The 57,671-nt window shown below is 60.9% G+C and carries 49 protein-coding genes, 2 tRNA genes and 1 riboswitch (1 of these 52 running past the window's edge); of the genes, 45 read left to right on the forward strand and 6 right to left on the reverse strand.

Going from position 1 to position 57,671, the window contains the following annotated elements; translation table 11 throughout:
- Positions 1–84: 84 nt before the first annotated feature.
- From PGW49_RS05105 to PGW49_RS05175, 15 genes are all read left to right on the forward strand, one after another.
- Positions 85–1,149, forward strand: a complete 1,065-nt coding sequence (locus PGW49_RS05105) for an IS1595 family transposase (RefSeq protein ID WP_270225781.1) — start codon at positions 85–87, stop codon at positions 1,147–1,149.
- Between the two features lie 37 nt (positions 1,150–1,186).
- A complete protein-coding gene (locus tag PGW49_RS05110) occupies positions 1,187–1,384 on the forward strand; it encodes a type II toxin-antitoxin system RelB/DinJ family antitoxin (RefSeq protein WP_270225782.1) in 198 nt (65 codons plus the stop codon).
- 222 nt (positions 1,385–1,606) lie between these two features.
- Positions 1,607–2,461 (forward strand): type III pantothenate kinase, encoded by an 855-nt coding sequence (locus PGW49_RS05115; protein ID WP_270225783.1) that lies wholly within the window; start codon positions 1,607–1,609, stop codon positions 2,459–2,461.
- Positions 2,462–2,543: 82 nt separating this feature from the next.
- A complete protein-coding gene (locus PGW49_RS05120) occupies positions 2,544–3,068 on the forward strand; it encodes a deoxycytidylate deaminase (protein WP_052044088.1) in 525 nt (174 codons plus the stop codon).
- Positions 3,069–3,238: 170 nt separating this feature from the next.
- Complete coding sequence (locus PGW49_RS05125) at positions 3,239–3,517, forward strand: NifU family protein (RefSeq protein WP_035137589.1); 279 nt, start codon at positions 3,239–3,241, stop codon at positions 3,515–3,517.
- A gap of 109 nt (positions 3,518–3,626) precedes the next feature.
- Positions 3,627–4,448, forward strand: a complete 822-nt coding sequence (lgt, locus tag PGW49_RS05130) for a prolipoprotein diacylglyceryl transferase (RefSeq protein ID WP_270225784.1) — start codon at positions 3,627–3,629, stop codon at positions 4,446–4,448.
- 83 nt (positions 4,449–4,531) lie between these two features.
- The gene (locus PGW49_RS05135) at positions 4,532–6,715 is read left to right on the forward strand and encodes a DUF6020 family protein (protein WP_270225785.1); all 2,184 of its coding nucleotides are present in this window, start codon (positions 4,532–4,534) and stop codon (positions 6,713–6,715) included.
- 165 nt (positions 6,716–6,880) lie between these two features.
- Positions 6,881–7,687, forward strand: coding sequence for a YebC/PmpR family DNA-binding transcriptional regulator (locus PGW49_RS05140; protein ID WP_006234926.1), 807 nt, complete (start codon positions 6,881–6,883; stop codon positions 7,685–7,687).
- Between the two features lie 166 nt (positions 7,688–7,853).
- Positions 7,854–8,399 (forward strand): Asp23/Gls24 family envelope stress response protein, encoded by a 546-nt coding sequence (locus PGW49_RS05145; protein WP_270225786.1) that lies wholly within the window; start codon positions 7,854–7,856, stop codon positions 8,397–8,399.
- The gene (locus PGW49_RS05150) at positions 8,392–8,769 is read left to right on the forward strand and encodes a DUF2273 domain-containing protein (RefSeq protein WP_270225787.1); all 378 of its coding nucleotides are present in this window, start codon (positions 8,392–8,394) and stop codon (positions 8,767–8,769) included. The genes PGW49_RS05145 and PGW49_RS05150 overlap by 8 nt, the downstream gene beginning before the upstream one ends.
- A 44-nt stretch (positions 8,770–8,813) precedes the next feature.
- Entirely contained in the window at positions 8,814–9,335 is a 522-nt protein-coding gene (locus PGW49_RS05155) for an Asp23/Gls24 family envelope stress response protein (RefSeq protein ID WP_195568595.1), read from the forward strand.
- 208 nt (positions 9,336–9,543) lie between these two features.
- Positions 9,544–10,566: a YitT family protein gene (locus PGW49_RS05160; RefSeq protein ID WP_195568596.1), complete on the forward strand. Its 1,023-nt coding sequence runs from the start codon at positions 9,544–9,546 to the stop codon at positions 10,564–10,566.
- Positions 10,567–10,716: 150 nt separating this feature from the next.
- On the forward strand, positions 10,717–12,033 hold the full coding sequence (locus tag PGW49_RS05165; protein WP_270225788.1) for a zinc-ribbon domain-containing protein: 1,317 nt from the start codon (positions 10,717–10,719) through the stop codon (positions 12,031–12,033).
- Between the two features lie 195 nt (positions 12,034–12,228).
- Positions 12,229–12,837 carry a DUF4234 domain-containing protein gene (locus PGW49_RS05170; protein WP_270225790.1) on the forward strand — a complete coding sequence of 203 codons (609 nt, stop codon included), beginning with the start codon at positions 12,229–12,231 and terminating at the stop codon, positions 12,835–12,837.
- On the forward strand, positions 12,830–13,327 hold the full coding sequence (locus PGW49_RS05175; protein WP_270225791.1) for a DUF2752 domain-containing protein: 498 nt from the start codon (positions 12,830–12,832) through the stop codon (positions 13,325–13,327). Before PGW49_RS05170 ends, PGW49_RS05175 begins: the two co-directional genes overlap by 8 nt.
- A 106-nt stretch (positions 13,328–13,433) precedes the next feature.
- On the opposite strand, the gene PGW49_RS05180 is transcribed toward PGW49_RS05175, so the two are convergent.
- The gene (locus PGW49_RS05180) at positions 13,434–14,897 is read right to left on the reverse strand and encodes a M20 family metallopeptidase (RefSeq protein WP_270225792.1); all 1,464 of its coding nucleotides are present in this window, start codon (positions 14,895–14,897) and stop codon (positions 13,434–13,436) included.
- A 162-nt stretch (positions 14,898–15,059) separates the two neighbouring features.
- On the opposite strand from PGW49_RS05180, the gene PGW49_RS05185 reads away from it, so the two are divergent.
- The 3 genes from PGW49_RS05185 (at position 15,060) to groL (ending at position 19,652) form a co-directional block, all read left to right on the forward strand.
- Positions 15,060–16,703, forward strand: a complete 1,644-nt coding sequence (locus PGW49_RS05185; protein ID WP_270225794.1) for an amidohydrolase — start codon at positions 15,060–15,062, stop codon at positions 16,701–16,703.
- Between the two features lie 921 nt (positions 16,704–17,624).
- A complete protein-coding gene (gene groES / locus PGW49_RS05190; protein ID WP_022094351.1) occupies positions 17,625–17,918 on the forward strand; it encodes a co-chaperone GroES in 294 nt (97 codons plus the stop codon).
- A gap of 96 nt (positions 17,919–18,014) precedes the next feature.
- On the forward strand, positions 18,015–19,652 hold the full coding sequence (gene groL / locus PGW49_RS05195; RefSeq protein WP_022094352.1) for a chaperonin GroEL: 1,638 nt from the start codon (positions 18,015–18,017) through the stop codon (positions 19,650–19,652).
- Between the two features lie 133 nt (positions 19,653–19,785).
- Here groL and PGW49_RS05200 read toward each other — a convergent pair whose 3' ends face one another.
- Positions 19,786–20,286: a helix-turn-helix domain-containing protein gene (locus tag PGW49_RS05200; RefSeq protein ID WP_195624940.1), complete on the reverse strand. Its 501-nt coding sequence runs from the start codon at positions 20,284–20,286 to the stop codon at positions 19,786–19,788.
- A gap of 526 nt (positions 20,287–20,812) precedes the next feature.
- Positions 20,813–21,005, forward strand: a riboswitch (FMN riboswitch).
- 5 nt (positions 21,006–21,010) lie between these two features.
- Between PGW49_RS05200 and PGW49_RS05205 the strand changes: the two genes are divergently transcribed.
- The 9 genes from PGW49_RS05205 to PGW49_RS05245 all read left to right on the forward strand — a co-directional run bounded on the left by PGW49_RS05205 (position 21,011) and on the right by PGW49_RS05245 (position 30,375).
- Positions 21,011–21,601 carry an ECF transporter S component gene (locus PGW49_RS05205; RefSeq protein WP_117745765.1) on the forward strand — a complete coding sequence of 197 codons (591 nt, stop codon included), beginning with the start codon at positions 21,011–21,013 and terminating at the stop codon, positions 21,599–21,601.
- Complete coding sequence (locus PGW49_RS05210; RefSeq protein ID WP_195569181.1) at positions 21,598–23,502, forward strand: energy-coupling factor transporter ATPase; 1,905 nt, start codon at positions 21,598–21,600, stop codon at positions 23,500–23,502. The genes PGW49_RS05205 and PGW49_RS05210 overlap by 4 nt, the downstream gene beginning before the upstream one ends.
- Entirely contained in the window at positions 23,502–24,302 is an 801-nt protein-coding gene (locus tag PGW49_RS05215) for an energy-coupling factor transporter transmembrane component T family protein (RefSeq protein WP_117745767.1), read from the forward strand. The genes PGW49_RS05210 and PGW49_RS05215 overlap by 1 nt, the downstream gene beginning before the upstream one ends.
- A gap of 30 nt (positions 24,303–24,332) precedes the next feature.
- A complete protein-coding gene (locus PGW49_RS05220; RefSeq protein WP_270225796.1) occupies positions 24,333–24,779 on the forward strand; it encodes a pyridoxamine 5'-phosphate oxidase family protein in 447 nt (148 codons plus the stop codon).
- A 44-nt stretch (positions 24,780–24,823) separates the two neighbouring features.
- Positions 24,824–25,234: a pyridoxamine 5'-phosphate oxidase family protein gene (locus PGW49_RS05225; protein WP_117745769.1), complete on the forward strand. Its 411-nt coding sequence runs from the start codon at positions 24,824–24,826 to the stop codon at positions 25,232–25,234.
- A 256-nt stretch (positions 25,235–25,490) separates the two neighbouring features.
- A complete protein-coding gene (argC, locus tag PGW49_RS05230; protein ID WP_270225797.1) occupies positions 25,491–26,561 on the forward strand; it encodes an N-acetyl-gamma-glutamyl-phosphate reductase in 1,071 nt (356 codons plus the stop codon).
- 134 nt (positions 26,562–26,695) lie between these two features.
- A complete protein-coding gene (argJ, locus tag PGW49_RS05235; RefSeq protein ID WP_270225799.1) occupies positions 26,696–27,961 on the forward strand; it encodes a bifunctional glutamate N-acetyltransferase/amino-acid acetyltransferase ArgJ in 1,266 nt (421 codons plus the stop codon).
- A gap of 81 nt (positions 27,962–28,042) precedes the next feature.
- Positions 28,043–29,023 (forward strand): acetylglutamate kinase, encoded by a 981-nt coding sequence (gene argB / locus PGW49_RS05240; protein WP_270225800.1) that lies wholly within the window; start codon positions 28,043–28,045, stop codon positions 29,021–29,023.
- Positions 29,024–29,091: 68 nt separating this feature from the next.
- The gene (locus tag PGW49_RS05245; protein ID WP_270225801.1) at positions 29,092–30,375 is read left to right on the forward strand and encodes an aminotransferase class III-fold pyridoxal phosphate-dependent enzyme; all 1,284 of its coding nucleotides are present in this window, start codon (positions 29,092–29,094) and stop codon (positions 30,373–30,375) included.
- Between the two features lie 617 nt (positions 30,376–30,992).
- Here the strand turns inward: PGW49_RS05245 and PGW49_RS05250 are convergent.
- Together PGW49_RS05250 and asnB are read right to left on the reverse strand one after the other, a co-directional pair.
- Positions 30,993–31,068, reverse strand: a tRNA-Val gene (locus PGW49_RS05250).
- A gap of 57 nt (positions 31,069–31,125) precedes the next feature.
- On the reverse strand, positions 31,126–32,994 hold the full coding sequence (gene asnB / locus PGW49_RS05255) for an asparagine synthase (glutamine-hydrolyzing) (RefSeq protein WP_035137562.1): 1,869 nt from the start codon (positions 32,992–32,994) through the stop codon (positions 31,126–31,128).
- Between the two features lie 333 nt (positions 32,995–33,327).
- On the opposite strand from asnB, the gene PGW49_RS05260 reads away from it, so the two are divergent.
- The 18 genes from PGW49_RS05260 to PGW49_RS05345 all read left to right on the forward strand — a co-directional run bounded on the left by PGW49_RS05260 (position 33,328) and on the right by PGW49_RS05345 (position 55,819).
- Positions 33,328–34,812, forward strand: coding sequence for a Mur ligase family protein (locus PGW49_RS05260; RefSeq protein WP_270225803.1), 1,485 nt, complete (start codon positions 33,328–33,330; stop codon positions 34,810–34,812).
- A 34-nt stretch (positions 34,813–34,846) separates the two neighbouring features.
- Complete coding sequence (locus PGW49_RS05265; protein ID WP_270225804.1) at positions 34,847–35,758, forward strand: HAD family hydrolase; 912 nt, start codon at positions 34,847–34,849, stop codon at positions 35,756–35,758.
- 53 nt (positions 35,759–35,811) lie between these two features.
- Positions 35,812–36,696 (forward strand): glutamate racemase, encoded by an 885-nt coding sequence (murI, locus tag PGW49_RS05270; protein ID WP_117778584.1) that lies wholly within the window; start codon positions 35,812–35,814, stop codon positions 36,694–36,696.
- A 55-nt stretch (positions 36,697–36,751) separates the two neighbouring features.
- Positions 36,752–37,477, forward strand: coding sequence for a ribonuclease PH (rph, locus tag PGW49_RS05275; RefSeq protein ID WP_270225806.1), 726 nt, complete (start codon positions 36,752–36,754; stop codon positions 37,475–37,477).
- 140 nt (positions 37,478–37,617) lie between these two features.
- A complete protein-coding gene (gene rdgB / locus PGW49_RS05280; RefSeq protein ID WP_022094898.1) occupies positions 37,618–38,259 on the forward strand; it encodes an RdgB/HAM1 family non-canonical purine NTP pyrophosphatase in 642 nt (213 codons plus the stop codon).
- Between the two features lie 3 nt (positions 38,260–38,262).
- The gene (dtd, locus tag PGW49_RS05285; protein WP_270225808.1) at positions 38,263–38,709 is read left to right on the forward strand and encodes a D-aminoacyl-tRNA deacylase; all 447 of its coding nucleotides are present in this window, start codon (positions 38,263–38,265) and stop codon (positions 38,707–38,709) included.
- 113 nt (positions 38,710–38,822) lie between these two features.
- On the forward strand, positions 38,823–39,119 hold the full coding sequence (locus tag PGW49_RS05290) for a Veg family protein (RefSeq protein WP_006234957.1): 297 nt from the start codon (positions 38,823–38,825) through the stop codon (positions 39,117–39,119).
- A 2-nt stretch (positions 39,120–39,121) separates the two neighbouring features.
- On the forward strand, positions 39,122–40,018 hold the full coding sequence (ispE, locus tag PGW49_RS05295) for a 4-(cytidine 5'-diphospho)-2-C-methyl-D-erythritol kinase (RefSeq protein WP_270225810.1): 897 nt from the start codon (positions 39,122–39,124) through the stop codon (positions 40,016–40,018).
- Positions 40,019–40,067: 49 nt separating this feature from the next.
- Positions 40,068–40,144: transfer RNA gene (locus PGW49_RS05300), tRNA-Pro, on the forward strand.
- A gap of 112 nt (positions 40,145–40,256) precedes the next feature.
- On the forward strand, positions 40,257–40,532 hold the full coding sequence (gene tatA, locus PGW49_RS05305; protein WP_195444097.1) for a twin-arginine translocase TatA/TatE family subunit: 276 nt from the start codon (positions 40,257–40,259) through the stop codon (positions 40,530–40,532).
- A gap of 107 nt (positions 40,533–40,639) precedes the next feature.
- On the forward strand, positions 40,640–41,110 hold the full coding sequence (gene greA / locus PGW49_RS05310) for a transcription elongation factor GreA (protein ID WP_117820769.1): 471 nt from the start codon (positions 40,640–40,642) through the stop codon (positions 41,108–41,110).
- Between the two features lie 78 nt (positions 41,111–41,188).
- Positions 41,189–43,153, forward strand: a complete 1,965-nt coding sequence (gene lysS / locus PGW49_RS05315) for a lysine--tRNA ligase (RefSeq protein ID WP_270225811.1) — start codon at positions 41,189–41,191, stop codon at positions 43,151–43,153.
- A gap of 335 nt (positions 43,154–43,488) precedes the next feature.
- Positions 43,489–45,057, forward strand: a complete 1,569-nt coding sequence (locus tag PGW49_RS05320; RefSeq protein ID WP_270225812.1) for a threonine/serine exporter family protein — start codon at positions 43,489–43,491, stop codon at positions 45,055–45,057.
- A 313-nt stretch (positions 45,058–45,370) separates the two neighbouring features.
- The gene (locus PGW49_RS05325; RefSeq protein WP_270225813.1) at positions 45,371–45,919 is read left to right on the forward strand and encodes a DUF2798 domain-containing protein; all 549 of its coding nucleotides are present in this window, start codon (positions 45,371–45,373) and stop codon (positions 45,917–45,919) included.
- A gap of 281 nt (positions 45,920–46,200) precedes the next feature.
- Positions 46,201–50,640, forward strand: coding sequence for an acyl-CoA dehydratase activase (locus PGW49_RS05330; RefSeq protein ID WP_270225814.1), 4,440 nt, complete (start codon positions 46,201–46,203; stop codon positions 50,638–50,640).
- On the forward strand, positions 50,624–51,313 hold the full coding sequence (locus PGW49_RS05335; RefSeq protein ID WP_270225815.1) for a TetR/AcrR family transcriptional regulator: 690 nt from the start codon (positions 50,624–50,626) through the stop codon (positions 51,311–51,313). The genes PGW49_RS05330 and PGW49_RS05335 overlap by 17 nt, the downstream gene beginning before the upstream one ends.
- 192 nt (positions 51,314–51,505) lie before the next feature.
- Complete coding sequence (locus PGW49_RS05340) at positions 51,506–54,148, forward strand: ATP-dependent Clp protease ATP-binding subunit (protein ID WP_270225816.1); 2,643 nt, start codon at positions 51,506–51,508, stop codon at positions 54,146–54,148.
- A 213-nt stretch (positions 54,149–54,361) separates the two neighbouring features.
- Positions 54,362–55,819: an aminoacyl-histidine dipeptidase gene (locus PGW49_RS05345; RefSeq protein ID WP_270225817.1), complete on the forward strand. Its 1,458-nt coding sequence runs from the start codon at positions 54,362–54,364 to the stop codon at positions 55,817–55,819.
- A gap of 126 nt (positions 55,820–55,945) precedes the next feature.
- Here PGW49_RS05345 and PGW49_RS05350 read toward each other — a convergent pair whose 3' ends face one another.
- Positions 55,946–57,250, reverse strand: coding sequence for a type II toxin-antitoxin system HipA family toxin (locus PGW49_RS05350; RefSeq protein ID WP_138374747.1), 1,305 nt, complete (start codon positions 57,248–57,250; stop codon positions 55,946–55,948).
- Positions 57,251–57,671 carry the 3' portion of a helix-turn-helix domain-containing protein gene (locus PGW49_RS05355; RefSeq protein WP_035137547.1) on the reverse strand. Its footprint extends 11 nt past the window's final position, so 421 of the gene's 432 nt are visible here — the last part of the coding sequence; the start codon falls outside the window, past its right edge; the stop codon is at positions 57,251–57,253. It lies immediately after the preceding gene.

The raw sequence follows: 57,671 nt of genomic DNA on the forward strand, positions 1-57,671 counted from the left end.
GGCTCTGTTAGACCAGGATTGACATACATGTGTCCCCACGGTGCCATATCGTTAGCCCCGTAGACCGCGACGGATGGGGGCAGCATGAACGCCGAAGACCTGGTCCTCAACTTCAAGAAGGACATCTCGAGCCTCAGCAGGACCGAGCGCCGCCGCGCAATCGAGTCCGTCAGGGACGTTATCCGCGCGGCGGCGTTCGACGACGCTGCCGGCTCAACCTATGAGGTCGAGCGCTGCCCGCGCTGCGGGTCCGCCGCGGTCGTGAAGAAGGGCAAATCGAGGAACGGCGAGCAGCGCTACCTCTGCCGGGGCTGCGGCAGGACCTTCGGCATGGGCAGCGGGCGCATCCTTGGGACGAGCAGGCTGCCGAGGGAGACCTGGATGGCCTACGCCGAGTGCTTCGTGCTCAAGCTGCCCCTGCGGGAATGCGCGAGGCGCTGCCGCGTCTGCCTCAAGACCGCCTACACCATGCGCCACAGGCTCATCGAGTGCCTCTCGGCCTACACCCCCTCGTTCAGGGTCGGGCGGGGCTGCGGCTGCGAGCTCGACGAGACCTACTTCCCCGAGTCGTTCAAGGGCAACCACGCGAAGGGGTCGTTCAAGATGCCGCGCCCCTCTCGGCGCCGCGGCAGGCAGGTGCACAGGCGCGGCCTCTCGCTCGAGCGGATCTGCGTCATGACCGGCGTGAACGACTCGAACGAGACGTTTCTCGAGGTCACGGGGCGGGGCGCCCTGTCGAGGAAACGCGCCATGGACGTGCTGAGGGGCCGCATCGCGTCCGGCTCCGTCGTCGCGACCGACAGGGCGGCAGCCTACGTCGGCGTCCTCGCGGAACTCGGGGTCGCCGCGCACGCGGCCTACGACCCCAAGGACCGCTCCGAGGGCACCATCAACCGGGTCAACACCGTCCACTCGCTCCTCGGCGCCTTCATGGAGCCGTTCAGGGGCGTGTCAACGAAGCACCTCGGCGCCTACCTCGCCTGGTTCAGGTGGTGCCGGACCTTCATGGCGACCGACCCCGGCACCGCCGAGCGCACGGTCGCGCGACAGCTCGCGAACGGGACCTGCGGGAGCCGCATCCGCGACATGTTCAACGTCCGGCCGCCCTACATGGACTACTGGGACGCGCCCGCCGCGCAGGGGCGGTAGAATGGTCGCACCGCGATATACGAGGAGGGGTGCAGCCATGCCGTCGAACATACCGGCCACGACGATCCGCATCGACCCGGAGGTCAAGAGGGAGGCGACCGTCATCCTGGACGAGCTCGGCCTGTCCATGTCCACCGCCGTCAACGCGTTCCTCAGGGCGCTCGTCCGGGAGGGCGGGATGCCGTTCGAGATGAAGGTCAAGGCGCCGGCACCCGACGGGAAGGCGGCGAGATAGCCGGCAGATCGACTTGGGGCGATAGGGCCCTCACGATTAACCCGACCGATCTTGAGCGCATCGACCCCTTGCCGGATTCAAACCCGGCAAGGGGTCGATAGCTTTGCAATTTCAAAAAGATGATTGAGGCAGAATGTCAATTCTGGTCTAACAGAGCCTTTTTAAATCCCCGTCCCAGAATAATCATCGGGATATACTGCTGGGCAGACGAAAGGAGCGCCGATGATGCTTAATGGGTGCGCATATATATTGACGGTCGACGTGGGCAACACGTTCATTCGCTTTGGCCTGTTTGCAGAGGATTCGGCCGCGGCGCAGGAATGTCCGCTTGCGACGTGCGAGATCACCACGCCGTCGAGCATCACAGCAGACGAGGCGCGCATGCGTCTCGTGCAGGTCATGGCCGCGCTGGCGGCCGATGCGGGCATGCCAGGTGCGCTTGTGCCTGCGGCTGCTGTGCTGAGCTGCGTGGTCCCGGCGCTCGAGCGCCCGTGGAAGGTGGCGCTTTCCCGCACCTGCACGGGGCGCGTGCTCACCGTGGGGCCGGGCCTCAAGACCGGCATGCCCGTGCACTACGACGATCCGGCCGAAATCGGCCCCGACCGCATCGCCGATGCCGTGGCGGCCCGTGCCGTCTACGGCTCGCCGTGCATCGTGATCGACCTGGGCACGACGACCAATATCGAGGTGATCGACGCGCACGGCACCTTTGTCGGCGGCGTCATCGCGCCCGGTCTGGCGCTCGGCGCCCGCTCGCTTTCGGCGGCAGCAGCGCGCCTGCCTCAGGTTGAGCCCTCGGCGCCGACACACGTCATCGGCCGCAACACGCGCGAGGCCATGCGCTCGGGCGTGGTTCTGGGCGAGGTGGCCCGCATCGACGGCATGCTCGACATGGTGCTTGCCGAGATGCGCGCGACCAAGGCCGCGGGGGAGGGCGATGTGCCCATCGTCATTACCGGCGACGATGCCGAGGCACTTGCGGCGCTGGTCGGCCATAGCCTGACGGTCGATGACGCGTTGACGCTGCGGGGTCTCGCCGAGCTCTACCACATCAACCAAAAGCCCCGCCGCGCGTAGGGCGGGGGGCTGGTGGGATAAGCGCCCCTACCTTTCACCTGCTACAATGGGTCAAACTATTGCGATTTCGGAGGTGTCTGCCATGTCGGACGATCTTCATCAAACCGCGTCGGGCAAGCGCCGCGACGTCATTAGCTGGGATGAGTTCTTTATGAGCGTGGCCATCGCCGCGCAGCGCCGCAGTAAGGACCCCAACACGCAGGTGGGTGCGTGCATCGCCAACACCAACCACCGCATCCTTTCGGTGGGCTACAACGGTACGCCCTCAGCGCTCAACGACGACTTTTTCCCGTGGGGCACGAGCGACGACCCGTTGCAGGATAAGCACAACTACGTGGTGCATGCCGAGGCCAACGCCGTGCTCAACTACCGCGGCTCGCTCAAGGACCTTGAGGGTTCCACGGTCTACGTCACGCTGTTTCCGTGCCACGACTGCGCCAAGATCCTGGCGCAGGTGGGCGTGGGCGAGGTCGTCTACCTGGACAATAAGTATGCCGATACCGACGACGGCCGTATCAGCCGCCGCATTCTCGACTCTTGCGGCATCAGCTACCGCCAGGTTATCGTCGATGTCCAGATTGGTACCGGGGGACAGGCTCAGCAGTAGCGCGTGCCAACGCCAGCTGGCGGCAAAACAGCCAAAAGAGCCCCGTCCCAAATTGACTACTCGTGAAAGTCGCGTCTGCGCGCATGGACGGCTCGTGAGCGGGTACATGGCTGTGGTAACATAGCTTCTGTCCGCGGGCGTGCCCGCGTTATTGTGAGAAAGGAGCCCCTGTGGCTGTTAACGAAGAGCTGCTTAAGAAGGTTCTTGAAGAGATCCGCCCCAACCTGCAGGCCGATGGCGGCGATATGGAGTATGTGGGCGTCGACGACGAGGGTGTCGTCAAGCTGGAACTGCAGGGCGCCTGCGCCGGCTGCCCCATGAGCTCGCTGACCCTGTCGATGGGCATCGAGCGCATCCTGAAGGAGCACGTGCCCGGCGTTACCCGCGTTGAGCAGGTCAATGCTTCCGGCGAGGCCGAGGACCTGTACGACGAGTACGCGCCGTTCTAAGATGCGAAAGCTGCGGACGGTACGCTCCGCATAGACGTTACGCCCAGATATGCGGCTGCGAGCGCAAGGCCCGTGGCCGCATTTGTATGTAGGGAGCAGGGGGATCGATATGCTCAACGACCTCTACCATATGCTTGATCCCGTCGCGATCTCGGCGGGCCCCATCACGATCTACTGGTACGGCCTGGCCTACGTGATCGGCGCTCTGCTTACGGCGGTCGTTATGTACCGCACGCAGCGTCGTTGGGGTTTCGACATTACGATCGATGACCTGACGAGCGTCGTGGTCGGCGCGGTCTTCGGCCTCATCATCGGCGCGCGCCTGTTCTACGTCGTCTTTTACGGCGATGGCTACTATTGGACCCACCCGCTCGAGATCTTTGCCACCAACGAGGGCGGCATGAGCTTCCACGGCGGCCTGGTCGGCGGCATCTTGGGCGGTATCATCGTGTGCCGCATGTATAAGCTCGACGCCTGGACCATCGCCGACCTTGCCGTGATCGGCGCCCCGCTGGCCCTGTGCCTGGGCCGTTGTGCCAATTTCGTCAACGGTGAGCTGTGGGGTAAGCCGACCGATCTGCCCTGGGGTGTGGTCTTTGACGGCACCGCGGGCGATATGCCGCGTCATCCTTCCCAGCTCTATGAGGCATTCCTAGAGGGCGTCGTGCTCTTCTGTATTTTGCAGGTGCTCAGCCGCAAAAAGCCGCCGCTGCCCCAGGGTACGTTTATGGGCGTGTTCGTGATGGGGTACGGCATCGTCCGCTTTCTCGTTGAGTTCGTGCGCGTGCCCGATGCCCAGCTGGGTTATCTGCTGGGGGGCGTTATCACCATGGGCCAGCTGCTGAGTCTGCCGCTTGTGATCGCCGGCCTGGCGCTCATCATCTTCGCCCGACACCGCAATCGCCCCCAGCGCATCTACCTCGACGCCTAACCACCAAAACCACCACAAAGGGGACAGGCACCTTTGTGGTGGTCTTGCCGAGTTTGATAGGTTTCTAGAAAGGCTTTCGGACTGTGAAGGATTCCGACCTCTCCACAACGGCTGCGCGCGACGCTGCCCGCATCGTCTGGTTTAAGCGCTACCCCGCCAAGCAGACGCTCATCGCATTTTTGCTCGCGCTGTTGGCGACCACGGCGTTTTCCATCGATCCCGCCCCGGTGTCGAGCAACGCAGTCTTGGCAATTGACCCCAAAGCCTCGGGCATGCTGTACGTGTGCTACGAGGTGCTCCTCTCGTTTGCCGGCCATACCGACGCGGTCATGCTGCTTGCGCTTGCCTGCCTGCTCACGCTGCCGTTTCGCTACGTATTCTTTGGCCGCGGCGACGCCTGGCGTCCCTCGGTGATCCTTCCGTCGCTGTTCTTTGCCGTCTGCATGGTGTTTGGCCGCAGCTACGACCTCACCGATTCGGCCGAGATCGTGCTCGGCGACAAGGCCCGCATTATCTGTGCCTGGATAGGCGGTGCGGGCTGGATGCTCTTGGCGGTCGTTGCCTTCTATCTGGCTTTTGAGTGTCTAGATTGGCTGAGCTCTCGGCGCATTCCGTTTTCTGAAGCGCACTTTGGCCGCGTATGGCGTGTGGCTCACGCCGTGCTCTCGGTCCATCCCTTTGCCGGGCCCTTCCTGGTGCTTATGGTCGCCTGGGCGCCCACGCTCATCGCTTCGCTGCCCGGCCTTTTTATGGGAGATACGGGTGCGCAGATTCGCCAGTGGTTCAACTACCCCAACGGCACGAGTGACTACCTGCGTCTGCTCAATCCCAATGTGCTGCTCAACGGACATCACCCCGTGGTGCATACGGCTATCATCGGTTCGTGCGTCCAGCTGGGGCTTTCACTGTTCAACAGCGCCAACGCAGGTCTTGCCATCTACACCTGCGCTCAGTTCGTCATTACGGCCGCCTGCATGGCCTATTCCATCTCGTCGCTGCGCAAGCTGGGCGTGAGCCTGCCGGTCCGCGGCGTGACCTTGCTGTTCTTTGTGTTTATGCCCATGTTCTCCAACTACGCGGCCCTGCTTACCAAAGATGTGCTGTTTGCCGACGCGTTTTTGATGCTGTTGGTGCAGACCGTGAAGCTCGTGGCCTGCGGCCTGCCCCGTCGCGATGCCAATGCCGAGCGTGCGGGCGAACAGAGGCCCGTGCTCTTTGCGCGCCATGACTGGTTGCTGTTCGCTCTGGGCGCCATGGGTTCCACGTTTCTGCGTAACGGCGGCCTGGTGTTTCCCCTGGCGGCATGCGTAATCGCGGCGGCGTTTTGCGCATGGGACGCGCATGTGGCTCATCGTGCAGCCAGGCAGACTGGTGCTGCGACTTCGGGCGCCACGCCGCGCTTCCGCTGGGTCGGCGTCCTCGCGGTGCTCGCGCTCTGCCTTGCTTCCAACATGTACTTCACCAAGGTCTTTATGCCGGTGCACGACATCACGCCTGGTTCCAAGCGCGAAATCCTCTCGATTCCGTTCCAGCAGACGGCTCGTTTCGTCCAAAAGCACGACGGCCTCAACTCGGGCGTCAACCCCACGGTTAAGGAGGACGGCACCATCGTGGAAGCTCCTTGCGACGGTTCGGTGACCGACGAAGAGCGTGCCGTGATCGATCGTGTACTCAAGTACGAGAACCTGGGCCGCCGCTACAACCCCGACAAGTCCGATGCCGTCAAGAATTGCTTTAACGAGTACGCCTCGCAGGAGGACATCAAGGCCTATTTTGAGGTGTGGGCCCAGATGTTCAAAAAGGACCCCGGGTGCTATATCTCGGCGCTCATCAATAACTACTATGGGTATTTTTATCCGAGCGCTCGCGACGCATGGGTCTACAGCACGGCGCGCAGTGCCGAGATCATGGCGAAGCCCGATAACCTCAAGTACTTCGACTTCCATCCGGTCGATAGCAAGGTTGTGCGCTGGTGCGACCACCTGATCAACCTGTATCGCGTGGCAGTACAACGCATCCCGTTTATCTCGCTCACCATGAGCTCGGCCACCTATGTGTGGATCATGATCGCCGTGGTGGTCTATCTGCTACGTCGTCATTCGTGGCGCGGGCTGGCCATTTGGGTGCCGCTGCTGGGCGTGCTTGCCGTGTGCCTGATTGGCCCGTGCAACGGCTCGACCTACATGCGCTACCTGTATCCGGTCATCGCCTGCATGCCCTTCGCCATCGGCGCCACCGTCACCCGCAGCGACTTCCTCCGGTCCTAACTTGGTGCATTGGGGGTCAGGTTTCTTTGCACCAAAGGGGTCATCATCACGACGCCTTCATTTTGGGGTTTATCTCGCAGGCCAGTAGGTATATCATAACGACGTTTGTTTATATTGCCCGAGCATCTGCGCTGGGCTTTAGGTCGAAACCGATAGGAGACACGTATGTCCGGACACTCTAAGTGGGCCACAACCAAGCATCGTAAGGGCGCGCAGGACGCCAAGCGTTCCGCCCTCTTCTCCAAGCTGAGCCGCAACATCACCGTTGCTGCCCGTCTCGGCGGCGACCCGCTGCCCGAGAACAACGCCAGCCTCGCCGCTGCCGTTGCCAAGGCCAAGGCTCAGTCCATGCCTAAGGACAAGATCAAGTCCGCTATCGATAAGGCTTTTGGCTCGGGCGCTGACGCCGCCGTCTACGAGAACATCGTGTACGAGGGCTACGGTCCCGCCGGTGTCGCCGTCTACGTCGACTGCCTGACCGACAACCGCAACCGTACCGCCGCTGATGTCCGTTCCGCCTTCTCCCACGCTGGTGGCAACCTGGGCACCTCCGGCTCCGTCGCCTTCCAGTTTGAGCGCAAGGGCCAGATTGTCGTCGCCAAGGAGATCCTGGACGAGAACGCCAAGAAGGAGACCATGATCGCCAACGGTGCTGCCGGCGACGAGGATGAGTTTATGATGGCGATCGCCGAGGCCGGTGGCGAGGACTACGAGGACGCCGGCGAGGAGTGGATCGTCTGGACTACTGCCAACGAGGTCATGGCTGTCTCCAAGGCGCTCGAGGAGCAGGGCGTCCAGGTCAAGGGCTCCGAGACCACCATGGTCCCGACCACCCCGACCGAGGTCTCCGGCGCCGACGCCAAGAAGGTTCAGCGCCTCATCGACCGTCTTGAGGAGCTCGACGACGTCCAGGATGTTTACAGCACCATGGACATGACCGACGAGGTCATCGCTGCCCTCGAGGAGGAGTAGCGCCCGCACGGGTTAAGCCGTGCATATCTGGGCATAATGAAGCGAGCATGCAAGCCTCGTGGAATAGATGAGCCGGATCCGCGTGCGTAGAGCACCGGACCCGGCTCTTTTATAATGATGCGAACCGTTTTGCATTTCGAGAGCCGAGATTTGAAGGGAGCGCCACGTGCGCGTACTCAAACGAGCCCTAGCGATCGTGTATCTTGCCGCCGCCATCGTGGCGCCGGGTACGCTTGTCTGCCAGTTTTGGGGGCCGTATACGTATCGCTTTATGCTGCTGATGCGCGACCCCATGCCGCGCATTGTCGTGACGGCATGCGGCGGAGTTGTGGCGATTGGCGTGCTGGTAAGCTTCTTCCGCCTGATGTTTGCTCGTCGCGAGCCGTCCTGCGTGCATCCGGCGGGGGAGCGCAATATCGAGGTTACGCTCGCGGCGCTTTCTTCGTGCGCCAGGGCTGCTGCCGAGCGCGACGATCGCGTGATGATCGAGCATGTCGAGGCCCGCGTCCAAGGTTCCGACGATTCGCACGTCCGTTTTAAGGTCGAGGCTATCGCGCTTGACGATAAGGACGTGGCATCTCTGGCTACCGCGATGCAGCAGCGCATCGAGGAAGCTTGCGACACCATGCTCGGCACGCCGGGTACGACCACGCGCGTCCGTTTTTTGCCGTCCAAGACTACCGTCCAGACCGTGGAGGTTTCCGGTGAGTGATACCAATCAAGATAAGACCGCTCGTACGCCGCGCCTGACGATTGACCAGAGCGCCACACCGGCGAGCGAACCTTTTGATTCCAAAGCAGAGGCAACCGAGTTACAAGACGCGGCAGCCGTGGATTTTGACGAGGCTATGGGTCTCATCAAGGGTACGGGCGCTGCCATCTGGAGCTATGCTGTGCGTCATCCCAACACCACGCTCGGTGCCGTCGCTGGCTTTATCCTCGCCGTGTTGGTGCTCACACTCGGCCTGTGGGACACGCTCGTCATCGCATTCTTCGTGCTGATCGGCGCTGTGATCGGCCAAATTCGCGACGGCGAAAACGGGATCGTCAACTTCTTCGGCCGTCTGTTTAGCGGCCGCTAATATGTATTCGACTGTCGCATCTGCGGCAGGCATAAGGAGGAACCATGGCTTTTAATACGAAGGTCGATGTGGCCGATACCGAGCTCGAGGCAGACGAGACCGTCACCGCCGAGGCCGAGGACGTAACGCTCGAGGACGAGGCGCTCGTCGAGGCCGAGCCCGCCGATGATGCGGACGAGGATGATGAGGAAACGGACGAGTCCGAGGACTCGCTGACCTATTCCAACGGCGTGATCGAGAAGATCGTTGCCATGGCCACCCGTGAGGTTCCGCACGTTCTGGGCATGAAGGGTAACCTCATGCATTTTGTGCAGGAGCAGTTTGGTGCCGAGAATCTGACCAAGGGCGTGACGGTCGAGGTCACCGATGACAATCGCGTGGTCGTCAACATCTCCGTCATTATCGAGTACGGCGCCTATGCGCCCGCGATCTTTGACGATGTCAAGGCGCGTGTCACCGAGCGCCTTGCCGCGATGACCGGCCTTGAGGTGGCGGGCGTCAACCTGCGCATCGAGGACGTCATCACCCCCGAGGAGTACGAGCACCGCACCAGCCAGCACGAGTAACCTTCCAAAAAGGGACAGGTTTGTTTTGGCAGGTTTTATCTGCGAAAACGTTAAATGGCCGACCGCGCAAGCAAAAGCGTGGCCGGCCGTTATTTGTATGCCCCCCGATGTAGGCATACCGCTCGTCTAACTAGGGGTTGCAATCGTCGCGTTCCGCGTTACCCTAATGGGCGCATTGTTTCCAAATTGTTAACGAGGAGTTGCCGTAATGCCCGACGAGCACGAAACAGAAAGCAAGGCATGGGCGATTGAGGCCGCCGCGGCAGAGGCGGCATCGCGTGCTGCCGAGGAGATGCATCGTCCTCCCGTGGTGCCGATGGAGCGCGTGGTTGATCGCACCGATATCGAGCGCGGCGAGCGTGCCGGTCAAAAGCGCAGCCAGGAGCCGGGCTTTCCGCGCTTTTTTGCCGAGCTCAATATGGGCCTGATTCTTACGGCCTTCGCCATCGTTGCGTTTAAAACCCCTAATCACTTTGCTTTTGGCGGCACCTCGGGCGTGTCGGTCATTCTGTCCACGCTGTTCCCGACCCTGCCCGTCGGCGTCTTTATGTGGATTATTAACGCGGTTCTCGTCGTTTTGGGCTTTATCTTTTTGGAGCGCAAGGCAATCCTGTGGAGCGTCTTCGCCTCGTTTGCGCTGTCCGCCTATGTTTCGCTTTTTGAACTCTTTATCCCGACTGATGTCTCGATGACGGGCGATATGTGGCTTGACCTGTGCTTTGCCGTGATCCTGCCGGCGCTCGGCAGCGCCATTGTCTTTGATATTGGCGCCTCGACGGGCGGCACGGACATTCTTGCCATGATCCTCAAGCGCCGCACCACGCTCGAGATTGGCCGCGCCCTGCTCCTGGTCGATATCGGCATCGTGACCATCGCGGCCTTCTTGTATGGCCCGCGTGTCGGTCTGTATTGCGTGCTCGGCCTGTTTGCCAAGACGCTTGTGGTCGACAAAGCCATCGAGAGCATTCATCTGCGCAAAGTCTGCACGGTCATTTGTTCCGAGCCCCTTAAGGTCGAGGAGTTTATCGTCAAGCATCTCAACCGCACAGCGACCATCAGTCGCGGCTACGGTGCCTTCTCGGGCAAGTGCGTGACGGTGATCATGAGCGTGCTGAGCCGTCGCGAGGCCGTGCAACTACGCCGCTATGCGCGCGAAGTCGATCCGGGTGCCTTTATCACGATCGTCGACAGCTCCGAGATTGTCGGCAAGGGTTTTCGCGGTACGAACTAACGCGGACGTATTCAACGAACCGCCTGCTGGCGCCGTGTACCTTGCAAATCGGTCATCTTTGAGTATTTGAACTCACATTGGGTGATAATGATGCCAAAGACATCGTTTGCGATCCAGGTGATTCGCTCAAGATACGAAGGGATGATTTCGATGTTCTGCTCGCAGTGTGGCGCCCCTATGGGCGATAACGACAAGTTCTGCGGCGTGTGTGGTGCTCCTAATGCCGGTGCCGCTGGCCCCGCTCCCCAGGGACAGCCTCAGCCCCAGCAGTTTGTTCCGCAACCGCCCGTGGCGAATGCGCCAAAGGGCTGTGTGGTTCAGGCGTTCCAGGATATGACCAAGACCCCGGGCGTGCTTCAGCGTGTATGCCAAATCGCGTTTTTGCCGGCGCTGATTTGCGTTGTGTCGGTGCTCGTGTTGTTTATTCCCGTTATTGGCGGCATTGCGGCTGCCATCGGCTTTTTGGCAGCTTGCATTGCGAGCGTGTGCGGTTCCGGCTTTGGCATCGAGTGGGGTCGCGATCTGTCGCTTAAGATCGATGACGGCATGGATCGTCCGCTGATGCGTTCCACGTCGTTTGGTCTCGGAGTCTTTTCGAGCGTTATTTCGGTCGTGCTCGAGGTTATCGCTGCCATTCCCGTTATCGGTGTAGTGCTTTCGCTGGCGGAGGGCGCGGTAATTGGCGCCGCAGGCTCGTATTCGTATTACGGCTCTTATGCGCTCGAAGCTGCGCTGTTTGGCTCGCTTGGCCTGCTTGTCCTGGCGCTAATTGCCTCGGCGATTCTGGGTGTCTTCTTTAAGATGTTCGCCGACATTGCCGTGATGCACTTTGCGGTGACCGGGCGCGTCGAGAGCGCGTTTTCGCTCGATAAGGTCTGGGCGGCCTTTAAGCACAACAAGACCAAGCTGTTCTGTGCTTCGTTCCTTCCCGAGTTTTTGACGGGCCTGGTTTCCAACGCCATTACGTGGATCTTGACAGCTGTCTTTGGTGCCATCGCCGGAATTGGCGCGTACGGCTATTACTATCGCCCCACGGGTATCGAGGCGATTGTTACCGCCGGTGGTGTCACGCTCGTATTGTTCCTGGTGCTGATTGCATTCGTCACGGTGTTCCTTACGGTCTTTGGCAAGATGCTCAAGCACCGTGCCGTTGGCTATTGGGCTGCACGTTATGCAAGCGAATGGGCCGATGAGGACAAGGACGACGTTTTGACTTTTGTGCTCCCGGGTGAGAAGAAGCCTGCTCCTGCGGGATTCAATCCCACGGCAGCCACTGGTGCTGCGCCTGCCCCGGCGCCCGCGCCTGCACCTGCCCCGGCACCCGCGCCTGCCCCTGCCCCGGCACCTGCTCCTGTCCCCGCACCGGCGTCCGAGGCGACGCCTGCGGAGCCCGATTGGGATGCCGTTGCCACGCCGGCGGATGAGCCGGGCGATAATCCTGCTGCCGAAAACAATCAAACCGAATAGCCGGTCGAGGCGCCCTGGGCAACTGAGCCCGGGGTGCCTTTTTCTACTGCGAAAGCAAGAAAATGCCTGGGAAAACGGTTGCAGCAAAATTTCTCGGAAATTGGTCAATGTTGCGCAACAACGTCGCGGCTATTGTTGAGAACGTAGACGTGTAAGGTTTGAAGGCGTGCGACGCCTTAGGAAAAGGAGAGGCTCATGTTCTGTCCCACTTGTGGTTCTCCCATTTCGGATGATGCCAAATTCTGCCCTGTTTGCGGATCCGTCGTTGGTGCCGCTTCTGCCGCTGCGGCCCCGCAGCCCCAGCCCGCTCCGGCCCAGGCTATTCAGCCCGCGCCCCAGCCTCAGCAGCAGTACACCGGTCAATACGCCCAACAGTCCGCATCCGCTCCGATGGGCTATGACCCCATTAAGGCTGACCGCAGCCTGATCGGCTGGCTGCTGCTCTCTCTTGTGACCTGCGGTATCTATTCGTTCTACTTCCTGTATTGCTTGGCACGCGACGTCAACACGTTGTGTCAGGATGACGGCGATTACACGCCGGGTCTGGCGGAATTCATCCTTCTATCGTTTGTGACCTGCGGCTTCTACGCGTACTACTGGTATTACAAGATTGGCAACCGCCTGCAGGCCAACGCTCCTCGCTACGGCCTGGTGTTCCAGGAAAACGGCACCACCGTTCTTCTGTGGCAGATCTTCGGCGCGCTCCTGTGCGGCCTTGGTCCCATCTTCGCTATGAACATCGTCATCAATAATACCAATGCCATGGCAACGGCTTACAACACTCGCCTTGGCGCTCGTGCCTAACAATAAGGGCGGCGTGAACAGCTTCCAGGGACATAGGGGCACGGCAGAGCTCCTTCGCCGCGCCCTTTTTTGCACCGGCGCGCTCTTTGTCGCCTGGCTCGCGCTCTGCCTGCTCGACATTGGCTGCATTTTTCGATTGATGACGGGCATTCCTTGTCCGGGATGCGGCATGACGAGGGCGTGGCTGGCGGCGCTGCGCCTCGATTATGCGGCTGCCTTTGCCTACCATCCGCTGTTTTGGGTGGTGCCGATTGCGTTTGTGCTCGCGTTCGTGCGCGAGGAGGTGGCATCGAGCAAGCTAAAGCGTGGTATCGACATTGCGGTCACCGTGTTGTGCGTGCTGGTCGTCGTCGTATGGATCGTGCGCCTCATCAATCCGGCAGATGCCGGTCTGCTCTTTGGCGGCTATGCGCCCGCCGGAGTTCCCGACGATATCATCCACCTCGAACCCCCACGCTGGCTCACCATCCTTCGCTCTTACCTGGCGTGACGGAGGACGCGCTAGAAAAACGGTCGACACATAAGCGGGGGCGAACGTTGAGATAACGTCCGCCCCCGCTTTGCTTTAGCCAGGCTGTTATGGATGGGCGTGACGGCTACTCGTCGCGCTTTTCCTCGTGGCGAGCGGCAGCCCGCGCATCGTGGATGCCCTTGATTGCAGCATGGCGGGCGGTGCGAGCATCGTGCATGGCGTCGCGCGCCTCAGCGGCCGTGGCCTTGGCAGAGCGCAGCTTGGCGGCCAAGTCGGGATTGGTTTCGGCGACTGCGGTAATCGCGGGGCCGTCGAGCTCTTCTTGCGTGGGCTCGGCCAAAAAGTCGATGGCATACTGGGCGGCCACCATGGAGCCCTTTGCCAACACGCTCTCATCAATCTTGTAGAAGCAGGAATGCTGGGCGTACGTGGCGCCGATCTTGGGGTTGCGCGTACCTACAAAGGCGAGCACGCCCGGTACGCGGCGCAGGTACTCCGAAAAATCCTCGCCCGAAAGCGTGCCGCGGTAATGGCCTTGACCGGTGGGACCCAGGCATTTGATTACAGCCTGACGGCAGCGCTCGCTCGAGGCGACCTCGTTTTCGACCTTGTAGTTGGCGATGGTGTAATCGGTGAGCTCTGCCTCGGCGCCCAGGGCGGCCGCGGTATGCTCCACGATGCGGCGCATAAGCTCCGGCATTTCCTCATGGGTCGAATCGCCGTAGGTGCGCACCGTGCCGGCGAGGTAGGCCGTGCCGGCGATAACGTTGCGCGCGGTGCCGCCGTGCAGCTCGCCGACGGTGATGACGGCCGGCTCGTAGGGGCTGATTTCGCGCGAGACGATGGTCTGCAGAGCATTGACGATCTCGGCGGCCACCATGACGGCGTCGTGACCGCGCTGGGGCATGGCGCCGTGGCACGAGGTGCCGCGTACATCGATACGGAACCAGTCGGTATTGGCCATGCGCGGTCCGGGCTCGCAGCTCACGGTGCCGGCGTCGACCTCACTCCAGATGTGCGCGGCGTAGGCGCCATCGACGCCGTCGAGCACGCCCGTGCCGATCATGAGTTTCGCGCCCTGGCCGTTTTCCTCACTGGGTTGGAAGACGATGCGGACCTCGCCGTGGATGTCGTCGGTCATATGGCGCAGAATCTGCAGCGTGCCGAGCATCATGGCGATGTGGCAGTCGTGGCCGCAGGCGTGCATGCAGCCCTCGTTGACGCTGGAGAAATCCTCGCCGGTCTGCTCGGTGACGGGCAGGGCGTCGATATCCGCACGCAGCAGGATGCGGCGGCGCGGCGTGCCGTCCTCGCGATAGGCGTCGGGCGCGGTGCCGCGAAGGGTCGCCACCAGGCCCGTCTTAAGGGGACGCTCGTAGGGGATATTCATGGCGTCGAGCTGGTTGGCGATGTCAGAAGTCGTGCGCTCTTCGGCGAGGCTCAGCTCCGGGTGCTTATGGAAGTGCCGACGCTGCTTAATGATGTAGGGTTCAAACTCGGCGGCGATATCTTGGATGGCTGCGGTGACGTCGTCAGCCGCGCGAGCCTCGGTCGCCGCCATAATCTGCTGTGCCTTGGTCTTCGTCATGGTCGATTTGCTCCTTACTGGTTTGATCGCAAAATCGTACAGGCTCTCTCCAGTATGCCACCTGCCGCTAGGGCTGGTAAAGTTGCCGTTTGCCGCTTGGGGTTTTGTTGCAAGGGCGGGGGAGTACACTCGGGGGTGTTGAATTTCCTGCCAGAGATGGGGATGCCCATGCAACATATCGATCGGATTATCCGCTCCAAGAACGTCTTTACCGCGCAAGACGGCATCGATACCGCCCGCGAGCTGGCGATTGCCATCGCAGGCGACCGTATCGTCGCAGTCGGTGCGCCCGATGACGTGATCGCCGCCGCGCCTGCCGCCACGCCGGTTCTCGACTACGGCGAGCAGTTTGTCTGCCCCGGTTTCCATGACGCTCATCTGCACTTCTTCCATACCTCGGTCGGTTCCTCGCCGTACATGCTCATGGATATGGGCACGTCCGAGGCGGCACTGGTGCAGCACGCGCTCGAGTTTTCCCAGGACCTGCCCGACGACGCCTGGGTTGTGACGCAGGGCTGGCGCGACTACCGTTGGGACCCGCCCGAGCATCCTACCAAGGCGTCGCTCGATGCAGCATTCCCCGATCGTCCCTGCGTTATGTATTCGGGCGACGGGCACACGCTTTGGCTCAACAGCCGCGCACTCGAGGCGCTCGGCGTCACACGCGACAGCGAGCCGCCAGCGGGCGGCAGCTACGACAAGGATGCAAACGGTGAGCTCACGGGCATTGCTCACGAGGCGGCTGGCATGCAGCTGCTACCGCGCTGCCTTGAGTGGCTGGGGGAGGATCGCATTGCAAGCGCTTACTCCGATCAAATGAGGCGTATGGCCGAGCAGGGCATCACCTCGATATGCGATATGTCGCTCATGCCCATGCCGGGCTGTGACTTTATTCGCGACGATGTTTACGACAAGCTGCAAGCCGCCGGCAAGCTGGGCATCCGCGCCCATCTGTTTCCCACGCTGCTGGATGACCAATCGCGCTTGGAAGAGCTGCAGGCTCGCTATGCGAACAACGCGCTGCTCTCGGCGCCTGGTTTTAAGCAGTTCTTCGACGGCGTGTCGAGCGAACACACGGCGTATCTCACCGAGCCCTATACCAATCCGCGCTTCCCGGGCGATCAGGGCCGTTTGACAGTTCCTGCCGAGCGCATGCGTAAGCTGGTTCTGGCGGCTGCGGAGCGCGGCCACACCGTGCGTATCCACGTCATCGGCGACGGTGCCATCCATGCCGCGCTCGATATCTTTGAGGAGGCCGCCGAACTGTACGGCCTGCCCCAGCACTGCCATAATACGCTCGAGCATCTGGAGAACCTCTTGCCCGAGGACATCGATCGTCTACGCAAGCTTAACGTCGTTGCCTCGAGCCAGCCCTGTCACATTACACTCGACCCGGGCGGCCCCGAGCGCGATCTGGGCCTGGAACGCAGCCGCATCATGTGGCCGTTTGCGACCTATAAGCAGCGCGGCATTCGCCAAGCTTTCGGTACCGACAGCCCTATCACGCCCGTTACCAGCATGAACGTGCTCTACACGGCTATCACGCGCCAGGACCCCAAAAGCCACTGGCCCGAGGGCGGCTGGTTACCGAGCGAGCGCATCGATGCAGCAACAGCCCTGCGCAACTACACCCTGGGCAGCGCGTACGCAGCGGGCGACGAGCAAAACCTCGGCAGCTTGGAGCCCGGCAAGTATGCCGACCTTGTAGTCCTGGACCAAAACCCGCTCACTGTCGATCCACAAGAGCTCCAGGCTACCAAGGTTCAGGCCACCTACCTGGCAGGTAACTTGATTTACGAGCGCTAAGTATTCATGCCGTACCGTTAAGCGCGGCTCGGGCAGCCAATTTTGGGATAACGCTCGAGCCGCGTTTGTTTGCCGGTGAGGATTTGTTAGGAGCGTCCCCGCTCTGCTGGATTTGGGCGCAGGGCGGACGCGCCGCTGCCCTGCGCGCTCAATTTGGACACCAGCAATGCTATCTCTTGGTGTTTTGCATACTTCCCATTACAGATTGCATAAAAAGGCTGGGATATTTTTCCTGATCCTGATGTACCCCCGCCCGTGCCGTGCAAAAAACGGAGTATTCAGCACCGCGAGCTCTGCCGGTGCCGCTGCAGTCGGGTAGCATTGCGGAGATCGACGTCATTTTGGGGTCCGACGTGGCGCGAGGCATGCTTGTTTGTCTCGACGAGGCCTGTCTGCCGACCCAAATCGCCGGTCGAAGGCTACCGTGGGACTAATTAGATGCGCCCGGTGCGTATGCATTTGTCCCGGCCTGCTGAAAACTCCCAAAAATGCACGGTGCTCCCCAGGGGACCCGTGCTCGCAACGAAAACCATGCCCATGTCGCTATCCGCATCGCCTTTTTGCTGCACTGACTTTTCTGAATGCCGGGCTCGAATTAGTTAACCTGCCTCCCGTGTGGCTCCGGAGGGGCGGGGCATAAGGTTTATCGCGAGTTCCGCACGAGCCGAAGGCCACTTAATGTGGCCTTCGTGCGAGCAGGACTGCCCGAGCAGGAAACCTTATGCCCCGCCCCTCCGGAGCCACACGGGAGCCACTGCTAAGTTATCCCCCGGCATTCAGAAAATCTAAGTGCCAAAAAATAAGATTTTTTGACTCTGTGTTGTATAACCCGCCATTCGTGGGTACCATTCAACGCGTACGCAAACAAAAAGGGTTAATTCGCGTGGTATAACCGCGCGGCCCAAAAAGGAGGAGACAAGCATGTCGTCTTTGAAGCCGCTTGCAGATCGTGTTCTGGTCAAGCCCGACGAGGCCGAGCAGAAGACCGCTTCTGGTCTGTATATCGCCAGCAACGCTCAGGAGAAGCCGCAGCGTGGCACCATCGTTGCCGTTGGCGCCGGCAAGGTCAACGACAAGGGTGAGCGCATCCCCATGGACGTCAAGGTCGGTGACGTTGTCATCTACGGTAAGTTCGGTGGCAACGAGGTCAAGGTCGACGGCGAGAAGTATCTGCTGATGCGCGCCGACGACATCTACGCCGTCGTCGAGGCCTAGTCTCGTCAGAATCTCTGATTCGTCTTTGAACGCGCCCGCCGCACAGGACTCGGAAGCGGCGACGCGAGTCACATTTCTTTTGGAGGATTACCTACCATGGCAAAGAACATTACGTTCAACACCGATGCCCGCGCTAAGCTTGCCAAGGGCGTCAACACTCTGGCCGACGCCGTTACCGTCACCATGGGCCCCAAGGGTCGCTACGTTGCGCTGCAGCGCACGTTCGGTGCCCCGACCATCACCAACGACGGCGTTTCCGTCGCCAAGGAGATCGAGCTCGAGGACAACATCGAGAACATGGGCGCTCAGCTGGTGAAGGAGGTTGCCACCAAGACCAACGACACCGTGGGTGACGGCACCACCACCGCAACCCTGCTCGCTCAGGCCATCGTCAACGACGGTCTGCGCAACGTCGCCGCTGGCGCCAACCCGCTGGCCATCCGTCGCGGCATCGACAAGGCCGTCAACGCCGCCGTCGCCGAGATGAAGAAGCAGGCCAAGCCGGTCGAGACCAAGGAGCAGATCGCTTCCGTCGGTACCATCTCCGCCGGTGACCCCGAGGTCGGCGAGAAGATCGCCGAGGCCATGGAGGTCGTGGGCAAGGACGGCGTCATCACCGTCGAGGATTCCCAGACGTTCGACATCACCATCGACACCGTCGAGGGCATGCAGTTCGACAAGGGCTATGTCTCCGCTTACTTCGTCACGGACAACGACCGCATGGAGGCCGTGATGAAGGATCCGTACATCCTCATCACCGACCAGAAGATCTCCAGCGTTCAGGACATCATGCCCGTTCTCGAGGCTGTCCAGCGCGCTGGCCGTGGCCTGCTCATCATCGCTGAGGACATCGACGGCGAGGCTCTGCCTACCCTGGTCCTCAACAAGATCCGTGGCGCCCTCAACGTCTGCGCCGTTAAGGCCCCGGGCTACGGCGATCGCCGCAAGCGCATCCTCGAGGACATCGCCGTCCTCACCGGTGGCCAGGCTGCCCTGGACGAGCTGGGCGTGAAGGTCGCTGACATTACCGCCGATATGCTCGGTACCGCTAAGTCCGTCACCATCTCCAAGGACAACACCGTCGTCGTCGGCGGCGCTGGCTCCAAGGAGGCCATCGACGCTCGTATCGCTCAGATCAAGGGTGAGATGGAGAACACCACCTCTGACTTCGACCGTGAGAAGCTCCAGGAGCGCCTGGCCAAGCTCTCCGGTGGCGTTGCCGTCATCAAGGTCGGCGCTGCTACCGAGTCCGAGCTCAAGGAGATCAAGCATCGCGTCGAGGACGCCCTGCAGGCTACCCGCGCTGCTGTCGAGGAGGGCATCGTCGCCGGTGGCGGCGTCGCCTTCATGGACGCTGCTCCTGCGCTCGACGCCGTTGAGCTTGACGACCCCGAGGAGAAGATCGGCGTCGATATCGTCAAGAAGGCTCTGACCGCTCCGGTCGCTACCATCGCCAAGAACGCTGGCTTTGAGGGCGCTGTCGTGGTCGACAAGGTTGCCGAGCTGCCTGCCGGCCAGGGTCTCAACTCTGCCAACGGCGAGTGGGGCGACATGATCGAGATGGGCGTCCTCGACCCCGTCAAGGTCAGCCGCGTCACCCTGCAGAACGCTGCTTCTGTCGCCAGCCTGATCCTCATCACCGAGGCCACCGTCTCCGATGTGCCCAAAAACACTCAGCTTGAGGACGCTATCGCTGCTGCTACCGCTGGTCAGCAGGGCGGCGGTATGTACTAAGGCCGACAAGGTCTAGAACTCCCACCGGGAATCCGGGGGCGGGACGGGGACTTCTCTCCGGAACGTCCTCGGACATGCAAAGAGGCTCCGCATCGCGCTTCGCGCTGCGGAGCCTCTTTGCGTCCTGACGCTCCTATTTGGCAAGGTGTTTTTTAGAATCCATTTTGCGCTCGGCCTCGAAGGCTTGCCTGTCCCAATCGAGCGGAAGTCCGGCCTCGACCCATGCCTCGTAGGCCCTCCTTATGGGCTTGAGCTCCCTTTGGCCCCTCTCCAGCATCGAGATGTACTTCTCGCTGGTGCCCAGTATGGACGCCGCCCTCACCTGGCTGACCTTCGCCGCGCGCCTGGCCGCCACGAGCCCCGAGGCGTCCTCGGGCCTCCTGATCTCGTGCGGGCGCATCAGCGCCCGGTACGCCTCCCAGGACGACGTCCCCTCCATCGCGACGCAGGCCGGCTCCCCGGCCGCCGCGATCGCCCCGGCGAGCGCCTCGTAGCCCGCCGCGTCGGCGGGGAACTGGCGGGACAGGACCTTGCGGCCCCTCCAGTCCAGGACGTACAGCCAGTGCGAGTCGGCGTGGGTGTCGACCCCGCAGAAGACCGGCCCGCGGGCGCCGGGTGCCGATTCGTTTTGCATGTCTCGCTCCGTTCTTTCCGTGCTCGCCTGGACCGGGCAGACGGCACACTGACGGGGCGCGATAGAATGCGGTTGTTCGGGTCCGCGGTATCGCTCCATGCTCCTATTAGGTCATGCGGCGGTCTCGGCTCGTCGCGGCCCGCGCGGGACATGTCAGGAAACGAGGGCAGCCCTGTGGGCGCCAGCGGAATGTGGGGTCACCGCGCGGTCCGCATCTGATGGTGTCGACGTCAATGGTATACGGGTGCATCATCGACGTCTTCAATACAGAAAATATCAGTGCGGAATGTTCCGGAGAGAAGTCCCCGTCCCGCCCCCGGATTCCCTGCGTTTACGGCCTTGAGGTCGGCGTGGGCGGAGAATGTGGTTGATGGGGATACGTGTCCCTTTCGCTGTTTCGCGGCTTTGCCGCGAAAAGCGCGTTACTTTGGGATGGGTGGGGAACGTGGTTGTTGCGGCAACTGATCCCCGCCACAAATTACCCTTGGCATACTTGCGCGAAAGCCTACTGGTGCTACACTTGCAAGTGCTGTTTCAGGGCGGGGTGAAATTCCCCACTGGCGGTAAATCGGGCGGTGCCAAAGGGGTGCCGTGGCGCAGGCGAGGCGTCTGCGACCGAGCCGATGAGTCCGCGACCCGTGTGTGCGTTGGTTCGCATGCCGGCTGAACTGGTGAGATCCCAGTACCAACGGTTAGAGTCCGGATGAAAGAGGCAGGTGATCTTATGTCTGAACAGTCGCAGCATATCCATTTTGAGAATACGAATAGGTGGAGCACCAAACAGCTCGTTACCATGGCGTTGATGTGCGCCTTGGGCGCCCTGTTTATGTACGTGCAGCTGCCTATCCTTCCTTCGGCGCCGTTTTTGACGTATGACCCGTCGCTGGTGCCGGCGATGGTGTGCGGTTTTGCGTATGGTCCTGGCGCCGGCACTGCTGTTGCCGCCATGGCGATCGTTATCCATGCGCTCACCACGGGTGACTGGGTCGGCGCGCTTATGAACCTGGTTGCCACGCTGGGCTACATTCTGCCCGCGGCTACCGTTTACCAGAAGATGCACACCTATAAGGGTGCCGTGATTGGCCTGGTGCTCGGCGTCATTGCCGCTACGGCGCTGTCTATGGTCGCAAACCTTACCATTGGCGTTTGGTTCTGGTATGGCTCGGTCGATGCGATCGCCCCGCTCATGATTCCTGCCGTACTGCCGTTCAACCTTATCAAGACCGTGCTTAACTCGGTGTTGACGCTGGTGGTGTATAAAGCAGTCTCCAACCTCATCACGCCTAAAAAGGACCAGGTCAAAGGCCGCGCATGATTGAGTGTCGGGGCGTTTCCTTTAGCTATGACGGTGCCGTGTCGGCACTCGACGGTGTCGATCTGAACATCGAGGACGGGGAGTTTTTCTGCATCCTCGGTGGCAATGGGTCGGGCAAGTCGACGTTTGCCAAGCATCTGAATGCGCTGCTGCAGCCCGATGCGGGCACGGTGCGCATTAACGGCATGGATGCGTCCGATCCCGAGCTGGTCTACGACATTCGCTTGACTGCTGGCATGGTGTTCCAGAATCCCGACGACCAGCTTGTGGCGACGCTTGTCGAGGACGACGTTGCGTTTGGTCCCGAGAACTTAGGGGTCGAATCGGCCCAGATCGCGCAGCGCGTGCGCGAGGCGCTGAAGGCCGTGGGTCTGGTGGGCTTTGAGCGCCACGAGACCCATGCGCTCTCGGGTGGCCAAAAGCAACGCGTGGCGCTTGCCGGCGTGCTCGCCATGGAGCCGCGCGTTCTCATTTTGGATGAGGCCTCCTCGATGCTCGATCCGCGCGGACGCAAGGGTCTTATGAAGGCCTGTCATGCGCTGCACGAACGCGGCATGACCATCGTGATGATTACGCACTTTATGGAAGAGGCCGCTGAGGCCGATCGCGTTGCTGTCTTCCAAGCGGGCCGCGTTGCCATGTTGGGCACGCCCGAGGAGATCTTGACGCAGGCGGACGAACTCGCGCAGCTCAACCTTGATATGCCGGAGTCGTGCCGTTTGGGCGTGGCGCTTCGTGCGAAGGGCGTGCCCGTTTATGCGCAGGTGCGCGAGGCGGATGTGGTCGCCGGTATAGCGCAGGCTTATGCCGAGCGGAGTAGGACAGGCATCGCCGGGTGGCCTTTCGCATTCGATCCTCGTATTCCCGACAACGTTTCCTCTGCGCTCGATGGCGCAGACGCGCTGGAGCCCGTTATCGAGATTTCGCACCTTTCGTTTAGCTATTCGCTGAGCGCCCGCGAGCGCCGCCGCTGGCATAAGCGCTCGGCCACTGCGGACAAATCGAGCAAACAGGCTCTCTGGGGAAACGTCCCCAGCAGCCCGTGGGCGCTGCGCGGTGTATCGCTGACGGTGCGTCGCGGCGAGTTCCTGGGTTTGGCAGGTCATACCGGTTCGGGTAAGTCGACGCTGGTCCAGCATCTCAACGGTTTGATTCGCCCTCAGGAGGGATCCGTTCGCGCGCTGGGGCTCGATCTGTCAAACAAGAAAGACGCCGCCGCGGTTAAGGCCAAGGTCGGCGTGGTGTTTCAATATCCTGAGCGTCAGCTGTTTGCCGAAACCGTGGCGCAGGACGTGGCGTTTGGTCCGCATAACCTTGGCTTGCCGCAAGATGAAGTCGACCGTCGTGTCGAGTCATCGCTCTCGCGCGTGGGCCTCGACCTTTCCACGGTCGGCGACAAGAGTCCCTTTGAGCTTTCGGGCGGTCAGCAACGGCGTGTGGCATTCGCCGGCGTGCTCGCCATGGAGCCCGAAGTCCTGGTGCTCGATGAACCCATGGCGGGGCTCGATCCGGCTGCGCGCAGTGATTTCCTGGAGCTCATCGATCGACTCCATCGCGAGGGCCTGACCGTTGTCATGGTTTCGCACAGCATGGATGACCTGGCCAATTGCTGCGACCGTATCGTCGTAATGAACGAAGGTGCGGTGTTTGCCGAGGGAACCCCCGCTCAGGTGTTTGCGCATGCGGATGAGCTTAAATCAATCGGCTTGGGTGTTCCCGCTGCCCAGCGCATGGCGCTGGCGCTTGCGAAGGCAGGCGTGCCGCTGCGCTTTGACGGCCTTTATACGGTTGAGTCGCTGGCAGACGAGTTGGTGGACCTGCTAATCGGTCGCTCGGGCGGTCCTTCTAACGTCGCGGACATTGCTAAATCCAAGACGGTCGCGCGAGAGGAGGGCTGCTAATGGAGGCGTTTTCGTTTGGCAGCTACTATCCCGGCGATAGTGCGATCCACCGCCTGGACCCGCGAACTAAGTTGCTCTTGGGCTTTGTGTTTCTGATCACGACGCTCACAGTCAGCAGCTTCCGCGGACTGGTCCCGGTCGCAATCTTCGTTGTCCTGATCTATACCGTGTCCCGGGTGCCGTTGCGCCGGGTCCTATCATCGATGGCGCCGCTGCTGGCAATCGTCGTCGTGGTCGCGGTGCTCAACTTGTTTACCGATCAGAGTGGGCGCATCTTGTGGCAGCTCGGCTTTCTGCAGATAAGCGAGGGCTCGCTGCGTTCTGCGGCGTTTATGGCGTGCCGCCTGACCCTGATGATGGCCGGCATGAGCGCCATTACGCTCACCACCCCCACGCTCGACCTCACCGCGGGCTTTGAGCGTCTGCTCGCACCGTTTGCGCGCGTGGGGCTTCCGGCGCATGAGCTCGGCATGATCATGGGTATCGCGTTGCGCTTTATGCCGCAGTTCGCTACCGAGATGAAGCAGACGGCCGATGCGCAGGCGAGCCGCGGTGCGCGCGTGACGGGAGGCCCGCTCGGCGGCGTGCGTATGCTCGGCAGTGTGGCCATTCCGCTGTTCACGGGCGTGTTCCGTCATGCCGAGACGCTTTCGGCCGCCATGGATGCGCGTTGCTATCACGGCGAACAGGGACGCACGCGTCTGCATGCACTTACGTTTGGCCGCGGCGATGCGTTGGCGGCGGTGGTGACGGCGTTGCTGCTCATCTGCGTCATTGTCATCAATCTTCAACTTGTTTAGGCGCGATTCGAGCGCAGGAAAGGGGTCCCTATGACCGACAACGACCGCACGGCGCAGCTCGAGCGCGCCTGTTCGTATCTTAGGCGTATTCCGGCGTGGTATCTCGCCACGATCGACGTGACGGACGGACATCAGCCGCGCGTGAGGCCGTTCTCGTTTGCCATGGTTGATGATGGCAAGCTGTGGTTTTGCACCTCGCGTGATAAGGATGTGTGGGCCGAGCTCAGCGCGAACCCCAAGTTTGAGGTTTCGGGTTGGAAACCGGGGGAGTGTTGGATTGTGCTGACCGGCGAGGCCGCGCTCGAGGACGACGCGGTCGTGAGTGACCGGGTGCGCCAGGCGGGCTTTAAGCACATGGTGGGCATTGGCGAGCAACACGATAGTGCCAACGACGGCCGCCTTGCGTTTTTCTCGGTGCGCAATATCGCCGCCCGCTTCTGTGATATCGACGGCAGCGAGGAGCGCCTGGAGCTCTAGCTCGCACAAACCGGGCTCCCAAACTAGCTAGTACAGGAGGAAACGTGGACGGATTGAATACGGTGTTGGAGTATCTGACGTCGGTGCCGGCATGGTATTTGGCGACGAGCGTTGACGGACAGCCTCATGTGCGTCCGTTTTCGTTTGCGCAGATCCAGGATGGCAAGCTGTGGTTTGTAACAGCGCGCACCAAAGATGTGTGGCAAGAGCTGCTGCAAAACCAGCGCTTTGAGGCCACGAGTTGGTGGCCGGGCCATGGCTGGCTCATCTTGCGCGGGCGTGCCGGCTTGGATGACCGGGCTTTAGACGAAATGCGCGAAGCCGGGTGGAAGCATCTAGAGCACCTGGGCGAGCACTATGAGGGGCCTAACGACCCCACGCTCGTCTTCTTTAGCGTCGAGGATCCCGAGGCTTTTATCTGCAATCACGACGAATGGGTGCCGGTCGAGCTCTAGCCAGCTGGCTCATCCTAACAACTTGGTTTTCGCATGGGCGGGCCCCGTATTGCCCGGCGCCGTTAGGAGCGCCGGTCAATACGGGGCCCGCTCCATTTGTCAATTCCTTCAAGCGAATGTGTCGGGAATGTTTCAATGCATGAATATGCAAGCCATTTACGTGTTCATGCATCTTTTGGTGCTAAAGTTTCAACCCACTTCATAACGACGGCTGCGAGATACGTATTGGTGCATAACTGCAGACAAGGAGTCCGATATGTCTTTAAAGGTTGGAATCGTCGGTGCGGCTGGATATGCCGGCGCCGAGCTCATTCGCCTCGTCCTCGGTCATCCCGAGTTTGAACTTGCTGCCATTACGTCCAACGCCGATGCCGGCCAGCCGTTGTCTGCGGTGTACCCGAGCTTCGCCGGCGTAAGCGATCTTGCCTTCACGACGCATGATGCCCCCGAGCTCAAGAACTGCGACGCGGTCTTTTTGGCCGTGCCGCACACGGCTGCCATGGCACAGGTGCCCGCCCTGCTTACCGCGGGAGTCTCCTGCATTGACCTCTCGGCGGACTATCGCCTGAGCGATCCGGCCACCTTTGAGGCCTGGTATGCCGCCGAGCACACGAGCCCCGAGCTACTCAAGAGCCGCGCCTTTGGTCTGCCCGAGCTGTTCTGCCAGGATTTGGAGACCGCTGCATCCGACCACGCCGACGGCAAGCCTGTACTGGTCGCCTGCGCCGGTTGCTATCCCACCGCAACGAGCCTTGCCGCCGCGCCTGCCGTGCGCGCCGGCTGGGTTGCCCAGAGTGGCCCCGTGATCGTTGACGCTATCAGCGGCGTGACGGGTGCCGGTAAGTCCTGCAACGCCCGTACGCATTTTTGCAGCGCGGACGAAAACCTGGAGGCCTATGGCGTGGGCAAGCATCGTCACACGCCCGAAATCGAGCAGATCTTGGGCCTAACCGATCGTGTCGTCTTTACCCCGCATCTGGCACCGCTCAAGCGCGGTCTGCTCTCTACGGTGACGATGCCGCTTGCGCCGCAGGCTATCGATACCTTGACCCTTGAGGACGTTGTCGACCATTACAAGCAGTTCTACGCCGGTCGCACCTTCGTGCGCGTACTCGATGCCGGCCAGCAGCCCAAGACGGCTTCGGTCGTCGGCACCAACGCCGCCCAGATCGGCCTCGCGCTCAACAAACGCGCGGGCGTTCTGGTGGCTACGGGCGCCATCGACAATCTGTGCAAGGGCGCAGCAGGCCAGGCGGTCCAGTGCGCCAACATCGTCTTTGGTTTTGATGAGCGACGAGGCTTGCCCACAGTGGCGTGCCCGGTGTAGCACATTCGATTGTTGACGATTTGGTAGTCGGGCATCGAGTGGGGCGCCACTCTTAAGCTGGTCTCATGATTGTGGCTGGCATGGCGCACCAACCGATGCCCATTTTTTGTTTGACATAAGGAGTCATAAAGACGATGAATACAGAGCAGTTCGATATCAAGATCCGTGCCGTAGAGGGCGGCGTAACGGCGGCAGCCGGCTTTAAGGCGGCGGGCATCCATGCCGGATTCCGCAAGAATCCCGAGCGCCTGGATTACGCGCTCGTCGTGCCCGATAAACCCTGTCCCGGGGCCGGCGTGTTTACGACTAACCGCTTTTGTGCGGCGCCCGTGCAGGTGAGCCGTGCCAACCTGGGCGGCGCCGACAAGGGCTATGGCATCATCGCCGGTGTTTCTATCAACTCTGGCAACGCCAACGCCGCCACGGGTGAAACCGGTCTTGCCTGCGCGCGCGAGACCTGCAACATCGCCTCGCAGGTCATCGGCTGCGAGCCCCAGCAGATTCTGGTCGCCTCCACGGGCGTAATTGGTCAGATTCTGCCGATCGACACGTTTGAGACCGCCGTTCCTGCCGCCTACGAGGCACTCTCCGCCCACGGCGGCGCCGATGCCGCTCGCGCTATCATGACGACCGACACGCATTCCAAGGAGTATGCCGTGTGTTACCGCAGCGAGGCCGCGGGGCACGCAGGTAATGCCTATACGGTGGGCGGTATGTGCAAAGGCTCGGGTATGATCATGCCCAACATGGCCACCATGATCGCAGTCATCACTACCGATGCCCCCGTCGAGCCGGCGGCGCTTCACGCCCTGTTACTCTCCACCGTCAAGCAGACCTTCAACAAGGTAACGGTCGACTCCGATACTTCGACCAACGACACCTGCATCATGTTCGCTTCCGGCGCTGCCGCAAATGCCGAGCCTATTGTCGAGGGCTCCGATGCCTTTGACGAGTTGGCCTTTGCCGTGCATGAGGTGTGCGAGAGCCTGGCGCGCAACATCGCCGCAGATGGCGAGGGCGCATCCAAGCTCGTGACGGTTAATGTCACCGGCGCCGCGAACGACGAGGAGGCCGATATCGCCGCCCGTGCTGTTGCCAACTCGCCGCTCGTCAAGACCTGCATCGCCGGCCACGACTGCAACTGGGGCCGCGTTGCCATGGCGCTCGGCAAGTGCGGCGTGCAGTTTAACCAAGAAGATGTGTCCATCGACATGATGGGTATGCCCGTCTGTCGCGATGGCCTGACGGTCCCCTTCGATGAGGACGAAGCCCTGCGACGTTTTGAGGCGCCCGAGATTGTGATCTCGGCAGACCTGGGCGCAGGGGACGCGGCGACCACCGTGTGGACTTGCGACCTCACGCACGAGTACATCTCCATTAACGGCGACTACCGTTCCTAGACTCCCGATGTGCCGCGCGTCCCGCTGCAATCGCGGGCAACGAGGGACGGCGCAATAGCTACACGAAAGACGAGGCAGACTATGAAGTTCGCACGCGATTGTCGCTCGAGCGAATCCAATGAAGTTACCGCGCAGCTGCTGTTCGAGGCGCTGCCGTGGATTAAGAACCTGACCGGTAAGACGGTCGTTATCAAGTACGGCGGTGCCGCCATGGTCGACGAGCAGTTGCGTCGTGACGTGATGAGCGACATCGTCCTGCTCAAGATTATCGGCATGCGCCCTGTTATCGTGCACGGTGGCGGAAAGGCCATCAACGAGGCGCTCAGCCACTACGACATCCCCGTCGAGTTTAAGAACGGCCAGCGCGTGACTACTCCTGCCACCATGGACATCGTTCGCGAGGTACTGGGTGGCAAGGTCAATCAGGAGCTGGTCGCGGCACTCAACCACCACGGCAACCTTGCCGTGGGCGTGTCCGGCAGCGACGCCGGTACCCTTATCGCCGAGCCACTCGACCCAGAGCTCGGCCGCGTAGGCAAGGTCACGCACGTCAACACCGACTATATCGAGCGTTTGCTCGATAGCGAGTACATTCCCGTTATCGCCACGGTCGCGGCGGGGGAGGACGGTGGCTTCTTCAACATCAACGCCGATACCGCCGCCGGTGCCGTTGCGGCGGCGCTTCACGCGCACAAAGCGATTTTTTTGACCGATGTCGACGGCCTGTACAAGGACTTTAGCAATAAGGATTCGCTCATCTCCAACCTGACGCTCGACGAGGTCAATGAGATGCTCTACGGCGGCGAGGTCGACAAGGGCATGATCCCCAAGCTTCGCGCCGCCGTCGATGCGCTTACCGCTGGCGTGTTCCGAGCCCACATCATCAACGGCACGACGCCGCACTCGCTGCTGCTGGAGCTGCTGACCGATGCTGGCGTCGGTACCGTGATCCACTCCACCGAGACGGCTTACGAGTTCGATACGCATCCGCACCCGCTTTCGACGTTTGCGGCGCGCCTGACCGAGAACCTCGACGAGGTCGAGAAGCTTCAAACGGTCTAGTCGGTTTTAAATCGCCACGCCATTACGCTTACAGTTTGCGCTTCCTGGCGCTTAACGAAAGGTATCCCATGTCACTTGCAGCTCAACAATCACTCGAATCCCATTATGTTATGCACACCTTTGGTCGCTCTCCGGTCGAATTTGTCGAGGGTCACGGTATGAAGCTCATCGGTGACGATGGCCGTGAGTATCTCGATTTTCTTGCAGGTATTGGCGTATGCAGCCTAGGCCACGGCAATGCGGCAGTGCTGTCGGCGCTCGAGACGCAGACCAAAAAGCTCTTGCATGTCTCCAACTATTTCTACATCGAGCAGCGTGGCCAGGTCGCGGCGCTACTGTCCAAGCTCGCTAACGACGATGTGGATGGCGCGTGCGTGCTTGCCGACGCGATTGCCGCCGGCGACGAGACTACGGCGGCGGCGCTTGGCGTTCCGGCTGCGGGCGAGCAGGTGTGGGAGACGTTCTTTGCCAACTCCGGTGCCGAGGCCAACGAGGGCTCGATGAAGCTCGCGCGCCTGTACGCCAAGCGTGCCGGCAACGGTGGCAACACCATCGTGTGCATGCGCGGCGGTTTCCACGGTCGTACGCTCGAGACCATTGCGGCGACCATGCAGGATTGGCTGCAGGACAGTTTTCGTCCGCTGCCGGGCGGCTTTGTGGCCTGCACGCCCAACGATGTCGATGAACTGCGCGCAATCTTTAAGCAGCTCGGAAGCGAGATTTGCGCCGTGATGCTCGAGCCGATCCAGGGCGAGAGCGGCGTGCATCCCATGACCGAGGAGTTTATGGCGGCTGCGCGCGACTTGGCGCACGAGGTGGGCGCCGTTCTTATCGCCGACGAGGTCCAGTGTGGCATCTTCCGCTCCGGCAAGCCGTTTGCATTCCAGACCTATGGCGTGGAGCCTGACATCATGAGTCTTGCCAAGGGCATCGCCGACGGCGTCCCCATGGGCGCCGTGGTGGCAAAGAAGGAGATCGCCGACGTGTTTAAGCCCGGCGATCATGGTTCGACCTTCGGCGGTAGCTGCTTGGCCATCGCGGCATGTGCCGCGACACTCTCCGCGCTTGTGCGCGGCGATTATGCCGAGCATGCCGCCAAGGTTGGCGCCTATATGGAGGCAGAGCTCGCCAAGCTGCCGCACGTTACCGAGGTGCGTGGACGTGGCCTGATGCTCGGCTGCGATCTGGATGACGCTGCGGGCGATGCGCATGACATTGTTGCCCGGGCGCTGGAGGCCGGTGCCGTGATTAACGCGACCGGAGCTCATACACTGCGTTTCCTGCCGCCGCTTGTCTGCGAGGAAGCCGACGTGGACAGCCTGATCGAGATTTTGTCGGACGTTTTGGCCTAACACAACGCAATAGCTCAATTTGGACCGGGTTCCGGACTGCGGACGTGCCTTATGCGGCACGATTCAGCGGTCTGGACCCCGTTTTGTCTTAGATTTGCTAAGGCGGGGGAGACCTGCTGGTCAAAAAACATCAAATATGAGTACTGTTACCGATTTGGTAGCAGCAATTTTGGACTAATAAGGCTAGATAGCAAGACGAAATGGCGATGAATACACGATTTTAATCCAACTGTTAGTCCTTATAATGGACACATGTTGCGTAACTTAGGCAAATACTATCTTATTATATGTTGCAAACAAAGTAGCAGTACTCATTTTTGCCATTTTTTGGCCACGGCCTTTGTGGCAGACGTGCTGGCGGGTTCGAATCCCTCTGCACGGGGCCCAAAAAGGAAAGGCCCCCATCGCTGGGAGCCTTTTCAATCATGTGGTGGGCGATGAGGGGTGTCCGCGTGCGGCTGGCGCCGCCCGCGCCCCGCTTCGTCGCTTCGCTCCTCGCGTGCTGCGCTGGAAAACGCTTACGCGTTTCCTCAGCTCCGCACCCTTGCGGGTTCGAATCCCTCTGCACGGGGCCCAAAAAGGAAAGGCCCCCATCGCTGGGAGCCTTTTCAATCAAGTGGTGGGCGATGAGGGATTCGAACCCCCAGCCTTGTGCGTGTAAAGCACCTGCGCTAACCGTTGCGCCAATCGCCCGCAGGGATTGAGTATAGCGGAAACCCCGTGCTGTTCACCGCTAATCCATAACGAAACTTACGCGGCGACTTCGGCGCCCTTGTCCTCGTCGATAAAGAAGCGCTTGTACCAGATGAGGAACGTCAGCGTGGTATAGATCTTGCGCTGGTTGAGCGCGCGACCCTCAAAGTGATCGTCAAGCAGTTTCATGAGCGCATCGGTGTCAAAGAAATCAGCAGCCCACGGTGCGGTGAAGTATTCCTTTACGTAGTCGTAGTACTTTTGCTCGCGAAGCCAGAACTTGACCGGTACGGGGAAGCCCACCTTCTTGCGCGTTGCCCACTCGTCGGGCAGCGTGCGGTTGGCGGCGTGACGCAGGACGAGCTTGCAGCCTTCTTCGTTAACACGGTAGTTGGCGGGAATGTGCTCGGCAAACTCCATGACCTTCTTGTCCAGGAACGGGACGCGAAGCTCCAGAGAATGCGCCATGCACATCTTGTCTGCCTTGAGCAGGATGTCGCCCGGCAGCCACATGTTCATATCCAGATACTGTTTCTTGGAAAGCTCGCAGCAGTTGGGAACCTGCTTGTAGTACTCGGCGCACATCTCGGCGGCGTTCTTGCCGGTGTCATAAGCGGGCTTGAGCACCTCGTCGACCTCGGAGGGATCGAACACCTTTGCCTGACCCACATACCAACGCTCGGGAACCTCGGCGCATTTCGTCAGGAAGTTGTGGCCCTTAAAGTAGGGGAGATGCTGAACGAGCGAGCCCAGGGCGCGACGTACGCCGAGCGGCACGCGCTTCTTAAAGGAGCGCATCTCGGGGGTGTCCTCGTACCACTCATAGCCGGCAAACAGCTCGTCGGCACCTTCGCCCGAAAGGACGACGGTGACCTCCTCGGAAGCCATCTGCGCCAGATAGTACAACGGCACGCTGGACAGGTTCGATTGCGGTTCGTCCATGTGATACTGGATATCGGGCAGCGCATCGAAGAACTCGTCGGCGGTAATCATCTTGCGCACATTCTTGATGCCCAGCTTGTCGGAAAGCTCGGCAGCGTAGTTGGTCTCGTTGAAGTTCTTGTAATCGAAGCCGACAGAATACGTGGTGTCGGGCATAAGGCAGGCGGCAATGTAGCTGGAGTCCACGCCGCCAGAAAGAAACGAGCCCACCTTAACATCGGCGATTCGGTGCGCAGCGACGCTTTCGTGCACGACCTTGTCGCACTCGTCCACGTACTCCTCGAAGGTCTTGGAGTTGTCGTCGGTGAAGTCACAGCTCCAGTAACGCTTGATGTCCATGGTGTTGGTCGTCAGGTCATACGTAAAGCAATGCGCCGGGGCAAGCTTGAACACGCCCTTAAAGAAGGTCTCCTCCGTGGCGGGGAATTGCAGCGTCAAGTAGGGGCGTAGCGCGTCGTGGTTGACAGCCTTCTCAAACTTGGGATGGTCCAGGAAGCTCTTGATCTCGGAGCCAAACAGCAGTGAGCCATCGGATGCCTGGTAGTAATAAAACGGCTTGATACCAAAGATGTCGCGAGCGCCGAAGAGTTTGTTCTTGTTCTGGTCGTGAATCACGAACGCGTACATGCCGCGTAGGCGGTTGACCAGGTCCTCGCCCCACTCCTCGTAACCGTGTACCAGGACCTCGGTATCGGCGTTGCAGTGGAAGGCGTAGCCGGCTGCCTCCAGCTCGGCGCGAAGCTCCTGGAAGTTGTAGATCTCTCCGTTGAAGACAATCGTGACCTTGCCGTCGTCGCTCGACATGGGCTGAGCTCCAGCTTCGGAAAGATCGAGAATCGAAAGACGACGGAAGCCAAGGGCAACGTTGTCGACGATATGCTGGCCGCCCATATCGGGACCACGGTGGATGATGCGATTCATCATGGCCGTGAGAACCAGCTCACTCTGTTCATCTGTACCGGTAAAACCGACAAAACCGCACATGCAAGATCCTTTCTGCTGACGGCTCAGGTGTACTGCCGCAAGGATCGCGGCAGCTGATGTCAAATAATCTTTACTATCATGCCAATCTTTTGTTTCGTGATAGGGCATAAGCGCCGAGCGAACCGAAAAAACCACGGCGTGACTCGTCCGGGCTTCCGGTAGCGGTTCCAAGATTTAGCAATCTGTGCCCGATACAAGATTGGGCGGCATATTACGATGGCTGCTAGTATTGAAAGGGTTTTGTTGAATCGGTTTGGTCTCGAGGCAATTGAGGCTGGGCTTAGCGAGAGAGGTCTTTGTATGTCGAGTCCGACACAAGAGAAGCTAACTCTGATGCGCTATATAGAGTTGCTCGAGGAAGATGACCTTGTTGTTTCCAGACCGAGCGCTTCGTGCGACCAGCGCATTGAGTTTGCAACTGATGACTCGCGCCAGGTGCGTCCGGGCACGTTGTTTGTCTGCAAGGGCCGTACGTTTAAGCGCGAGTACCTGCTTTCGGCAATCTCCGATGGCGCCGTGGCCTACGTTTCCGAGGTTGATTACGATGTTGATCTTCCCGCGGTGATTGTGAGTGATATTCGTCGCACGCTCGCCGTGGTGGCAGATGCCTTTTATGGGCACCCGTCGGGTAAGGTGAAGGTCTGCGCCTTTACAGGCACCAAGGGCAAGTCGACCTGTAGCTTTTATCTGCGCGGCATTCTCGCCAACGAGGCCAAGATTACGGGCTGTCATCGACCCGCTCTTAATACGGGCATTGAGTTCGACGACGGCATCGAGACGGGCCCTTCCAAACTGACGACCCCCGAATCCTTCATGCTGCAGTCTCGCATCGCGCATGCTGCGGAGGCGGGTGCCCCGTGGCTGGTTATGGAGGCATCGAGCCAGGGCCTCAAATACGAGCGCACGGGCAAGATCGCCTTTGAAGTCGGCGCCTTTACCAATATCGGCGAGGATCACATTTCGCCGATTGAGCATCCGACGCTCGAGGATTACTTTGCCAGCAAGCTCAAAATTTTCTCGCAGAGCCGTTTTGCCGTGGTCAATCTCGATATGGATAAAGTCGATCGTGTGCTCGAGGCGGCATCTCGTTGCGAACGTACGGTGACGTTCTCCCTGACCGACGAGCGTGCCGACGTGCTTGCGCTGGCGATTCGCAATGGTGACTGCGGCGTGGTGGCAACGGTGCGCACGCCCCGCTTTACGCGCGACATGGTGATTCCCACGCCGGTTAAATTCAATGTGTCCAACGCGCTTGCCGCTATTGCCTGCGCCGAGGCCCTGGGCATTTCCGAAGAGGGTATCGTCCATGGCTTTGAGGGCGTCTTCGTTCCCGGCCGTATGGAGCTCTATCCGTCCGTATCGGGCAAAATCTTGGGCGTCGTCGATTTTGCACATAACGGCATGAGCCTCGAGACACTTCTGCGCGACTTGCGCGAGAACTATCCCGAGCGCGAGCTGGCGGTTGTATTTGGCGCTACGGGCGGTAAGGGTGTCGATCGACGCACCACGATGGGCATCGCCGCTGGCAAGTATGCCGACCGAATCGTGATTACCGAGGATGACCCCGGCCCCGAGGATGTCGAGGATATTTGCGCCGAGATCGCGCGCAACGTTCAAGCGCAGGGAAATGATAACTGGCAAATCGTGACTGATCGCGTTGCCGCTATCGAGACTGCCGTGCGCGAGACCGTCCGTCCTGCCGTGGTCATCGTGACCGGTAAGGGCGAGGAAGAGTGTATGCTGCGCAAGAACGGACCCGAGCCTTGTGAGCGCGACGGTTCGATTCTCAAGCGCACCCTTGCGGCGTACGATGCCTAAGACCAGAAGCCCCTTCTACGTAAATGGAGTGACCATGTCCCACAATACCCTGCCGACCGTCGCTGAGCTTTCGGGCGAGATGCGCGAGCGTCTTGCCAAGGTTAAGTACGTCTTTACCGACCTGGACGCCACGATGCTCGCACCCGGCTCGTGCGTGCTGCGCGATAACGACGGCAATCCCTCGACCAAGCTCGTCGAGGCGGTTGTCGCGCTCGCTCGTGCCGGCATCCAGGTGGTCCCCACCTCGGGTCGCAATCGCACCATGATCCACGAAGACGCCCGCGTGCTCGGCCTCAACTCCTACATCGGCGAGATGGGCGGCCTGGTCATGTACGACCTCAAAGCTAACGATTGGGAGTATCTGACCGGCGACATGCCTTACGACCCCGCCTGCGGCCTCACACCGCATCAGGTGATCGAGCAGACCGGCGTGTGCGAGAAGATCCTTGCCCGCTGGCCGCATAAGATCGAGTACCACAACGACATGTCGACTGGCTACAAGTACCGCGAGGTCACCGTCGGCATGCGCGGCGATGTGCCCGACGACGAGGTCCAGGCCATTCTTGACGAGGCTGGCTGCGGTCTGGTCTGGGCCTGCAACGGCCATCTGACGCATCTGTCCAAGCCGACGACGCTCGAGCTCGAACGCGTCGAGGATGGCCGCGCGTTTAACATCAATCCCGCCGGTCTCAACAAGGGCGTTGCCATCGCACGTTTCTGCGAGCACCTGGGTATCGAGCGCGAGGAGACGCTGGCGCTCGGCGATTCCGAGTCCGACTTCTACATGGCTGACCACGTGGGCACGTTCTGCCTGGTCGAGAACGGTTTGACCAGCGCCGGCGCGCCCGAGTTCCTGGATACCTGCGATAACGCCTACGTCACGCGCGGCAAGATTGTCGACGGCTGGGCGGCAACGGCAGAGCTGCTCGTCGCGGCTCGTTCGTAGCGCGGCCCTATAGTTCTGAGCCATATCTTTTCGAGAGAGAATCTGGTGAGGTAATGTCCGATATCGAGAATCTGGCTGGCGACACACGTCCCATTGGCGTGTTCGATTCTGGTCTGGGCGGTCTGACGGTTGCACGCGCCATCGCAACGGCGTTGCCGCACGAGTCCGTCTACTACTTTGGCGACACCAAGCGCTGCCCCTACGGCACCCGCACCGAGGACGAGGTGCGCTCGTTTGCACTGCAGGCGGGCCGTTGGCTGTCGAAGCACGACGTCAAGATCATGGTCATCGCCTGCAATACAGCGACCGCTGCGGCCTTGCGTTTGGCCCAGCAGGTGCTCGACGTCCCCGTCATCGGCGTGATCGCACCGGGCGCACGCGCGGCAATCAACAGCACCCGCACGCGCCGGGTGGGCGTGCTCGCCACCAACCTCACCATTCGCTCAGGCGCTTACACGCGTGCCATCCAGGACCTGGATGCCGGCGTCGACGTATACGGCTGCCCTGCCTCGAGCTTTGTCGAGGTCGTTGAGCACGAGCTCGCCTCGGGCGCACATCTGCAAGAGCAGTGGCTCGAGAACGAGGACATCTTTGATACGCCTGCCGTACGCGCGCTGGTCGGCGCCACGGTTGAACCGCTGCGCGACCACGGCATCGATACCGTGGTACTCGGCTGCACGCATTTTCCGCTGCTCGTGGGGCCTATTCGCCATGCGCTGGGTCCCGGAGTGCGCGTGGTGAGCTCCGCCGAGGAGACCACGCGCGAGCTGACCGATATTCTCACGCGCCGCGAGCAGCTGGCGGGCGACGCGGCCGAGCCGCAGCATCGTTTTGCAACGACGGCCGATAACATTGCTGAGTTTGCGGTGGCGGGCAGTTTTATCTTTGGCCAGCCGCTCAAAAGCATTGAGCATATCGATATCGACGAACTGAAATAGATATAAGGTCACCGACCAAAGGCTCACGTTCACCTTTTGCCGAAAGGATATTTCTATGGAGTACATGCAGGTCAATCGCGCCAACGACCGCGCCGCCGATGAGCTGCGCCCCATCAAGCTTACTCGCGGTGTCATGAAGCACGCCCACGGTTCGTGCCTGGCCGAGTTTGGCGATACGCGCGTGCTGTGCGCTGCCACCATCGAGGAGGGCGTGCCGGGCTGGCGCAAGGGCGCCAAGGCCGGTTGGGTAACGGCGGAGTATGCCATGCTGCCGGCATCGACCGGCAAGCGCTGCAAGCGCGAGCACGCCAACCGCAAGGGTCGCTCCATGGAGATTGAGCGTCTGATCGGCCGCAGCCTACGCACCGTCGTCAACATGAAGGCGCTCGGCGAGTACACCGTCACCGTCGACTGCGACGTGATTCAGGCAGACGGCGGCACGCGAACGGCGAGCATTACCGGCGCCTGGGTGGCACTGCACGACGCCCTTGCCATGTGGGTCGAGGCGGGTAAGCTCGAGCGCATCCCGCTCACGGGCCAGGTCGCCGCGATTTCCATGGGCGTTGTCGATGGCAACACCCTGCTCGACCTGGATTATTCCGAGGACAGTCACGCCGAGGTCGACATGAATCTCGTCGCTACCGACACCGGCGAGATGATCGAGCTCCAGGGCACTGGCGAGCAGGCGCCCTTCGACCGCAAGCGCCTCAATTCCCTGCTCGATTTGGGCGACAAGGGCATTGCCGAGCTCATCGAGCTCCAGCGCCAAGCTCTCGCCTAGCCTGCCAAAAAGGGATGTTTATTTTGGCAGGTTTTATCTGCGGAAACGCCGATAGATAAGGTTGATGCCACATGAAAGGGGAGACGTCGACGGACCGGTCCCTTTTACGTGACTTTGCTATACGGACAAGGAGACCACTCATGGCACTTGAGAAGATCGACATCGACACCCTCGACCCGGCGGCGACCATCGTCGTGGCAACGGGCAACGCCCATAAGCTCACCGAGATCGAGGCCATTTTGGGCAAGGTTATGCCCGAGGTTCGCTTTGTGGCGCTCGGTCAGCTGGGCGATTTTGAGGACCCCGAGGAAAACGGTACGACATTTTTGGAGAACGCCATCATCAAGGCGCAGGCTGCCGTCGAAGAGACGGGGCTCATGGCCATTGCCGACGATTCGGGCCTGGTCGTTGACGCGCTGGATGGTGAGCCCGGTGTGTATAGCGCGCGCTACGCGGGCGTTCACGGCGACGATGCCGCCAACAATGCCAAACTGCTCGTTAACCTGGAAGGCGTGGCCGACGAGGACCGCACTGCGCGCTTTATGAGCGTCGTCGCGCTCATCGACACGGACGGTTTGGTCACCTATGGTGAGGGCGCCTGCGAGGGTGTTATCGCACACGAGGGTCGCGGCGATCACGGCTTTGGCTACGACCCGCTGTTCCTGCCGGTCGACACGCCGGGCAAGACCATGGCCGAGCTGACGGCGGACGAGAAGAACGCCATCAGCCATCGATTCCATGCGCTCGAGCACCTATCCGCCAAACTGACGGGCGAGGAGTAGGCCGTGCGTGCAGTAGTGCAGCGCGTGCTCAACGCCGGCGTGACGGTCGACGACGAGTGCGTGGGCAAAATTGGGCGCGGCTATCTGGTACTGCTGGGCGTGGGTCACGGCGACACGCGCGCCGAGGCCGATAAGCTGTGGGGCAAGCTCCGGGGCTTGCGCATTAACGAGGACGAGAACGGCAAGACCAACCTGGCACTTGCCGATGTCGACGGCGAGGTTCTCGTGGTGTCGCAGTTCACGCTGTTCGCCGATTGCCGTCACGGCCGCCGCCCATCGTTTACGGATGCTGGCGCCCCCGATGTCGCCAACGAGCTCTACGAGTACTTCCTGACGCTTGTGCGCGAGGACGTCGAGCACGTAGCGCATGGCATCTTCGGCGCCGACATGAAGGTCGACCTCGTCAACGACGGTCCATTCACCATCGTCCTGGACACCGATGCTCTGTAAGTAGCTAATTAGCTACTTGCGTATGGCCACAACAGGGTGCTATAGTATTAGAGTTTTGTCTATCTTAGGGGTATTATCCCCTTTTTGAATTGCACCTTCTGGAGGCCCTGTTCATGGAAGAGATGGAAGTCAATCACGTCGACGACATCCACGAGAAGCTGACCGATATGGTGGGCGATCGCGTTAAGGTGAAGGCCAACATGGGCCGCACCCGCGTCGTCGAGCGCATGGGCACCATCAAGAGCGTCCATCCGGCAGTCTTTATCGTCGAGGTCGACGAGCGCCGTGGCCGCAAGTCGCGTCAGTCCTACCAGTATATTGATGTTCTCACCGGCCAGGTCGAGCTGTTCGACCCCGAGAGCGGCGAGCACATTTTTACCCCGCTCGGCAATCAGCTCGAGGAGCACTAGCGGTGACCGATTGGTCCCTGACCCTTTCCGCGCCGGCAAAGATCAACCTCTATCTGGGGGTTCATACCGAGCGTGACGACCGCGGCTACCATAAGGTCGATTCCCTGATGGCAGCCGTCGGTCTTGTCGATACCGTGACGGTTACGCCGGCACAGGCGCTGACCGTCCAGACGATTCCGACATCCGACTTTCCCATGCAAAAGAATACGGCGTATCGTGCTGCGCTCGCTATGGCCGAGCATTATGGTCGTGAAGCCAACGTCTGCATCACGATCGAGAAGCGCATCCCGTTGTGTGCCGGCCTGGGCGGTCCTTCGACGGATGCCGCGGCGGTCATTGTCGCCTTGGCAGAGCTGTGGGGTATCGACCGTGCCGATCCCGCGCTGGACAACATCGCGCGCGGCATTGGCGCCGACGTTCCCTTCTTTTTGCATGCCAGCCCTGCATTTTGCGTGGGTGGGGGAGACGTGCTGGCAACCGAGTACCCCGCACTTCCCGCGACACCCGTCGTGCTGGTCAAGCCGCGCGAGGCAAGCGTTTCAACAATTGAAGCCTATCGACGTTTTGACGAGACCCCAGCGCCTGCGGACAAGCCCGGAGCGATCGCGTCTGCCCTTCGCTCGGGAGACGCAGAGGCGGCCTACGCGCTCGTCCACAACAACCTGGGAGTCATTTCCGCGCAGATGGAGCCGCGGATTCAAACGGTGCTCGACTGGCTTCGTTCACAGGACGGTATCATTGCCGCAAACGTGTGCGGTTCGGGTGCCTGCTCGTTTGCCATTTGCGATACTGCCGCCACGGCAGTTAATCTTGCGGCAGTCGCTCAACAAAACGGCTGGTGGGCTTATGCAACGGAGCTCATTTCCGACACGGTTCGCATTGAAGCGCCAAAGAAGTAAAAATTTCTCTGGCACACGACGGAAATCTTTGTTACTATAGTCGAGCTAACGGGTTGTGGCTCAGTTTGGTAGAGCACTGCGTTCGGGACGCAGGGGTCGCTGGTTCAAATCCAGTCAACCCGACCAGAGCATGAGGAGGGACCGCTTCTTGCGGTCCCTTTTTTTAGCTATTGTTGTGATACCGCGATACCCGCGGTATACTCATTCGAGCTTGTCTCGCTGTATTGTGGAGGTCTACATGTTTGGACTGAGGGCTCCTGAGCTCATCATTATTCTCGTTGTTGTCCTGATTATCTTTGGGCCTAAGAACCTGCCGAAGCTCGGTAAGTCCCTCGGCTCTACCGTCAAGAATATCCGCGAGGGTATGGAGGGCGACGATAAGGGCGAAACCAAGCAGGCCGAGGAGGTTGTGGTCGAGGAGTCCAAGGAGGACAAGGAGATCGCAGAGCTCGAGGCCAAGCTCGCTGCTGCCAAGCAAAAGAAGGCAGAGGACAGCGACGCGGACGCAGAGTAGTCCCATCCCTTTGGGGTGAGCACCTGACCGGCTTGCCCGCAGGCTAGCCGGTCTTTTTCGTTTTTGTTGACAGTTGATCGTTACATCATAGTTGGGGAGATATCCGTATGGACGCAAGCCAGATCGTACTGACCGCTGAGGGCCGCCAGAAGCTCGTCGAGGAGCTCGCTTGGCGTGAGGGCGATTACGCCAAGGAGATCGTCGAGGACATCAAGGAAGCTCGCGCGTTCGGCGACCTTTCGGAGAACTCCGAGTACGATGCCGCCAAGGACAAGCAGGCCCAGAACGCCGCTCGTATCGCCGAGATCCAGGCCATCCTTGCCAACGCTCAGATCGCTGCCAGCACGGGCGACCTGACCGTCTCCATCGGCTCGACTGTTACCCTGGTCGACCCCAACGGTGAGCTCATCGAGGTCACGCTTGTCGGTACCACCGAGACCAACTCGCTCGAGCACAAGATCTCCAACGAGTCTCCGGTCGGCCACGCCATCATTGGTCATGGCGAGGGCGACTCCGTCGAGGTTGTTACGCCTTCCGGCAAGACTCGCGTCTACACCATCGCCAAGATTGCACGCTAGACCACGGTCCCGCGTAAAGGTATGTTTTCGCTCCCTGGGACCGAATCCTGGGGAGCGTTTTAGTTTGAGGAGCTAACTATGGCAGAAAACCAGAACGCCGCCGATCAGGCATCGACGCTCAACGACGAGCGCGCCACCCGCCTGGCCAAGCGTGCCTCCCTGTTCGAGGCGGGCCAGAACCCGTATCCCGAGCACTCCGAGATTGAGGACTACGTCGCCGATATCGAGGCTAAGTACGCCGAGCTTGCCGATGGCGAGGACACCGAGGACGTCGTGAAGATCGGCGGCCGTGTGGTTGCCAAGCGCGGTCAGGGCAAGATCATGTTCATCGTCGTGCGCGACGCGACCGGCGAGATCCAGCTGTTCTGCCGCATCAACGATATGGACGAGGCCGCCTGGAACACGCTCAAGGCGCTCGACCTGGGCGATATCCTGGGCGTGACCGGCGTAGTCGTGCGCACCAAGCGTGGCCAGCTTTCCGTTGCCCCCAAGAGCGCGACGCTGCTGTCCAAGGCCGTTCGCCCGCTGCCCGAGAAGTTCCACGGTCTCTCCGACAAGGAGACCCGCTATCGCCAGCGCTATGTCGACCTGATCGCCAACGACGACGTTCGCGAGACCTTCCGTAAGCGTTCGCAGATTCTCTCCACGTTCCGCCGCTTTATGGAGTCCGATGGCTACATGGAGGTCGAGACCCCCATTCTGCAGACTATCCAGGGCGGCGCTACGGCTAAGCCGTTCATCACGCACTTCAACGCGCTCGACCAGGAGTGCTACCTGCGCATTGCTACCGAGCTGCACCTCAAGCGCTGCATCGTCGGTGGCTTTGAGCGCGTGTTCGAGATCGGCCGTATCTTCCGTAACGAGGGCATGGACCTTACTCACAACCCCGAGTTCACCACGATGGAGGCCTACCGCGCCTTCTCCGATCTCGAGGGCATGAAGGCGCTCGCTCAGGGCGTCATTAAGGCCGCTAACAAGGCTATCGGCAACCCCGAGGTTATTGAGTATCAGGGCCAGACCATCGACCTTTCTGGTGAGTGGGCCAGCCGTCCCATGACCGACATCGTCTCCGACGTGCTCGGCAAGCAGGTCACCATCGACACGCCGGTTGAGGAGCTCGCTGCCGCCGCACGCGAGAAGGGCCTGGAGATCAAGCCCGAGTGGACCGCCGGCAAGATCATCGCCGAGATCTACGATGAGCTGGGCGAGGACACCATCGTCAACCCCACCTTCGTGTGCGATTACCCCATCGAGGTTAGCCCGCTTGCCAAGCGCTTTGAGGATGACCCGCGCCTGACCCATCGCTTTGAGCTGGTCATCGCCGGCCACGAGTACGCGAACGCGTTCTCCGAGCTCAACGACCCGGTCGACCAGGCCGAGCGCTTCGCTGCCCAGATGGCCGAGAAGGCCGGCGGCGACGACGAGGCCATGGAGTACGACGAGGATTACGTGCGCGCCCTCGAGTACGGTATGCCTCCCGCGGGCGGCATTGGCATCGGTATCGACCGCGTGGTCATGCTGCTCACCAACCAGGCTTCCATCCGCGACGTGCTGCTGTTCCCGCACATGAAGCCCGAGAAGGGTTTCCAGTCCGGTGCCGCTGCTGCCAAGGCTGCCGAGGCCGGCAACACCGCGAGCCCCTTCGTCAAGCCCCTCAAGCCCACGGTCGATTATTCCAAGATTGCCGTCGAGCCGCTGTTTGAGGAGTTCGTCGACTTCGATACCTTCTCTATGAGCGACTTCCGCGCCGTGAAGGTCAAGGCATGCGAGGCCGTCAAGAAGTCCAAGAAGCTGCTGAACTTTACGCTCGATGACGGTACCGGCACTGACCGTACCATTCTCTCCGGCATCCATGAATACTATGAGCCCGAGGACCTGGTCGGCAAGACCCTGCTCGCCATCACCAACCTGCCTCCGCGCAAGATGATGGGTATCCCCAGCTGCGGCATGCTCATCAGCGCCATCCATGAGGAGGAGGGCGAGGAGCGCCTCAACCTGATTCAGCTCGACGCTTCCATCCCTGCCGGCGCAAAGATGTACTAGGGGGTTACGGCGTTTTACCAAACGCCGTAACCGCTCGACGCTGCGCGCCGCCCAGAGCGACAATTTGTCATTCAAAAGGCAAGGCATGACCAGAAGGTCTATGCCTTGCCTTTTTCATGCCAACTTGTTCGCTCTGGACGTCGCTCGCTGTCCGTCCTCTATCTGCGGCGTTGACTTGGTTGACACTTAGAACATCGATGTAGTCATTGTGGACGTTCTTAAACGACTACCCACGGCTATTGCGCGCATGGTTCGCATGACAGCCGTCTCTTTTATGTTTCCTTTAGCCGTTGCTGCCTAGGATGGGGGTTAGTCGGTAGGAAGGGAGCGTCTATATGGACGACGCGAGCGAGCGTTCAATCGAAGAGGACATGCTCGATCAGTTCAATTACTTTGATGATGAGGACGAGGAGCTGATCGACCGTCGCGAGCCAGCGCCGCTTGATTCCTTTGATCTGGTCGATGAAGAGCCCGACGAGGACGAGGGCGAATCGGCGGAGCCCTCACAGCCTTCGCGCCTTGACTCGCTGCTTTCGAGAGCCCCCATGCACCACGGTGTCCGTGCCGGCGCGCTCCATATGAAAACTGACTGGCACCAGATCGTGACGGCAGGCGATGAACTTGCCGTCGATGCGCCGCTCACCGATAAATCATCCATCATCTGCCGCACCGGTATGCTTATGCTCGCGAGCGGAACGGGTGCCTGGCGCGTGCGCGATACCATGAATCGTGTTGCTGACGTGCTCGGCGTCACCATCCATGTCGACCTGAGTCTCCTATCGTTTGAGTGCACCTGCATCGAAGATGGCCACTGCTTTAATGAGGTCGTCAGCTTGCCCACAACGGGCGTCAATACCCATCGCATTTGGATGATGGAGAGTTTCCTCAAGGAAATCGAGACCTATGGTCGTCGCTTCACGGTGCACGAGTATCACGAGATGCTCAAGACCGTTGAGAGTTCAAAACCTGATTACGCGCCTTGGCAACAGGGCCTTGCGGCGGCCTGCGCCTGTGGCGCCTTTGTCTTTTTACTTGGTGGCGGTCCTATTGAGATGGCATGCGCGTTCGTAGGCGCGGGTGTCGGCAACTTTGCCCGCTCCCATATTCTCAAGCAAGGCCTTGGTCAGTTCAGCGCGCTGACGACCGGCGTTGCGCTCGCTTGCGTTTCGTATCTGCTGGCATTGCTCGGCCTTGGCCAGGTCATACCGGGGGCAATGTCGCACCAAGAAGGCTATATCGGCGCCATGCTCTTTGTGATTCCCGGCTTTCCGCTCATTACGGCAGGCCTCGACATCGCTAAGCTCGACATGCGAAGCGGTATCGAGCGCCTTTCGTATGCCGTATCGATTATTGTGATGGCGACCCTCGTGGGTTGGATGGTTGCCGAGTGCGTGGGACTGGCGCCGGATGACTTCGCCCCGCTCGGCCTCTCACCGTTGGCTCTTACGCTCTTGCGCATACTGATGAGCTTTATCGGCGTATTTGGCTTCTCGGTTATGTTCAACAGCCCAGTAAAGATGGCAGCGGCGGCAGGGCTCATCGGCGCCGTGTCCAATACCTTGCGTCTTGCGCTCGTCGATGCGCCGACGATGCTTCCCTTCCTGGGGCTGAGTGCGGGCATGCCTCCCGAGGCGGCTGCGTTTATCGGTGCGCTGGTATCGGGGCTGCTCGCGAGCTTAGCTGAAATCAAACTCACCTATCCACGTATCGCCCTCACGGTGCCATCGATTGTCATTATGGTGCCGGGTTTGTATCTGTATCGCTCGATGTATTACATGTGCACCTTCGACACGGTCAATATGCTCGGCTGGTTTGTGCGTGCAGTGCTCATCGTGGCGTTTTTGCCCGTTGGCCTGGGTGTGGCACGTACGCTCACCGACCCTCGCTGGCGCCATACCAGCTAATTGGTGCAAGGGGGACATGTTACTTTGCACCAAATGAGTTGCGGTGAAATAGGGACTGAATTGCTGCTTAAAGGGTCAAAACAGTCCGTATTCCACCGCAACTTAGGGGGTCGGGGGATTATTGGTGCCCTGCATCTTCATAAACTCAACGCTTACGAAGCGCGGGGTTTTCGTGCTAGGCTGGTTCCACCACATAAGTAGTCGCAGACGCACGTATCACGGGCGGGCGAGATGAAGTCCCAACAGCTCCATCTTGCCCGCCCGTTTTTGTTGCGTGATGCCGCGGCGTAACACGGAAAGGACCATGCCCTTTATGCCTATCAACAAACGAGAGAGCCTGCTGTTCACCTTTATCATGTGCTTTTGCATGGTGCTCTGGATGAGCATCTACAACGTTGCCCTGCAGCACGGGGCCATCAACGGCGAGGTCGTTGCCGCTGCGTGGCTCGGCTTCCCCGTTGCCTACATTTTTGCCATGTGCTGCGACTGGTTCGTCGCCAGCCCGCTCGCCAAGGGTTTCGCCTTTAAGTACTTGGTCGCGCCGGGCAAGAGCTCGCCGCTCGCCATGACGCTCGCCGTTAGCTCCTGCATGGTCGTTCCCATGGTCATCATCATGTCGCTGTACGGTGCCTGCGAGGGTCTGACGCACATGCCCGGCGGCATCCTTGCGAACCTGTATTCCGTGCCCGCGATCTGGATGATCAACATCCCGCATAATTTTGTGATGGCGCTGCCGTGGAACCTTTTGGTAGCCGGTCCGATTTCCCACTTCGTCTTCCGTCGCGCCTTCCCTGTGGGGACGGTTTTCGAGGAGGAGCATGCCGAGCTCTTGGAGCAGGCTATGGCTCCTGAGTGCGAGTAGCTCGCTTAGGGATCTGCTGAGCGCGGGCGACTTGCTTGGTTGGAGCCCTAAGCGTGGATAGCTCTCTCGGCGACATCGCGGGCGTGAGCGGTGCGCATGACCGGAGGCCCCGTGCTGCTCCGTTGCCCGACGTGCTAGCGCGCAGAACAATCTGTTGGTGCATTCGGCGGCTGCTGAAGCGTTTCGGCAGCCGCTTTTTATACGGAGTTTAAATACAACAGTCTGTTGTATTACGTAGAGTGGTATATCTCTAGCAGAAAAAATGCGAGAGACGGAGCATTATGGCGTTGCTAGTAGGACTGGACGTAGGGTCGACGACGACCAAAGTTTACGCGATGCACGAGGATATGACCGAGGCGTGGTGGGGATATCGCCGCCACGGGGCGTGTCAGACAGCGAGCGTGCGCGCCATGCTCGGCGAGCTCGCCGAGCGCTTTCCCCATGAGTCGCTGCGCGTTGCGGTGACCGGCTCGGGTGCGCGCGATATCGCGACCGCGCTGGGCGCCTCGTACGTTCAGGAGGTGGTCGCCAACGCGCTCACGATCAGCAGGTTCTATCCGCAGACGCGCTGCGCCATCGAGCTGGGCGGCCAAGACGCCAAGATGATCTTCTTCCGCACCAACGATAAGGGAGACATCGAGGTTGCCGACATGCGCATGAACGGCTCGTGCGCAGGCGGTACCGGTGCATTTATCGACGAGATGGCAAAGCTCATGGGGGTTGGCACCGAATCGGGCGAGTTCGAGCAGCTCGCAAGCCGGGGAACGACCGTCCACGAGGTCTCGGGCCGCTGCGGCGTGTACGCAAAGACCGATATCCAGCCGCTGCTCAACGAGGGCATTCCTACCACCGACCTGGCGCTTTCGGCGCTTCACGCGGTCGCCCGCCAAACGATCGGCGGTCTGGCCCAGGGTATCGACATCGAGCCGCCGGTAATCTTCGAGGGCGGTACGCTCGCCTACAACCCCACGCTGGTCCGCGTGTTCCGGGAGCAACTGAATCTATCGGACGATCAGGTTATCGTCCCGCACGACCCGCAGATCATGGTCGCGCGCGGTGCCGCCCTGTCGCTGACCGACATGTTCGCATCGTCCCAACCGATCGACCTTCCCGACGCTTTTGTCCGGCTGGATAAGCTCGAGACGGTCGCGCCTGCAAGCGGGGAGGGACGTCTTGCCCAGCCCTTTTTTGCCACACCTGCCGAGCAGGCGGATTTTACGGCACGGCATGGCAAGGAGGCGCCGGCAAAGGGTCCGGATGCGTATGCGCCCGGAGAGACGGTGCGTGTGGCGCTCGGTATCGATTCGGGGAGCACGACGACCAAGTTCGCCCTGGTCGATAAGGCGGGTGAGCTTGTCGATTCGTTCTACGCGTCTAATAACGGCAGGCCGCTCGACGTCGCCCAACAGGGTCTTGTCAGCTTGAAGAACCGCTGGGAGACAGCGGGAGTCACGCTTGCGATTGATGCCGTGGGCACCACGGGATACGGCGAGGAGCTTTTCGCGCGCGCGTTCCACGCCGACTACCATACGGTCGAGACGGTCGCGCACGCCCGCGCCGCGTGCGCATGCGTTCCCGATGCGACCTTCGTGCTCGACATCGGCGGACAGGATATGAAGGCCATCTGGCTCAACCACGGCGTGCTGACCGATATCGTCGTCAACGAGGCGTGCTCTGCGGGCTGCGGCTCGTTCCTCGAGGGCTTTGCCAAAAACCTCGGAATAGCCGTTGAGGATATCGCGACCGAGGCATTTTCGTCCAAAGCCCCCGCCGTTCTCGGCAGCCGCTGCACGGTGTTCATGAACAGCAGCGTTGTTTCCGAGCAGCGGCGCGGTAAGGGTCCGGGCGACATCATGGCCGGTCTCTGCCGTTCGATTATCGAGAACGTGTTCACCAAGGTCATTCGCGTTTCAAATCTCAACCGTCTGGGCGACAAAGTCGTCGTCCAGGGCGGCACGTTCCGAAACGACGCGGTGCTGCGCGCATTCGAGCAGTATCTGGGCAAACCCGTCACGCGTGCGCCCCACCCGGGGCTGATGGGCGCTATCGGTATCGCCCTGCTCGCGCGCGAGGAATGCCGCAAGGGCGACGCCGGCACGTCGTTTATCGGGCTCGATGCCGTGGAGCGCTTCGAGCATCGCGAGTTCGGCGGCGTTACCTGCCGTCGGTGCAACAACCGCTGCCAGCGCGCGGTCGTGGCGTTTGGCGACGGCTCGCTTTACGTCACGGGCAATCGCTGCCCGCGCGGCGGCGCCATCTCATGGGATGAGCTCGTGCGCGAGGTTCCCGCGGCGGAGGAGCTGCGTCCGCAGGGTGCTTGCGAGGCACAGGCGCCCGGCACGGGGCGCGACCGGACCGCGGCTGCCCCCAATCTCTTTGTCGACCGCGAGAAGCTGCTGTTCGAGTCGTACCCCACGGTTCCCGTCTGCGGGGGGCGCGATGTCACGATCGGCATTCCCCGTGTGCTCGAGTTCTGGGACACCATGCCGTTCTGGTCGACGTTCTTCAGCACGCTCGGCTTTAAGGTGCGCGTCTCGGGACGCAGCACCAAGGCGATGTACGAGCGCGGTCTGGCGCACGTCACATCCGACACCGTGTGCTTCCCGGCCAAGCTCGTCCACGGGCACATCCGCAATCTCGTCGACGCCGGCGTCGACCGCATCTTCATGCCCATCATCACGACGGTGCCCACCGAAAACACCGCCGCTACCAGCAAGTGGATGTGCGCCGTCGTAAAGGGATACCCCTACGTGATGCGCAATTCCGATAACCCGGAGGAGCGTTTCGGCGTTCCGTTCGATACGCCGCTGTTCCACTGGTACGACGAGGGCGACCGAAACCGCCAGCTCAAGGCGTGGTGCAAGGAGACCTTCGATATCGATGCCGACCTGGTTGCCAAGGCGACCGAGCAGGCGGACCGCGCGCAGCAGACGTTTGAGAACCAGCTGCAGCTGCGCGGCAGGCAGGTGCTCGAGAACCTGCGCGAGGACGGCGGCTACGCGGTGGTGATCGCTTCGCGCCCGTACCACAACGACCCGCTGGTCAACCACGGGCTGCCCAAGCTCTTCTCTGAGCGCGGCATCCCCGTGCTGACGCCCGATGCGGTGCCGGGGGTCTGCAACGTCGACCTTTCCAACAGCCGCATCGACATCGTGAACAACTACCATGCGCGCATGCTGTCGTGCGCGGTCATCGTCGCATCGACGCCCGAGCTCGAGCTCGTGCAGATGGGCAGCTTCGGCTGCGGCCACGATGCGTATCTCACCGACGAGATCGCGCGCATGATGGGCGAGATGGGCTCCAAGGTTCCGATGATGATCAAGCTCGATGAGAGCGACGTCGCCGGTCCCATGGGCATTCGCGTGCGTTCGTTTATCGAGTCGGTCAACCGTCGTCGCGCGGAGGAGCGTGCCGAGGGCGCCCGGGTGCACGCGGTCCATCCGCTCGACGACCCGTATAAGGTCAAGTACACCAAGCGCGACCGGCACGACAAGATCGCGCTGGTCCCCAACACCTCCCATGCGTTCTGCAGGCTCATGACCGCGGCGATGCGCAATCAGGGCGTGCGCGCCGAGGCCCTTGATATCGGGCGCGAGGATGCCATCCGCCTGGGCAAACGCTATGTGCACAACGACATCTGCTTCCCCGCGCAAATCGTGATCGGCGAGGCGCTCGCGGCACTCAAGAGCGGTAAGTACGACCCGCACGACGTCGCCGTGGTGACTGGCAAGTATATCGGCGACTGCCGCCTGACGCACTACATGCCCCTGCTGCGCCGCGCGCTCGACGACGCGGGGTACGACTATGTCCCGGTGCTCACCAACGACGACGTCGATGCCCACAATGCGCATCCGGGCTTCAAGCTCGGCCTTGGCCCGAGCATCCAGATCGCCTACGGTCTTCCCATGATCGATGCCCTCGAGGCCATGCTTAGGCGCATCCGTCCCTACGAGCTCGAGAAGGGCGCGGCGGACGCTGCGTTCGACCGCGCGCTCGATGAGGTTATCGAGGGCATGGAGCGCTCCGGGCTGAGAGGCCAGGCGACGGGCTTCAAACGCGCGCTTGCGATCATGGACGCCGTTCCGTACGACCGCTCGAACCCGCATCCGACCGTTCTCATCGTGGGTGAGTACCTGCTCAATTTCCATCTCGGCGCCAACCACGAGATCGAGCGCTACCTCGAGGACAACGGGCTCGAGGTCATCGAGGCGCGCATGACCGACGTGATCCGCAAGACCTATTTCTACAAGCATGCGCAGTCGCGCGAGTTCCACGTCGACCTGTCGCTGCCCGAAAAGGCCTGGTACGCCACGGCGGACAACCTGTTCGAGCTCGCGCACGACCGTTGCGACCGCCTGGGCGCGGCGAGCCCGCTCTACGAGCCGCCGACGCGCATGCCCGAGCTCGTGCGCGCGAGCGATAAGATCCTGCACCATACGTTCGATGCGGGCGAGGGCGTGCTGATTCCGGCGGAGATCCTCGAGCACGCCAAGCGCGGCTGCCGCAACTTCGTGATCCTGCAGCCGTTCGGGTGTCTGCCCAACCATGTCGTGGGGCGCGGGCTCATCCATGCGCTCAAGGAGCAGTATCCCACGGCGCAGTTCCTGCCGCTCGACTACGATCCCGACGTGAGCTTCGCCAACGTGGAGAACCGTCTTCAGATGCTCATCATGAACGCCAAGGCGCAGGGGCGCGGTGAGGCGCATGGCGAGACCGCGTAAGGACGCCGATGCGCCCGATGCACGCACCCGTATCATCGAGGCGTTTTGGGAGCTCATCGAGAACAACAGCATCTTCGAGCTGTCGGTTGGCGAGGTGACCCGCGCCGCCCAGTGCAATCGCGGAACGTTTTACTACTATTTTCACGATTTCGATGAACTCGTCGCCATCGCCATAGCCCAGCTGCTGCAGGATAACGAGCTCATCACCGATGCCCTCTGGCATTTTTCGAGCGGGGGCGACCTTTCGGCGTTCGACCGGCGCGACGTCCGCTGCCTGCTGCGGCGCATCGTCATCACCATGAGGGCGGGTGCCGCCGAGCAGGTCGTGCAGGGCATCCATACGATCATCATCGACCGCGTGAGAGAGATCGTCCACCCCGACGGAGAAGAGCTCAAGGCAGATTCGAGCTTTGCGGTGGGCTTTCTGGTCTCGGGCATCATGAGCTTTGTGATGGCGGTCGGCTTTGCCCGGGAGGGCGGCGAGGAGATACACCTCGAGCAACTGGGGGACAGCGCGTGCGCGTACCTGAGGGCGGTCGCCATGCAGACGGTGGAAACGGTCGCGCAAGTCGAGGGCGTCGATACATCCGAGCTGCTCGAACGCGTCTCCAAGGAGGCCGATGCCTATCGCGCATCGCGTGCGACGAGTCCCGACGTGGTGAAAGACGCCTAGGGTTTCTCTTGCAGGGCGCCCGTCACGCATCGCGCGGTGAGTCCCGCGATGCGGTCATAACCTGCATTCATGTGAGCCGGGTTTATAGATATTCCTCCAGCTGTTAACATAGACAACCTGTGGGTAAAGAGACAAAAGCGCCGCCGACGGGCGGGCGTTTTGATTTCGATGAACTCATGTAAGGAAACGAGCATGTTAGATAGATTTACCGATCGAGCGCGCAAGGTCATGTCGATGGCCAAACAGGAGGCGCTCGATCTTCATTCAAATAAGGTGGGCACCGAGCACCTGCTGCTCGCGCTTGCCAAGGAGGACGAGGGCATTGCCGCCGAGGCACTGCGTTCGCTCGACATCTCCTACGATGACATCATGGATACTCTCAAAGAGGTTCAGACCACGGTTCCCGAGCCCAGTGAGGAGACCGAGGCGGCCAAGCTCGCCTTTACGCCGCTCGTCATTAGCGTGATGGAGCGCTCCTTCCGCGTGGCGCGTGAGAACAACCAGACCTACGTGTCGACCGAGCACTTGCTGATCGGCATCGTCGAAGAGGGCAACGGCATGGCCATGGACATCCTCATGCGCCTGGGTGTGTCGTCCGCCTCTATCAAAAAGGCTATCGAGAAACTCACCGCCAAGGACCAGGACAAGAAGCGTCCGCTCGCCGGCGCCGGTGCTGGTCGTCCCGGTGCGGGCCTGCCGTTCTTTAGCGGCTCGGATGCCTCTCAGCAAAAGGGGAGTGGCACCGATACGCTTAAGCAGTTCGCGACCAACCTCACGCAGAAGGCGCGCGACGGCGAGCTCGACCCTGTAATTGGTCGCGAAAAGGAAGTCCAGCGTATGATGGAAATTCTTTCGCGCCGCACCAAGAACAACCCGCTCATTCTGGGCGACCCCGGCGTGGGCAAGACGGCCATCGTCGAGGGCCTGGCTCAGCAGATTGCAGCCGGCAACGTGCCCGAGAACCTCATGAACCAGAATATCTGGACGCTCGACCTGCCGGGCCTCGTGGCGGGTGCCAAGTATCGCGGCGAGTTTGAGGAGCGTCTCAAGAACGTGATCCAGGAGGCAACCGAAGCCGACGACGTCATCCTGTTTATCGACGAGATGCACACCATCATCGGTGCCGGTTCTGCTGAGGGCTCCATCGACGCGAGCTCTATGCTCAAGCCCGTGCTCGCGCGCGGTGCCTTCCAGATTATCGGCGCCACCACGGCCGAGGAATTCCGCAAGTACCTCACCAAGGATCCGGCCTTCGAGCGTCGCTTCCAGACCATCGATGTCGAGGAGCCGAGCGTCGAGGACACGGTCAAGATCCTGACCGCGCTCAAGCCGCGCTACGAGGAGCACCACCATGTGCGCTATACGCAGGGTGCTATCGAGGCCGCCGCGAACCTTTCCAACCGCTACATCCAGGATCGCTTCCTGCCCGATAAGGCCATCGACCTCATTGACGAGGCCGGTGCCCGCGCTCGCATCGCCGCGAATCGCGCGCCCGAGCCGGTGCGCGAGGCCGAGCATCGCATCGAGGAGCTCAAGGCCGCCGCGCAGGAGGCCACCGAGAGCGACGACATGAACAAGGCCGCCGAGATTACCGAGCAGCAGAAGGCCGCCGAGATTGAACTCGCCGAGGCCAAGGCTGCCTGGACCGCCGAGCTCGACGCCAGCCCGCTCACCATCGACGTGAGCCAGATTGCCGACATCGTGTCCGTGACTTCGGGCGTGCCGGTGTCCTCGCTTACTGAGAGCGAGAGCCGTCGCCTGCTGCAAGCCGAAAGCGTGCTCAAGACGCGCATCATCGGTCAGGATGAGGCTGTTGGGGCAGTTGCCAAGGCCGTGCGCCGCAGCCGCTCACCCCTCAAGGATCCGCGTCGCCCCGGCGGCAGCTTTATCTTCCTTGGTCCCACCGGCACGGGCAAGACCGAGCTCGCCAAGACGCTCGCCGAGTACCTCTTTGGCAGCAAGGATGCACTCATCAGCTTCGACATGTCCGAGTTCGGTAGCGAGTTCGAGGTCTCCAAGCTCATCGGTAGCCCTCCGGGTTACGTCGGTCACGACGAGGGCGGCCAGCTCACCAAGGCCGTTCGTCGTCACCCGTACTCGGTCGTGCTGTTCGACGAGATCGAGAAGGCGCACCCCGATATCTTCAACATCTTGCTGCAGGTGCTGGAGGAGGGCCGCCTGACCGATAGCCAGGGCAAGACGGTCGACTTCCGCAACACCGTGATCATCATGACGTCCAACGTGGGCGCTCGCGAGATTGCGCAGGATGCGAGCGTTGGCTTTGGCACCACCGGCGAGCAAGGTCTCACGTCGAGTGAGATCCGTGGTCGCGCGATGGGCGAGCTCAAGCGCCTGTTCCGCCCCGAGCTGCTCAACCGTATCGACGACATCGTGGTGTTCCAGAAGCTCTCGGGCGAGAATCTCACCAAGATCGCGCACCTGCTGGTGGACGACCTGCGTCAGCGTTTGATTGCCAACGGCATGAACATCAAGCTCACCGATGCGGCCTATGACAAGATCGTGGCCGAGGGCACCGACCTCACCAACGGTGCGCGTCCGCTGCGCCGTGCTATTCAAAAGCTTATCGAGGACCCGCTGTCCGAGGAGCTTCTGGCCGGCGAGTGGGGCGAGGGCGATACCGTCCTGTGCGACGTGGCCGATGGCAAGTTTGTCTTTAGCCACGGCACGGGCGAGATCCCGGCACCGCGTCCGGCGGGCACGCTCGGCGGCGATACCGCCCCGGCGGCACCGCACACCGGCAACGCCGCGCCCGTGAGCGGCGGCGTGACCTCGGGCCCCGGCGGCATGATGCAAGCCGGTTCCGGCGCGCTGTAGGGCGTGGCGACAATTTGATACGCGCAATCGAGGCGCTCTGGCAAGGGCGCCTCGATTTGTAGAGCTGCGAAGTTGTGACCGTTACGCTATGCGGTCCACCGTTAGCCGATGATGCGAGAGCGCTCGGCGTTTTCGACTGGTTTATGCACGCAAAGTCTGGGAATATACAAGTCGCATGTCTTACTGTCTAACCAGTTGCGCCAAGGAGGCACCATGGACTACAAGATTACCGGCTGCGAGCCCGCCCAGCTGTTCCATTTCTTTGAGGAGGTCAGCGCGATCCCCCGTGGGTCTGGCAACGAGAAGGGCATCAGCGATTTCCTGGTCGCGTTTGCCAAGGAGCGCGGTCTCGATGTGTATCAGGATGAGGTCTACAACGTTATCATTCGCAAGCCCGCATCTGCCGGCGCCGAGAATGCCCCGACTGTGATGCTGCAGGGCCACATCGACATGGTGTGCGACAAGCTGGGCTCCGTTGAGCACGACTTTACGACTGACGGTATCGACCTGGTCGTCAAGGACGGCGTCCTCACCGCTAACGGCACCACTCTGGGCGCCGACAACGGTATTGCCGTCGCTCTGATGCTCACTGTTCTCGATGACGATTCGATCGTTCACCCCGCCCTCGAGTGCGTATTCACCACCGACGAGGAGACTGGCCTGGTCGGCGCCGAGACGCTCGACAAGTCCCAGATTAGCGCCCGCACCATGATTAACCTTGACTCCGAGGAAGAGGGCGTTGCTACCGTCAGCTGCGCCGGCGGTGTCGTCGTTACCTACACCTGCCCGATCACGCGCGAGCACAAGACCGGTAGCACCCTCACGCTCGACATCTCCGGCCTGCTGGGCGGCCACTCCGGCAGCGATATCAACCTGGAGCGCGGCAACGGCAACCTCATCATGGCCCGCATCATCGACCGCCTGATGGTCGCCGGCGAGCCCGCCATCGTTAGCTTTAACGGCGGCACCAAGGACAACGCCATCAACCGTGAGTGCAAGGCTGTTCTGGTCTACGCCGACCACGCTGCAGCCGAGGCCGCGGCCCAGATCGCAAAGGGCATCATCGCCGACGTTACTGCCGAGCTCGAGGTTTTCGACCCCGGCTTTACCTGCACGGTTGAGATTGCCGACAACACTGAGGTCGAGGCCATGGACGAGAAGTCCGCACTTGCCCTTATTCGCGCTCTGCGTCTTGCCCCCAACGGTGTGATCCGCCGCAACGTCGCCACCGACGGCTCCGTCGAGGTTTCCTCCAACATCGGCGTGGTTGCCACCTCTGACGACCAGGTCAAGATCATGCTGTCCCCGCGCTCCTCGATCACCTCGCTGCAGAACGAGTTCAAGGACCGCCTGCAGACGCTGGCCGATGTCCTGGGATTCGACGCCAAGTTTGAGTTCGAGTATCCCGGCTGGAGCTATGCCGAGCATTCGCCGGTCCGCGACATCTTTGTCGAGAGCTATCGCGAGCTCTTTGGCTCCGAGCTGCGCATCGAGTCCATTCACGCCGGCCTTGAGTGCGGCTTGTTTGCCGAGGCCCTGCACGGCCTGGACGCCATCGCCGTGGGTCCGACGCTCTCCGATGTCCACACCCCGGACGAGAGCATGGAGCTCGCTTCTGCCGAGCGCTTCTACGAGCTGCTCATCGACGTGCTCAAGCGCCTCGCTGCGTAAAGGTTGCGCTAGCAGCAGTCCGAGCCACGTGCTAGCGGATTGCAAATGACATTACGAGAGGGGGCATTCGAGCGTTTGCGACGGGTGCCCCCCTCTTTTGTTTGATAATTGCGAAATTACGGTCACCTAGTCCATTTCTGCCCTGATGAGGTCGAGGGTGCGCTGGCAGTTTTCGCGGACGGGGCCGAGCATATGCTCGCGCAGGTCCGCCATGCCGGGCAGGTCGGCGTATTCGTCCATGACCTCTTCCATGCAAATGGGTACCTCGTAGGCGAGGTCCATCATGGTCGCAAAGCAAAACTTCTCGGATAGCCCGGCATCGGTAAGCGCCGCCTCCAGCGCGGGATCGCCCATACCGTGGTATCGGCGGATAGCGCCTGGACCGATTCGCCCCACACGATTTTCGCCGCCAACGCTCATGGCGAGGCGCGCTTTTCGCCGCATACGTTCGTATGCTAAGCCCGATGCGACATCGTACATGGGTGCGAGCGCCGCGTTTGTGCCTTTGCCTAGGATGAGCGAGTAGTTTTTAGCGTGTGCGTCAGGCGCTCCGATAATGGCGTTATAGAACAACATATAGGTAAAAAGCACAAGATTCATGTGGTGGGGGACTGTGTTAATCAGTCGTTCTTGGATGTCTCGTGTAGTTGGTCCTCCGTCGGCGGTGTATTTCTGGGTTGGCAATACACCGAGTGCCTGGCAAAAGTCCTCCTGATGCAGCCTTTCGATATTTCCGCTGCTATTGACCATTCTGTCGTACCGTTCAACGACGAGCGCAGCTTCGTCTTCAAATGTGCAATAGGAGACGTTGGCAGTTGGAATGCCAACACGCCGAGCTGTTTTCATGCAGACGAATTCGTTTAAGGCCTGATGTTTGAACCCAACGACACCATTTTTGAAGATATGGGTAGTGGGGGATGACCCTAGACATTCGCACCATTGTCCATCATGCCAAGCTAGTGCAAATTTGCCTTGGTTGCCGCCCAGGGACCAGCTTTCGTTGGAGCCCATCCATGTCTCTCTTTCGTCATCGCGAATTGCTTTGAGCTTGTGAGCGATTTGAGAATTGGTAAGCGGGCGGTATGCTGAGACCCTGCCGTGGGCGGCATCTAATTGATCGGCTCGACAAAACTGAACGGCCCCCGCGCAGTCTAGACCGATATGGCACAAGAGGGCGACGGGGTTGTTGGATGCAACGTCATGCTCGGCGGCAATAGCGCGACGCTGCTCTTGGCTGTCGGGCAAAAGGCCAAATAGGAACGGACGGACGATGTTATGGCCATATGTGCGATTGGAAAGCGGCATTGTTAACGATAGCGGTGCTCCGCGATAGGTTGGGGCGTATACAAAGCTGCAGAGTCCATGCTCGTCTTGCCGGAGAGTGCCGGCGATTTCGCCACAAATGAAGGTCGCAAGCTCCATTTCTGCCATTTATTTCACAACCTTACAGCCAAAGGAGAGGTCTGAAGTGCCGGAAAGGCCTTGCTCGGCTGCGATTTGGGCCAGCAAGGCACCATAGAAAGCTGGCGTTCCTTGTCGAGCGGGTCGTCTGCCTACGCTTGGCTTTGGCAGGGCATTCGAGTTCGCGATAGGGAGGTCCGCTATCGTCATCGGATGTTCGGAGGGTGATGCGATGGAGTCGTTATCGCTTTGCGCAAAGAGACCTATGCCGAGTGCGTTAAAGACGGTCAACAGCTTGTCGAGCCGAATGCCCGTGGCATCTCCCAGCTCGAGCGATGCGAGCAGGCGCTCCGAAACACCGGCCTTATTAGCGAGGGCGGCACGGGTGAGACCCTGAGCCTCGCGTGCCTGGCGCACGTAGATGCCAGCTTGGCGCGGTGTGGTGATGGGA

The sequence above is a fragment of the Collinsella aerofaciens genome (assembly GCF_027679495.1).
Taxonomy (GTDB): Bacteria; Actinomycetota; Coriobacteriia; order Coriobacteriales; family Coriobacteriaceae; genus Collinsella; species Collinsella aerofaciens_AK.

Coding starts and splice junctions, on each gene's coding strand:
- PGW49_RS05105 (WP_270225781.1), top strand. CDS start 85: ATGAACGCCGAAGACCTGGTCCTCAACTTCAAGAAGGACATCTCGAGC.
- PGW49_RS05110 (WP_270225782.1), top strand. CDS start 1,187: ATGCCGTCGAACATACCGGCCACGACGATCCGCATCGACCCGGAGGTC.
- PGW49_RS05115 (WP_270225783.1), top strand. CDS start 1,607: ATGATGCTTAATGGGTGCGCATATATATTGACGGTCGACGTGGGCAAC.
- PGW49_RS05120 (WP_052044088.1), top strand. CDS start 2,544: ATGTCGGACGATCTTCATCAAACCGCGTCGGGCAAGCGCCGCGACGTC.
- lgt (WP_270225784.1), top strand. CDS start 3,627: ATGCTCAACGACCTCTACCATATGCTTGATCCCGTCGCGATCTCGGCG.
- PGW49_RS05140 (WP_006234926.1), top strand. CDS start 6,881: ATGTCCGGACACTCTAAGTGGGCCACAACCAAGCATCGTAAGGGCGCG.
- PGW49_RS05155 (WP_195568595.1), top strand. CDS start 8,814: ATGGCTTTTAATACGAAGGTCGATGTGGCCGATACCGAGCTCGAGGCA.
- PGW49_RS05160 (WP_195568596.1), top strand. CDS start 9,544: ATGCCCGACGAGCACGAAACAGAAAGCAAGGCATGGGCGATTGAGGCC.
- PGW49_RS05165 (WP_270225788.1), top strand. CDS start 10,717: ATGTTCTGCTCGCAGTGTGGCGCCCCTATGGGCGATAACGACAAGTTC.
- PGW49_RS05170 (WP_270225790.1), top strand. CDS start 12,229: ATGTTCTGTCCCACTTGTGGTTCTCCCATTTCGGATGATGCCAAATTC.
- PGW49_RS05180 (WP_270225792.1), bottom strand. CDS start 14,897: ATGACGAAGACCAAGGCACAGCAGATTATGGCGGCGACCGAGGCTCGC.
- PGW49_RS05185 (WP_270225794.1), top strand. CDS start 15,060: ATGCCCATGCAACATATCGATCGGATTATCCGCTCCAAGAACGTCTTT.
- groES (WP_022094351.1), top strand. CDS start 17,625: ATGTCGTCTTTGAAGCCGCTTGCAGATCGTGTTCTGGTCAAGCCCGAC.
- groL (WP_022094352.1), top strand. CDS start 18,015: ATGGCAAAGAACATTACGTTCAACACCGATGCCCGCGCTAAGCTTGCC.
- PGW49_RS05200 (WP_195624940.1), bottom strand. CDS start 20,286: ATGCAAAACGAATCGGCACCCGGCGCCCGCGGGCCGGTCTTCTGCGGG.
- PGW49_RS05205 (WP_117745765.1), top strand. CDS start 21,011: ATGTCTGAACAGTCGCAGCATATCCATTTTGAGAATACGAATAGGTGG.
- PGW49_RS05210 (WP_195569181.1), top strand. CDS start 21,598: ATGATTGAGTGTCGGGGCGTTTCCTTTAGCTATGACGGTGCCGTGTCG.
- PGW49_RS05215 (WP_117745767.1), top strand. CDS start 23,502: ATGGAGGCGTTTTCGTTTGGCAGCTACTATCCCGGCGATAGTGCGATC.
- PGW49_RS05220 (WP_270225796.1), top strand. CDS start 24,333: ATGACCGACAACGACCGCACGGCGCAGCTCGAGCGCGCCTGTTCGTAT.
- argC (WP_270225797.1), top strand. CDS start 25,491: ATGTCTTTAAAGGTTGGAATCGTCGGTGCGGCTGGATATGCCGGCGCC.
- argJ (WP_270225799.1), top strand. CDS start 26,696: ATGAATACAGAGCAGTTCGATATCAAGATCCGTGCCGTAGAGGGCGGC.
- argB (WP_270225800.1), top strand. CDS start 28,043: ATGAAGTTCGCACGCGATTGTCGCTCGAGCGAATCCAATGAAGTTACC.
- PGW49_RS05245 (WP_270225801.1), top strand. CDS start 29,092: ATGTCACTTGCAGCTCAACAATCACTCGAATCCCATTATGTTATGCAC.
- asnB (WP_035137562.1), bottom strand. CDS start 32,994: ATGTGCGGTTTTGTCGGTTTTACCGGTACAGATGAACAGAGTGAGCTG.
- PGW49_RS05260 (WP_270225803.1), top strand. CDS start 33,328: ATGCGCTATATAGAGTTGCTCGAGGAAGATGACCTTGTTGTTTCCAGA.
- PGW49_RS05265 (WP_270225804.1), top strand. CDS start 34,847: ATGTCCCACAATACCCTGCCGACCGTCGCTGAGCTTTCGGGCGAGATG.
- murI (WP_117778584.1), top strand. CDS start 35,812: ATGTCCGATATCGAGAATCTGGCTGGCGACACACGTCCCATTGGCGTG.
- rph (WP_270225806.1), top strand. CDS start 36,752: ATGGAGTACATGCAGGTCAATCGCGCCAACGACCGCGCCGCCGATGAG.
- rdgB (WP_022094898.1), top strand. CDS start 37,618: ATGGCACTTGAGAAGATCGACATCGACACCCTCGACCCGGCGGCGACC.
- PGW49_RS05290 (WP_006234957.1), top strand. CDS start 38,823: ATGGAAGAGATGGAAGTCAATCACGTCGACGACATCCACGAGAAGCTG.
- tatA (WP_195444097.1), top strand. CDS start 40,257: ATGTTTGGACTGAGGGCTCCTGAGCTCATCATTATTCTCGTTGTTGTC.
- greA (WP_117820769.1), top strand. CDS start 40,640: ATGGACGCAAGCCAGATCGTACTGACCGCTGAGGGCCGCCAGAAGCTC.
- lysS (WP_270225811.1), top strand. CDS start 41,189: ATGGCAGAAAACCAGAACGCCGCCGATCAGGCATCGACGCTCAACGAC.
- PGW49_RS05320 (WP_270225812.1), top strand. CDS start 43,489: ATGGACGACGCGAGCGAGCGTTCAATCGAAGAGGACATGCTCGATCAG.
- PGW49_RS05325 (WP_270225813.1), top strand. CDS start 45,371: ATGCCTATCAACAAACGAGAGAGCCTGCTGTTCACCTTTATCATGTGC.
- PGW49_RS05330 (WP_270225814.1), top strand. CDS start 46,201: ATGGCGTTGCTAGTAGGACTGGACGTAGGGTCGACGACGACCAAAGTT.
- PGW49_RS05335 (WP_270225815.1), top strand. CDS start 50,624: ATGGCGAGACCGCGTAAGGACGCCGATGCGCCCGATGCACGCACCCGT.
- PGW49_RS05340 (WP_270225816.1), top strand. CDS start 51,506: ATGTTAGATAGATTTACCGATCGAGCGCGCAAGGTCATGTCGATGGCC.
- PGW49_RS05345 (WP_270225817.1), top strand. CDS start 54,362: ATGGACTACAAGATTACCGGCTGCGAGCCCGCCCAGCTGTTCCATTTC.
- PGW49_RS05350 (WP_138374747.1), bottom strand. CDS start 57,250: ATGGCAGAAATGGAGCTTGCGACCTTCATTTGTGGCGAAATCGCCGGC.